Annotated in this window: 48 protein-coding genes (2 of these 48 cut by a window edge); 37 read left to right on the top strand and 11 right to left on the bottom strand. The window is 70.7% G+C overall.

Features of this window, described 5'->3' with window-relative positions; genetic code table 11:
• A protein-coding gene (locus tag OG257_RS12000; protein WP_329207162.1) for a TetR family transcriptional regulator crosses the window boundary here: on the bottom strand, positions 1-269 show its 5' portion. The gene continues 355 nt to the left of window position 1, outside the view; 269 of the gene's 624 nt are visible here — the first part of the coding sequence; its start codon is at positions 267-269; its stop codon lies off the left edge, out of view.
• Positions 270-375: 106 nt separating this feature from the next.
• Between OG257_RS12000 and OG257_RS11995 the strand changes: the two genes are divergently transcribed.
• From OG257_RS11995 to OG257_RS11985, 3 genes are all read left to right on the top strand, one after another.
• Positions 376-531, top strand: coding sequence for a hypothetical protein (locus OG257_RS11995; RefSeq protein ID WP_329207161.1), 156 nt, complete (start codon positions 376-378; stop codon positions 529-531).
• 47 nt (positions 532-578) lie between these two features.
• Positions 579-935: a DUF4190 domain-containing protein gene (locus OG257_RS11990; protein ID WP_329207159.1), complete on the top strand. Its 357-nt coding sequence runs from the start codon at positions 579-581 to the stop codon at positions 933-935.
• 168 nt (positions 936-1,103) lie between these two features.
• Positions 1,104-2,273, top strand: a complete 1,170-nt coding sequence (locus OG257_RS11985; protein WP_329207157.1) for a cysteine desulfurase family protein — start codon at positions 1,104-1,106, stop codon at positions 2,271-2,273.
• Here OG257_RS11985 and OG257_RS11980 read toward each other — a convergent pair.
• Positions 2,266-2,964: an N-acetylmuramoyl-L-alanine amidase gene (locus OG257_RS11980; RefSeq protein WP_329207155.1), complete on the bottom strand. Its 699-nt coding sequence runs from the start codon at positions 2,962-2,964 to the stop codon at positions 2,266-2,268. The two genes, OG257_RS11985 and OG257_RS11980, sit on opposite strands and share 8 nt — an antisense overlap.
• A 61-nt stretch (positions 2,965-3,025) precedes the next feature.
• On the opposite strand from OG257_RS11980, the gene mnmA reads away from it, so the two are divergent.
• Complete coding sequence (gene mnmA / locus OG257_RS11975) at positions 3,026-4,156, top strand: tRNA 2-thiouridine(34) synthase MnmA (protein ID WP_329207152.1); 1,131 nt, start codon at positions 3,026-3,028, stop codon at positions 4,154-4,156.
• Between the two features lie 58 nt (positions 4,157-4,214).
• Here the strand turns inward: mnmA and OG257_RS11970 are convergent, their stop codons facing one another.
• Both OG257_RS11970 and OG257_RS11965 read right to left on the bottom strand, forming a co-directional pair.
• Positions 4,215-5,015 (bottom strand): alpha/beta fold hydrolase, encoded by an 801-nt coding sequence (locus OG257_RS11970; RefSeq protein WP_329207150.1) that lies wholly within the window; start codon positions 5,013-5,015, stop codon positions 4,215-4,217.
• 62 nt (positions 5,016-5,077) lie between these two features.
• On the bottom strand, positions 5,078-5,413 hold the full coding sequence (locus OG257_RS11965) for a DUF427 domain-containing protein (protein WP_329207149.1): 336 nt from the start codon (positions 5,411-5,413) through the stop codon (positions 5,078-5,080).
• 77 nt (positions 5,414-5,490) lie between these two features.
• On the opposite strand from OG257_RS11965, the gene OG257_RS11960 reads away from it, so the two are divergent.
• The 14 genes from OG257_RS11960 (at position 5,491) to OG257_RS11895 (ending at position 23,458) form a co-directional block, all read left to right on the top strand.
• Positions 5,491-6,030, top strand: a complete 540-nt coding sequence (locus tag OG257_RS11960) for a TIGR00730 family Rossman fold protein (protein ID WP_329207147.1) — start codon at positions 5,491-5,493, stop codon at positions 6,028-6,030.
• 28 nt (positions 6,031-6,058) lie between these two features.
• Entirely contained in the window at positions 6,059-6,748 is a 690-nt protein-coding gene (locus OG257_RS11955; RefSeq protein WP_329207145.1) for an SDR family oxidoreductase, read from the top strand.
• Between the two features lie 35 nt (positions 6,749-6,783).
• Positions 6,784-7,809: a methionine synthase gene (locus tag OG257_RS11950; protein ID WP_329207143.1), complete on the top strand. Its 1,026-nt coding sequence runs from the start codon at positions 6,784-6,786 to the stop codon at positions 7,807-7,809.
• Positions 7,810-7,840: 31 nt separating this feature from the next.
• A complete protein-coding gene (ligA, locus tag OG257_RS11945) occupies positions 7,841-10,039 on the top strand; it encodes an NAD-dependent DNA ligase LigA (protein WP_329207142.1) in 2,199 nt (732 codons plus the stop codon).
• A 327-nt stretch (positions 10,040-10,366) separates the two neighbouring features.
• Complete coding sequence (locus OG257_RS11940) at positions 10,367-12,520, top strand: putative bifunctional diguanylate cyclase/phosphodiesterase (protein WP_329207140.1); 2,154 nt, start codon at positions 10,367-10,369, stop codon at positions 12,518-12,520.
• Positions 12,521-12,672: 152 nt separating this feature from the next.
• Entirely contained in the window at positions 12,673-12,969 is a 297-nt protein-coding gene (gatC, locus tag OG257_RS11935; RefSeq protein ID WP_014048481.1) for an Asp-tRNA(Asn)/Glu-tRNA(Gln) amidotransferase subunit GatC, read from the top strand.
• A gap of 5 nt (positions 12,970-12,974) precedes the next feature.
• Positions 12,975-14,477: an Asp-tRNA(Asn)/Glu-tRNA(Gln) amidotransferase subunit GatA gene (gene gatA / locus OG257_RS11930; protein WP_329207136.1), complete on the top strand. Its 1,503-nt coding sequence runs from the start codon at positions 12,975-12,977 to the stop codon at positions 14,475-14,477.
• 5 nt (positions 14,478-14,482) lie between these two features.
• Positions 14,483-14,716, top strand: coding sequence for a hypothetical protein (locus OG257_RS11925; protein WP_073727053.1), 234 nt, complete (start codon positions 14,483-14,485; stop codon positions 14,714-14,716).
• Between the two features lie 16 nt (positions 14,717-14,732).
• Positions 14,733-16,241: an Asp-tRNA(Asn)/Glu-tRNA(Gln) amidotransferase subunit GatB gene (gatB, locus tag OG257_RS11920; RefSeq protein ID WP_329207135.1), complete on the top strand. Its 1,509-nt coding sequence runs from the start codon at positions 14,733-14,735 to the stop codon at positions 16,239-16,241.
• A 217-nt stretch (positions 16,242-16,458) separates the two neighbouring features.
• The gene (locus OG257_RS11915) at positions 16,459-18,678 is read left to right on the top strand and encodes an MMPL family transporter (protein WP_329207133.1); all 2,220 of its coding nucleotides are present in this window, start codon (positions 16,459-16,461) and stop codon (positions 18,676-18,678) included.
• Positions 18,679-18,696: 18 nt separating this feature from the next.
• A complete protein-coding gene (locus tag OG257_RS11910) occupies positions 18,697-19,251 on the top strand; it encodes a GNAT family N-acetyltransferase (RefSeq protein WP_329207131.1) in 555 nt (184 codons plus the stop codon).
• A gap of 52 nt (positions 19,252-19,303) precedes the next feature.
• Positions 19,304-19,936 carry a hypothetical protein gene (locus OG257_RS11905; protein WP_329207130.1) on the top strand — a complete coding sequence of 211 codons (633 nt, stop codon included), beginning with the start codon at positions 19,304-19,306 and terminating at the stop codon, positions 19,934-19,936.
• Positions 19,937-20,108: 172 nt separating this feature from the next.
• On the top strand, positions 20,109-20,294 hold the full coding sequence (locus OG257_RS11900; protein ID WP_329207128.1) for a hypothetical protein: 186 nt from the start codon (positions 20,109-20,111) through the stop codon (positions 20,292-20,294).
• A 2-nt stretch (positions 20,295-20,296) separates the two neighbouring features.
• Positions 20,297-23,458: a helix-turn-helix transcriptional regulator gene (locus OG257_RS11895; protein ID WP_329207127.1), complete on the top strand. Its 3,162-nt coding sequence runs from the start codon at positions 20,297-20,299 to the stop codon at positions 23,456-23,458.
• 71 nt (positions 23,459-23,529) lie between these two features.
• On the opposite strand, the gene OG257_RS11890 is transcribed toward OG257_RS11895, so the two are convergent.
• The 3 genes from OG257_RS11890 to OG257_RS11880 form a co-directional block, all read right to left on the bottom strand.
• Complete coding sequence (locus tag OG257_RS11890; RefSeq protein ID WP_329207125.1) at positions 23,530-23,760, bottom strand: DUF6191 domain-containing protein; 231 nt, start codon at positions 23,758-23,760, stop codon at positions 23,530-23,532.
• A 15-nt stretch (positions 23,761-23,775) separates the two neighbouring features.
• Positions 23,776-24,990, bottom strand: coding sequence for a PQQ-dependent sugar dehydrogenase (locus tag OG257_RS11885; protein ID WP_329207123.1), 1,215 nt, complete (start codon positions 24,988-24,990; stop codon positions 23,776-23,778).
• A 93-nt stretch (positions 24,991-25,083) separates the two neighbouring features.
• Entirely contained in the window at positions 25,084-26,040 is a 957-nt protein-coding gene (locus OG257_RS11880; RefSeq protein WP_329215039.1) for an aldo/keto reductase, read from the bottom strand.
• A gap of 131 nt (positions 26,041-26,171) precedes the next feature.
• On the opposite strand from OG257_RS11880, the gene OG257_RS11875 reads away from it, so the two are divergent.
• From OG257_RS11875 to serA, 6 genes are all read left to right on the top strand, one after another.
• A complete protein-coding gene (locus OG257_RS11875; protein WP_329207121.1) occupies positions 26,172-27,122 on the top strand; it encodes a 2-hydroxyacid dehydrogenase in 951 nt (316 codons plus the stop codon).
• Positions 27,123-27,390: 268 nt separating this feature from the next.
• Positions 27,391-30,219, top strand: a complete 2,829-nt coding sequence (locus OG257_RS11870) for a putative bifunctional diguanylate cyclase/phosphodiesterase (protein WP_329207120.1) — start codon at positions 27,391-27,393, stop codon at positions 30,217-30,219.
• A 217-nt stretch (positions 30,220-30,436) separates the two neighbouring features.
• Positions 30,437-32,293, top strand: coding sequence for an acetolactate synthase large subunit (locus OG257_RS11865; RefSeq protein WP_329207118.1), 1,857 nt, complete (start codon positions 30,437-30,439; stop codon positions 32,291-32,293).
• Positions 32,294-32,314: 21 nt separating this feature from the next.
• Positions 32,315-32,842: an acetolactate synthase small subunit gene (ilvN, locus tag OG257_RS11860; RefSeq protein WP_104789338.1), complete on the top strand. Its 528-nt coding sequence runs from the start codon at positions 32,315-32,317 to the stop codon at positions 32,840-32,842.
• Between the two features lie 106 nt (positions 32,843-32,948).
• Complete coding sequence (gene ilvC / locus OG257_RS11855) at positions 32,949-33,947, top strand: ketol-acid reductoisomerase (RefSeq protein WP_329207115.1); 999 nt, start codon at positions 32,949-32,951, stop codon at positions 33,945-33,947.
• A gap of 300 nt (positions 33,948-34,247) precedes the next feature.
• Positions 34,248-35,840: a phosphoglycerate dehydrogenase gene (serA, locus tag OG257_RS11850; RefSeq protein ID WP_329207113.1), complete on the top strand. Its 1,593-nt coding sequence runs from the start codon at positions 34,248-34,250 to the stop codon at positions 35,838-35,840.
• Positions 35,841-35,934: 94 nt separating this feature from the next.
• On the opposite strand, the gene OG257_RS11845 is transcribed toward serA, so the two are convergent.
• Positions 35,935-37,074 carry a PucR family transcriptional regulator gene (locus OG257_RS11845; RefSeq protein WP_329207112.1) on the bottom strand — a complete coding sequence of 380 codons (1,140 nt, stop codon included), beginning with the start codon at positions 37,072-37,074 and terminating at the stop codon, positions 35,935-35,937.
• A 180-nt stretch (positions 37,075-37,254) separates the two neighbouring features.
• Between OG257_RS11845 and OG257_RS11840 the strand changes: the two genes are divergently transcribed.
• Both OG257_RS11840 and pruA read left to right on the top strand, forming a co-directional pair.
• A complete protein-coding gene (locus tag OG257_RS11840; RefSeq protein WP_329207109.1) occupies positions 37,255-38,181 on the top strand; it encodes a proline dehydrogenase family protein in 927 nt (308 codons plus the stop codon).
• 57 nt (positions 38,182-38,238) lie between these two features.
• Positions 38,239-39,870, top strand: coding sequence for an L-glutamate gamma-semialdehyde dehydrogenase (gene pruA, locus OG257_RS11835; RefSeq protein ID WP_329207108.1), 1,632 nt, complete (start codon positions 38,239-38,241; stop codon positions 39,868-39,870).
• 101 nt (positions 39,871-39,971) lie between these two features.
• Here pruA and OG257_RS11830 read toward each other — a convergent pair whose 3' ends face one another.
• Positions 39,972-42,269, bottom strand: coding sequence for a glycoside hydrolase family 3 N-terminal domain-containing protein (locus tag OG257_RS11830; RefSeq protein WP_329207106.1), 2,298 nt, complete (start codon positions 42,267-42,269; stop codon positions 39,972-39,974).
• Between the two features lie 137 nt (positions 42,270-42,406).
• Between OG257_RS11830 and OG257_RS11825 the strand changes: the two genes are divergently transcribed.
• The 4 genes from OG257_RS11825 (at position 42,407) to OG257_RS11810 (ending at position 45,953) form a co-directional block, all read left to right on the top strand.
• Complete coding sequence (locus OG257_RS11825) at positions 42,407-43,006, top strand: TetR/AcrR family transcriptional regulator (RefSeq protein WP_329207104.1); 600 nt, start codon at positions 42,407-42,409, stop codon at positions 43,004-43,006.
• Positions 43,007-43,292: 286 nt separating this feature from the next.
• Positions 43,293-43,421: a hypothetical protein gene (locus OG257_RS11820; protein WP_329207102.1), complete on the top strand. Its 129-nt coding sequence runs from the start codon at positions 43,293-43,295 to the stop codon at positions 43,419-43,421.
• A 117-nt stretch (positions 43,422-43,538) separates the two neighbouring features.
• Positions 43,539-44,582, top strand: coding sequence for a 3-isopropylmalate dehydrogenase (locus tag OG257_RS11815; protein WP_329207101.1), 1,044 nt, complete (start codon positions 43,539-43,541; stop codon positions 44,580-44,582).
• A 267-nt stretch (positions 44,583-44,849) separates the two neighbouring features.
• The gene (locus OG257_RS11810) at positions 44,850-45,953 is read left to right on the top strand and encodes a branched-chain amino acid aminotransferase (protein ID WP_329207099.1); all 1,104 of its coding nucleotides are present in this window, start codon (positions 44,850-44,852) and stop codon (positions 45,951-45,953) included.
• A 62-nt stretch (positions 45,954-46,015) separates the two neighbouring features.
• Here OG257_RS11810 and OG257_RS11805 read toward each other — a convergent pair whose 3' ends face one another.
• The gene (locus OG257_RS11805) at positions 46,016-47,467 is read right to left on the bottom strand and encodes a cytosine permease (RefSeq protein ID WP_329207097.1); all 1,452 of its coding nucleotides are present in this window, start codon (positions 47,465-47,467) and stop codon (positions 46,016-46,018) included.
• Between the two features lie 135 nt (positions 47,468-47,602).
• On the opposite strand from OG257_RS11805, the gene ureA reads away from it, so the two are divergent.
• The 5 genes from ureA to cimA all read left to right on the top strand — a co-directional run bounded on the left by ureA (position 47,603) and on the right by cimA (position 53,679).
• A complete protein-coding gene (gene ureA / locus OG257_RS11800; protein WP_329207095.1) occupies positions 47,603-48,301 on the top strand; it encodes an urease subunit gamma in 699 nt (232 codons plus the stop codon).
• The gene (locus OG257_RS11795) at positions 48,301-49,983 is read left to right on the top strand and encodes an urease subunit alpha (protein ID WP_329207094.1); all 1,683 of its coding nucleotides are present in this window, start codon (positions 48,301-48,303) and stop codon (positions 49,981-49,983) included. The genes ureA and OG257_RS11795 overlap by 1 nt, the downstream gene beginning before the upstream one ends.
• Positions 49,984-50,040: 57 nt before the next feature.
• Positions 50,041-51,066: an agmatine deiminase family protein gene (locus OG257_RS11790; RefSeq protein ID WP_329207093.1), complete on the top strand. Its 1,026-nt coding sequence runs from the start codon at positions 50,041-50,043 to the stop codon at positions 51,064-51,066.
• A 57-nt stretch (positions 51,067-51,123) separates the two neighbouring features.
• A complete protein-coding gene (locus OG257_RS11785; RefSeq protein ID WP_329207092.1) occupies positions 51,124-51,774 on the top strand; it encodes a TetR/AcrR family transcriptional regulator in 651 nt (216 codons plus the stop codon).
• A gap of 297 nt (positions 51,775-52,071) precedes the next feature.
• Positions 52,072-53,679, top strand: coding sequence for a citramalate synthase (cimA, locus tag OG257_RS11780; protein WP_329207090.1), 1,608 nt, complete (start codon positions 52,072-52,074; stop codon positions 53,677-53,679).
• Positions 53,680-53,688: 9 nt separating this feature from the next.
• On the opposite strand, the gene OG257_RS11775 is transcribed toward cimA, so the two are convergent.
• A complete protein-coding gene (locus tag OG257_RS11775; protein WP_329207088.1) occupies positions 53,689-55,557 on the bottom strand; it encodes a ricin-type beta-trefoil lectin domain protein in 1,869 nt (622 codons plus the stop codon).
• Between the two features lie 302 nt (positions 55,558-55,859).
• Between OG257_RS11775 and OG257_RS11770 the strand changes: the two genes are divergently transcribed.
• Positions 55,860-56,834: a LacI family DNA-binding transcriptional regulator gene (locus OG257_RS11770; protein ID WP_329207086.1), complete on the top strand. Its 975-nt coding sequence runs from the start codon at positions 55,860-55,862 to the stop codon at positions 56,832-56,834.
• A gap of 141 nt (positions 56,835-56,975) precedes the next feature.
• Positions 56,976-57,671, top strand: the 5' end (the start) of a protein-coding gene (locus OG257_RS11765; protein ID WP_329207084.1) for an ABC transporter substrate-binding protein. 984 nt of this gene lie beyond the right edge of the window; 696 of the gene's 1,680 nt are visible here — the first part of the coding sequence; the start codon lies at positions 56,976-56,978; the stop codon falls past the right edge of the window.

Below are 57,671 nucleotides of genomic sequence, written 5' to 3'. Positions count from 1 at the left end.
CGCTCCTCGCTGTCGCCCGTCTCGGCGAGGATCGCCCCGATCATGCCGTGCAGGCTGCCCAGGGTCTCCTCGACGAGGGCGACGCCCAGTGCCGCCGTGTCGTCGAAATGGCGGTAGAAGGCGGTCGGGGCGACGCCCACGGCCCGCGTCACCTCACGCAGGCCCAGGCTGCTCAGGCTCTGGTGCTCCAGCAGCCGCAGGGCGGCGTCCAGGAGTGCCTGACGTGTCTTCAGCTTCTGGGCCTGGCGGATGCCGACGGTGTGACTCATGCCATTCAGTAAACAACCGTTCTCCGAGTCTTGGAAGGGGTCGGGGGTCTAGACTGTGAAGTCAGTGAACACTCGTACTCTCAAATGTTCGCAGAAAGGGCCACACATGTTCGTCCTCGTCGCCGCCCTGCTCCTGCTGGGGGTCGTCCTCGGAGCGGTCGCACATCTGCCGCTGCCCCTGGCGCTGACGGCAGCCGCCCTGATCGGCCTCTGGCTGGCGCTCTTCGGAGTCCGTGAGCGCCTCGGCCGCCGGACCCGCTGACCCGGCCCCCGACCGCGTATCCCACCGGATCCGAAGGAGCACGCACCATGACCCTCACCACCGCACTCGCCCGCCGAACCCGTACCCGAACCCGGAACGCCACCGGGGCCGGGGCCGCTCCGCAGGCCGACCGGACGCCCGGCGTCCGCGCGCCCTCCCGTGAAGCCTCCCGCGAGGCGGACGGCCTGGCCGTCGCCTCGTTCGTGCTCGGGCTGCTCGGCCTCCTGGTGATGAACATCCTGCTCGGGCCCGTCGCCATCGTCATGGCGGTCATCGCCCTCGCCCGCTCCACCGCCCGCCGCGGCCGCGCCCTGCTCGGGCTCGCCCTCGGCATCGCCGACCTGGTCGTCCTCGCCGTCCTGGTCACCGAGAACGGCACCGTCTCCTGGAACTTCGGCGGCTGACCGGGGCGGGCCGAGAGCTCTCCCGGTACCGGATCGGGCTCCGGGCCGGGGTGGGGCCGCACGCCTTCCCGACCGCCTTCCCGAACGCCTTCCAGGACCCCCCTCGGGAGCCCTGACCCCATGCGCCCGGCATGAGCCCCGCCGCGGACTCGTAGAATCGTGTCCACCATGGCCTACCTCGACCACGCAGCGACCACTCCGATGCTCCCGGAGGCGATCGCGGCGATGACCGCGCACCTCGCCGTCACCGGCAACGCGTCCTCCCTGCACGCCGCCGGGCGCCGGGCCCGCCGCACCGTCGAGGAGTCCAGAGAGACGCTCGCGGACGCCCTCGGCGCGCGCCCCAGCGAGGTGGTCTTCACCTCGGGCGGGACCGAGGCCGACAATCTCGCCGTGAAGGGCCTCTACTGGTCCCGGCGCGATGCGGACCCCCGCCGCACCAGGGTCCTCGCCAGCCCCGTGGAACACCACGCCGTGATCGACGCCGTCGACTGGCTCGCCGAGCACGAGGGCGCCACCGTCGACTACCTGCCCGTCGACCGGTACGGACGTGTGCACCCCGAGGCCCTGCGCGAGGCGATCCTCCGCAACCCCGACGATGTCGCGCTGATCACCGTCATGTGGGCCAACAACGAGATCGGCACCGTCATGCCGATTCGCGAACTGGCCGATGTCGCGCGCGAGTTCGATGTGCCCATGCACTCCGACGCGGTACAGGCCTTCGGGCAGCTCGAGGTCGACTTCGCCCGGTCGGGGCTGGCCGCGATGACCGTCAGCGCACACAAGATCGGTGGCCCCTTCGGTGTCGGAGCGCTGCTCCTGGGCCGTGACCACACCCCCGTCCCCGTGCTGCACGGCGGCGGACAGGAGCGCCATGTGCGCTCCGGCACACTCGATGTGCCCGCCGTCGCCGCCTTCGCGGTCGCCGGACGGCTCGCCGCCGACGGGCGTGAGGACTTCGCCCGCGAGATCGGTGCGCTCCGCGACGACCTGACCGCGGCGGTCCTGCAGGCCGTCCCCGATGCGGTCCTCGGCGGTGACCCGGCCCCCGGCGGCCGGCTGCCCGCCAACGCCCACTTCACCTTCCCCGGCTGCGAGGGCGACTCCCTCCTGCTGCTGCTCGACGCCCAGGGCATCGAGTGCTCCACCGGCTCCGCGTGCACGGCGGGCATCGCCCAGCCGAGTCATGTGCTGCTGGCCACGGGCACCGACCCGGACCTGGCCCGCGGCACCCTGCGCTTCTCGCTCGGCCACACCTCCGCCAAGCAGGACGTCGAGGACGTCGCGCGGGCGATCGGCCCCGCGGTCGAACGGGCCCGTACGGCAGGGCTCAGCTAGCCTTCGTCGCCTCCGCGGCCTTGGCTGCCCTGGAAGCGGCCCGGACCAGCTTCATGTAGCGGTCCCAGTCCCAGTGCGGTCCTGGATCCGTGTGGTCCGTGCCCGGCACCTCGACGTGCCCGATGATGTGCTCGCGGTCCACGGGTATCCCGTACCGCGCGCATATCGCTGCCGTCAGCCGCGCCGAGGACTCGTACATCCGGGCCGTGAAGTCCTTCGGGCGGTCGACGAAGCCCTCGTGCTCGATGCCGACACTGCGTTCGTTGAACGAGCGGTTTCCTGCGTGGTACGCCACGTCCAGCTCGCGGATCATCTGCGTCACACGGCCGTCCTGGCCGACGATGTAGTGCGTCGCGGCACGGTGCGCCGGATCCTGGAAGACCTTGACCGCGCTGGCGAAGCTGCCCTGGGTGACATGGATGATCACCCGGTCCACGCCGTAGTCGTCGGGGCGGTCGGCCCGCCGCCAGTTCGCCTCGGAGGCCGCCACCCACCGGGCACCGGCGAAGTCCAGCTCACCGGGCTTGCGGGGCTTCTCCACGCCCGGTACCCGCCACCAGACGCGCCGGATCTCCTCCGCGGCCAGCGCGGCCGTGCCCACGGCGGTCGCGGCGCCGCCGATCAGCAGCGAGCGTCTGCTGATGCCGCGCGACCCGCTCCCGGATCCTCCGGCCCTGCCTCTGGTCCCCATGTGATCGTCAACGCATATCCGCGCGCATTCGGTTCCCGGGGACCCGTACTCTGGATGGGCTATGACTGAGACCTCCCAGCGCCCCCTCCGTGTGCTCGCCGCCATGTCGGGCGGAGTCGACTCCGCCGTCGCCGCGGCCCGTGCCGCCGAGGCAGGCCACGACGTGACCGGTGTGCACCTCGCCCTCTCCGCGAACCCGCAGTCCTTCCGTACCGGGGCACGCGGCTGTTGCACCATCGAGGACTCCCGGGACGCCCGCCGTGCGGCGGACGTCATCGGCATCCCGTTCTACGTCTGGGACCTCGCGGAACGCTTCCGCGAGGACGTCGTGGACGACTTCGTGGCGGAGTACGAGGCGGGGCGCACCCCCAACCCCTGCCTGCGCTGCAACGAGAAGATCAAGTTCGCCGCACTGCTCGACAAGGCCCTGGCCCTCGGCTTCGACGCGGTCTGCACGGGCCACTACGCCACCGTCGTGCTGAACGACGACGGCACCCGGGAGATGCACCGCGCCTCGGACATGGCCAAGGACCAGAGCTACGTCCTCGGAGTCCTGGACGAGAAGCAGCTCGCGCACGCCATGTTCCCCCTCGGCGACACCCTCACCACCAAGGACGAGATCCGCGCCGAGGCCGAGCGCCGCGGCCTGGCCGTCGCCAAGAAGCCCGACAGCCACGACATCTGCTTCATCGCCGACGGCAACACCCAGGGCTTCCTCGCGGACCGTCTCGGTGGCCCTGCGGAGGGTGACATCGTCGACGAGTCCGGTACGAAGGTGGGCACCCACGAGGGCGCCTTCGGCTTCACCATCGGCCAGCGCAAGGGTCTGCGCATCGGCCACCCCGCCCCCGACGGCAAGCCCCGCTACGTGCTGGACATCTCGCCGGTGAACAACACGGTGACGGTCGGCCCGGCCGAGGCCCTCGACGTCACGGCCCTCACGGCCATCAAGCCCCGCTGGTGCGGTACGGCCCCGGCCGGCCCCGGTACGTACACCGCGCAGCTGCGCGCCCACGGCGGCGAGACCGAGGTGACGGCGGAGCTGACCGACGGCACCCTGCACGTCTCGTTCACCGAGCCCGTACGGGGTGTGGCCCCCGGCCAGGCCGTCGTCCTGTACGACGGCACCAGGGTGGTCGGCTCCGCCACCATCGCCACGACCGTCCGCCGCGAGAGGGCGGCGGCGGGCTGACGCACAGCCTCGGACCGGGTCGCTCCCCTGCGGCGACCCGGCCGGTTCAGGGGGTCCGCTACGACGTCTCGCGCAGGAACACGTCCCGCGCGAAGAAGTCCGCCAGGACCGGTGCGATCGCCTGCGGTGCCAGATCGCGCGTCTGGCCGGTCAGCGTGCGGTGCCGTGCCCGGGGGACCGCCGCCGCGAGGGCGAGAGTCGTCTCACGGGTCCGGTCGGGACTGAAGCCGCCGCAGACCACCAGCGTGCGCGCCGTCACGGACGCGAAGCGCTCCGCCGGGACCGTGCCGTTGCCCAGCAGTGCGTCGTCGTACGCCAGGGTGTGCGCCAGCGCTTCCAGGCTCTTCCACAGGGGGGCGTGCCGCATGCGGGCGATCGTCTCCTCCGGGACGCCGGTCCGGGACATGTACAGGGCGACGGCGCCGTCGCGGTCCCCGATGGACAGCATCCGGTGCAGCCGGGCCGTGCAGCGGGACTTGAACAGGAGGCCGGCCGGCCCGGGGGTGTACGGCGGTTCGTAGACCGCGAGGAGATCCACGGGCAGCCCCGCCGCCTGCGCCTCCAGGGCCAGCGCGCCGCCCGACAGCATGCCGAACAGCGACACCCGCTCGCCCACCCGGGCCGCCACCGCTGCCAGGTCCTCGATCTCGCGCCGGACCGTGTACGGACCGCTGTCGCCGCTGGAGCCGCGGCCACGGCGGTCGTACGTGACGACCGTGAACCGCGGAGCGAGCAGTTCGGCGAGCGGTGCCTCGGTCGCCGCGCTGCTCAGCGCCCCGCCGACCAGGATCACCGGCGGCCCGTCACCCCGACGCCGGTAGGCGACGGACGTGCCGTCACGGGAGAGAGTCTTGTCCATGTGAGGGTTGACCGATGCCGCCCGCAAAACTCATCGGTCGTCACCAGAAGTATTTTTGACGGTCAGTCGGTGACGACGGCCGTGTCGTAGAAGCAGAAGTGGTCCTTGATCGCGGCGACTTGGTCCTTGGGCTCCGGATAGGCCCAGACGAGGTCCGCCGCCCCGGGCAGCGACCAGTAGGACGCATCCCCCTTGAACGGGCAGTGCGTACGGGTGTCCGAGGGCGTCAGCAGCTCCGTACGGACGTCCTCGGGCGGCAGGTAATACCTGACCGGGCAGCCCGTCTCGCGCAGGGCGAGCGGACGCCGGCTCTCGGCGAGCAGCTGCCCGTCGCGTACCACGCGCACGTGCACGGCTTCGGGCTCGACGGTGATGCGGTGTCCTGATGCGGAAGTCATGACTGGTTCAGCCGTCCGGCGGGCCGGTTTCTTCCCGCTCCGGGGGAGTGCCGGGGGGCGGCCCGTACGGTGGTGGCATGAACATCTGTGTCTTTCTCTCCGCCGCCGACCTCGACGACCGCTACACCGTGCCCGCCCGGGAATTCGCCGAACTGCTGGGCCGGGGCGGGCACACCCTGGTCTGGGGAGGGTCGGAGAGCGGACTCATGAAGGTCGTCGCCGACGGGGTGCAGGCGGCCGGCGGGCGGCTCGTGGGCGTGTCGGTGGAGTTCCTGGCGGCGAAGGCGAGGACCGACGCCGACGAGATGGTGATCGCCAAGGACCTGGCCGAGCGCAAGGCGCTGCTCCTGGAGAAGTCCGACGCGGTCGTCGTCATGGTCGGCGGCACGGGGACGCTCGACGAGGCCACGGAGATCCTGGAGCTGAAGAAGCACGGCAAGAACACCATGCCCGTCGTCCTGCTGAACACGGCCGGGTTCTACGACGGTCTGCGCCAGCAGTTCCAGCGCATGGAGGACGAGGGCTTCCTGCCGGTGCCCCTCACCGACCTGGTCTTCTTCGCCAAGGACGGTGTCGGGGCGCTCGCCTACCTGGAGGAGTCGGCCGGCCTGCGGTGAGGCCGGGGCGGGGTGACAGCATGAGGGCATGCCTACTCATCTCATCACCGGGGCCGGCTCCGGTATCGGAGCGGCCGTCGCCCGCCGCCTGTTGGAGCGCGGCGACGAGCTCGTGCTGCTGGCCCGGGACGCGGGGCGGGCCAAGGAACTGGCCGCCCTCCACCCCGGGGCCCGCACGCTCGTCGGCGACCTCGGCAACCCGGACCGGCTCTCCTGGGCCTTCGGACAGCAGCCGATGCCCGAACGGCTCGACTCGCTGCTGCACATCGCGGGCGTCGTCGAACTCGGCAGGATCGGTGACCTCACCCCCAAGGCCTGGCACTTCCAGCTCAACGCCAACCTGATCGCCCCCGCCGAACTGACCCGGCTGCTGCTGCCGCAGCTGCGCGTCTCCAAGGGCAGCGTCGTCTTCGTGAACTCCGGCGCCGGGCTCGAAGCCCACGCCGAGTGGGGCGCGTACGCCGCCAGCAAGCACGGCCTGAAGGCCCTCGCCGACTCGCTGCGCCACGAGGAGCACGGCAGCGGCGTCCGGGTGACATCTGTCTATCCCGGGCGCACCGCCAGCCCCATGCAGGCCAAGGTCCACCAGCAGGAGGGCAAGGAGTACGACCCCTCACGCTGGATCGACCCGGAGTCCGTGGCCACCACGATCCTGCTGGCGATCGACCTGCCGCGCGACGCCGAGATCAACAACCTGACGGTCCGCCCCGGCCGCTGAGAAACCGGGGGCGGTACGGCCCGTAGGCTCTGCCCGTGAGCGAGAAGAGCAAGTTCAGCGGGTGTGCCGCCACCGGTATCGGGTCCATGCCGGGCGGTGACGCACGGGAAGCGGCCAAGACCGTCGCCGGGTCCTTCGCCGACGGGCAGGGCATGCCGTACCTGGCGGAGCTGCCCGCGCGGGGACCCGGTGCGGACATGACCGGGCGGACCATCGGGCTGCTCGTCGAGATGTACGGCCATGTCGAGCCCAGTGGCTGGCGGATCAGCGACCGTCCCGGCAGGGACACCCGCCGCGCCCGCTCCTGGCTCGGCGAGGACCTCGACGCCCTGGAGGAGCACACCCAGGGCTACGAGGGGCTCCTCAAGGTCCAGGCGGTCGGCCCCTGGACCCTGGCCGCCGGCCTTGAGCTGCGGGGCGGCGAGGCCATGCTCGGCGACCCGGGAGCCTGCCGTGACCTGGCCGGTTCGCTGGCGGAGGGGCTGCGCACGCACCTCGCGGACGTCCGGCGCCGGGTTCCCGGCGCCGAGGTCGTGCTCCAGCTCGACGAACCGTCCCTGACCGCCGTACTCCTGGGGCGGGTCAGGTCCGCGAGCGGTTACCGGACCTACCGGGCCGTGGACCGCCAGGTCGTCGAGGGAACCCTGCGCGAGCTGCTCGCGGTGAACGGCGACGGGCCGACGGTGGTCCACTCGTGTGCCCCCGAGGTGCCCTTCGCCCTGTTGCGCCGCGCCGGTGCGGGCGCCGTCTCGTTCGACTTCTCTCTCCTCACCGAGCGTGAGGAGGACGCGATCGGGGAAGCCGTCGACGCCGGCACCCAGCTCTTCCTCGGCGTGGTTCCCGGAGTCGACGCGGCCTCGACCGCATTGTCGGACCCTGGCGGTAGCGTCATGGGTGTCAGGACGTTGTGGAGCAGGCTGGGGTTCAATCCGGGGACTCTCACCGAGTCCGTCGTGATCACCCCGTCCTGCGGGCTGGCGGGGGCATCGCCCGCGTACGCGCGCGCCGCGCTCGCCCACTGCGCCCGGGCCGCGAGGTCACTCGCAGACAACCCTGAGTAACGGGGCAACGGGTCAACGGGAGGATCGGACGATGGCCGGCGAACAGCAGGCACAGCAGCTGACCGGTGTGCCGGCGGAGGCGCAGGAACAGCACGCGCTCCTGGCCGAGCAGATCGAGGAACACCGCTTCCGGTACTACGTGAAGGACCAGCCGGTCGTCAGCGATGCCGAGTTCGACCGGCTGATGCGTGCGCTGGAGGCCATCGAGGACCAGCACCCCCAGCTGCGTACGCCGGACTCGCCGACCCAGAAGGTCGCCGGGCCGTACACCACGGAGTTCACGTCCGTGGAGCACCGCGAGCGCATGCTCTCCCTGGACAACGCCTTCGACGACGGGGAGCTCGCGGCCTGGGCCGAGCGTGTCGCACGGGACGTCGGCACGGGCGGCGGCTACCACTTCCTGTGCGAGCTCAAGGTGGACGGTCTCGCCGTGAACCTCACCTACGAGCACGGGAAGCTGACCCGCGCGGCGACCCGCGGCGACGGCCGGACCGGCGAGGACATCACGCCCAACGTCCGCACGATCGCCGAGATCCCGCACCGCCTGAAGGGGGACAGGATCCCCGCGCTCGTCGAGATCCGCGGCGAGGTCTTCTTCCCGATGGAGGCCTTCGAAGGGCTCAACGCCCGCCTGGTGGAGGCCGACGACAAGCCCTTCGCCAACCCGCGCAACGCGGCGGCCGGCTCCCTGCGCCAGAAGGACCCGAAGGTCACCGCCACCCGCCCGCTGCACATGGTGGTGCACGGCATCGGAGCCCGCGAGGGCTTCGACATCGACTGCCTCTCGCACGCCTACGAGCTGCTGAGCGAATGGGGCCTGCCGACGGCCCGGCACAACAAGGTGGTCGACTCCCTCGACGGCGTACGGGAGTTCATCGCGTACTTCGGGGAGAACCGCCACTCCGTGGAGCACGAGATCGACGGGGTCGTCGTCAAGCTCGACGAGATCCCGCTCCAGGGCCGGCTGGGCTCCACCTCGCGCGCACCGCGCTGGGCGATCGCCTGGAAGTACGCCCCGGAAGAGGTCAACACCAAGCTGGTCAACATCCGGGTCGGCGTCGGACGCACCGGCAGGGTCACGCCGTACGCCCAGGTGGAACCCGTCGAGGTGGCGGGCTCCGAGGTCGAGTTCGCCACCCTGCACAACCAGAACGTGGTGAAGGCCAAGGGCGTCCTCATCGGCGACACGGTGGTGCTCCGCAAGGCGGGCGACGTCATCCCGGAGATCCTCGGCCCGGTCGTCGACCTGCGCGACGGCAGCGAGCGGGAGTTCGTCATGCCGGCCGACTGCCCCGAGTGCGGTACGCCGCTGCGCCCCATGAAGGAGGGCGACATCGACCTCCGTTGCCCCAACGCGCGGTCCTGCCCGGCGCAGTTGCGGGAGCGGGTGGCTTACCTCGCCGGACGCAAGTGCCTGGACATCGACCACTTCGGCTATGTGGCGGCCGCTGCTCTGACCAAGCCCCTGGAGCCCGCCGAGCCGCCCCTGCTGGACGAGGGCGACCTCTTCGGCCTGACGGTGGAGCAGCTGCTGCCGATCCGGGCCTACGTCCTGGACCAGGACAGCGGGCTGCCCAAGCGCGATCCGAAGAGCGGCGAGGAGAAGATCGCGACGGTCTTCGCCAACCAGCAGGGCGAACCGAAGAAGAACGCCGTGGCCATGCTCGACGGCATCGCGGCGGCACGGCAGGCCCCGCTGGCCCGGGTCCTCACCGGGCTCTCGATCCGTCATGTGGGGCCGGTGGCCGCCGTGGAGCTGGCCAGGCAGTTCCGGTCCATCGACCGGATCGACGAGGCGTCCGAGGAGGAGCTGGCCGCCGCCGACGGGGTCGGACCGATCATCGCCGCCTCGGTCAAGCAGTGGTTCGCCGAGGACTGGCACCGCGAGATCCTGCGCAAGTGGCGGGAGGCCGGTGTCCGGATGGAGGACGAGGGAGCGGGCGAGGACGAGGGGCCGCGACCGCTCGAAGGGCTCACCGTCGTCGTCACGGGCACGCTGGCCACACACACCAGGGACGGTGCGAAGGACGCGCTGCAGAGCCGGGGGGCGAAGGTGACCGGTTCCGTCTCGAGGAAGACCTCCTTCGTCGTGGTGGGCGAGAACCCGGGGTCGAAGTACGACAAGGCGATGCAGCTGAAGGTCCCCGTCCTCGACGAGGACGGGTTCGCGGTTCTGCTCGAGCAGGGGCCGGACGCCGCGCGTGAGGCGGCTGTGCCGGTAGAGGCGTGATCGAGACCCGATGTCCGAAGTGATCGAGGCTCGATCGAGACGCTCCGGGGGAGTGGCGGTGGACGAGAAGGGAATAAAGCGGACAAGAGGGGGGCGAGTGATCCGGCCGAGCCGGTTGGTATCACCCGTTCGGCTCATATCGGACGGTGGGTCTGCGAGGTCCGCATTCGGGCAAGAGCTGTGGAGCGCTGCCCGCAAGGGCTGTTGGCGGCCTACTGTTGAACGTGCACCTGCCGTGCCCGGTCGCGTGGTGGGAATTGGTTCGTGGTGGCACAAAAACGGGGGCCACTGTGGGACATCGGCACCGCCGGCTGTGAGAGGGACGGAATGAAACCGACCGAGAGCGCCGCGACGGTGTCGCGGCTGCAGGGTTTCGTCGGCCTCACGTCAAAAGTGGGAGCTGTCGTCGTGGGGGTTGCCACGATTCAGCTGGCAACCGGGTTCTACCGGACGGTCCGCGACGGCGAGGCACTCTTCCCGGACGGCGCGGTGGGCTGGTCGCTCGCGCTGCTCACCGGCATCATCGTCGGCCATCTGGTCGCCCTCGGGCGCGACCGCTGGTGGGGCGGCACCGGTTCCGGCGCCGCCCTCACACTCGCCGTGCTGCTGCTCTACGGCTGGGTGCCCGCCGGTCTGGTCAGCCTGGTCGTCGTGGTGCTCGTCGGCACCGCCCGTCGCCACCGCTGGTGGCAGGGGCTGTTGCACGGCGCCGTGGACATCCTCGGCATAGGGGCCGCGGCGCTCGTCCTGTCCGCCTTCGGGGAGGTGCCGACGGTCGCCAGCCCCTGGCGGCCACTCGACTGGGGCATCGACGCCGTCCCGGAAGTGCTGCTCGCGGCCTCCACGTATCTGCTCGTCACCCGCGTCCTGCTGTGGTACGCACGGGCGTCCCAGGGCGGCGGGCTGCCGACGATCGCCCGCACCGCGCTCCTGCGCCAGGGACTCGTCGCGGTCGCCCTGCTCGGCATCGCCCCGCTGATCTGCGTCGTCGCGTCGGCCATGCCCGTGCTGCTGCCGCTCTTCGCGGTCCCGCTGATCGCCCTCGACTCCACCCTCTGGATCGCCCGCGCCCGCGCCGAGGAGCAGCTGAGGGACCCGCTGACCGGTCTGCCCAACCGCCAGTGGCTGCTGGAGAGGACATGGACGGCGCTGGAGGAGGCCGGGAGCACCGGCTCCAGGTCGGCCCTCGTCCTCATCGACCTCGACCGCTTCCGCGCCGTGAACGACACCCTCGGGCACCTGGCGGGGGACCGGCTGCTGCTCCAGATAGCGGACCGGCTGCGGCTCGCCCTGCCGCGCGGTGCGGAGGCCGCACGGCTGGGCGGCGACGAGTTCGCCGTACTGCTGCCGACCGCGGACTCCATCACCAGCGCCCAGCGCGTCGCCCGCCACCTGGTCGCCGAGCTCTCCTCGCCCCTCGACCTGGACGGGCTCACCCTGGTTCTCGAGGCGAGCGCCGGGGTCGCCGTCCACCCCGACCACGCACTGGACGCCGAAGGGCTGCTCAGGCGGGCGGACGTGGCCATGTACCAGGCCAAGCGGGACCGTACGGGCGTGGAGGTGTACGAGTCCAAGCGGGACAGCAACACCCCGGACCGGCTCGGGCTGCTGGGCGATCTGCGGCGCGCGCTCGACGCCCAGGAGGTGGAGCTCCACTACCAGCCGAAGGTCAGGTTCGACGGCCAGGTCGCCGGGCTCGAAGCCCTCGTGCGCTGGGTGCATCCCGAGCGCGGGAGGGTCCCCCCGGACGAGTTCATCGCGATCGCGGAGTCGTCCGGCCTGATGCCGCACCTCACCGAGTACGTGCTGGAGACCGCGCTGGCCCAGGTGGCCCGGTGGCGTGCACAGGGGCTGTTCGTCCCCGTCGCGGTCAACGTCTCGCCGCGCGATGTCCACACCCCGGGCTTCGCGGGAAGCGTCGCGGCCCGGCTCGCCCGGCACGGCGTCCCGGCCGGAGCGCTCCAGCTGGAGATAACGGAGCACGTCCTGCTGGAGGATCCGCAGCGGGCCGCCGACACCCTGGCCGGGCTGACCGGGCACGGAGTGAAGATGTCCCTGGACGACTTCGGTACCGGCTACTCCTCGCTGGTCCACCTGCGCAAGCTGCCGGTCAGCGAACTCAAGATCGACCGGTCGTTCGTCGCCCGCCTCGCCATCGACAACGAGGACGCGGAGATCGTCCGCTGCACCATCGACCTGGCCCACTCGCTCGGTCTGGTGGTCGTCGCCGAGGGCGTCGAGGACGACGAGACCTGGGAGCGGCTGCGGGACCTGCACTGCGACGCGGTGCAGGGGTGGCTCGTCGCGGCCGCCATGCCGCCGCAGGAGACGACTGCCTGGCTGCGGGCGCGCGGCGAGCACGGCTGGCGGCGGCCGGCGGAGCTGGAGGCCGCGGCCGCTGCCGCCGCCGCGGCGGTGACGCCGGAGCTGGAGCCCAGGCCCGCGGGACGCGCGCTGAACCCCGGTCCGGCGACGGCCTGAAGGACGGGGCAGGGACGCCGGGACCGCCCGGCGGGCGTTTTGTCCTCAATCGCCGGACGGGCTCGCTGCGCCCCGGGCGCGATTGCGGGGCAGTGGCGGGCGACCCCATAGGATTGGGCCAAAACCACACACCGAACCCTGAGGATCGCTGCATGCCTGGCATCACGCGCGAGGAGGTCGCCCACCTCGCACGGCTGGCGCGTCTGGAGCTGAAGGGCGAAGAGCTCGAGCACTTCGCCGGTCAGCTCGACGACATCATCGGCGCGGTCGCCCGCGTCTCCGAGGTCGCCGACCAAGACGTACCGCCGACCTCCCACCCGCTGCCGCTGACGAACGTCATGCGCGCGGACGAGGTCCGTCCGTCGCTCACCCCCGCGCAGGCGCTCTCCGGCGCCCCTGCCCAGGAGCAGCAGCGTTTCAAGGTGCCGCAGATCCTGGGGGAGGACTAACAGCCATGACGGACATCAGCACCATCATCAAGCTCACCGCGGCGGAGATCGCCGCGAAGATCGCCTCCGGCGAGCTGACGGCCGTCGAGGTCACCGAGGCCCACCTGGCCCGGATCGACGCCATCGACGAGAAGGTCCACGCCTTCCTGCACATCGACCGCGAGGGCGCGCTCGCGCAGGCCCGCGCCGTCGACGCCAAGCGCGAGGCGGGCGAGAAGCTCGGCCCGCTGGCCGGCGTCCCGCTCGCGCTCAAGGACATCTTCACCACGCAGGACATGCCGACCACCGTCGGCTCGAAGATCCTCGAGGGCTGGGTCCCGCCGTACGACGCGACCGTCACCAAGCGGCTGAAGGCCGCCGACGTCGTCATCCTCGGCAAGACCAACATGGACGAGTTCGCCATGGGGTCCTCCACCGAGAACAGCGCCTACGGCCCGACCGGCAACCCGTGGGACCTCACCCGCATCCCGGGCGGCTCCGGCGGCGGCTCCTCGGCCGCGCTCGCCTCCTTCGAGGCCCCGCTCGCCATCGGCACGGACACCGGCGGCTCCATCCGCCAGCCCGCGGCCGTCACCGGCACCGTCGGCGTCAAGCCCACCTACGGCGGCGTCTCCCGCTACGGCATGGTCGCCTTCTCCTCGTCCCTCGACCAGGGCGGGCCCTGCGCCCGTACGGTCCTGGACGCGGCGCTCCTGCACGAGGCCATCGCCGGCCACGACCCGCTCGACTCGACGTCCATCGACGCCCCGGTCCCGCCGGTCGTCGAGGCCGCGCGCAACGGCTCCGTACAGGGCATGCGCGTCGGAGTCGTCAAGCAGTTCGCCGGCGAGGGCTACCAGGCAGGCGTCGTCCAGCGCTTCAACGAGTCGGTCGAGCTGCTGAAGTCGCTCGGCGCCACGATCGTCGAGCTGGACTGCCCGTCCTTCGACCTGGCCCTGTCGGCGTACTACCTGATCGCGCCGTCCGAGTGCTCCTCGAACCTGGCCCGCTTCGACGCCATGCGTTACGGCCTGCGGGTCGGCGACGACGGCACGCGCTCCGCGGAGGACGTCACCGCCCTCACCCGTGAGGCCGGCTTCGGCGACGAGGTCAAGCGCCGCGTCATCCTCGGTACGTACGCGCTCAGCTCCGGCTACTACGACGCGTACTACGGCTCGGCACAGAAGGTCCGCACCCTCATCACGCAGGACTTCGAGAAGGCGTTCGAGCAGGTGGACGTCATCGTCTCGCCGACGACGCCCACCACCGCCTTCCCGATCGGCGAGCGCGCCGACGACCCGATGGCGATGTACCTCGCGGACCTGTGCACCATCCCGACCAACCTCGCCGGCAACTCCGCCATGTCGCTGCCCTGCGGCCTGGCCCCGGAGGACGGCCTGCCGGTCGGACTGCAGATCATCGCCCCCGCCATGAAGGACGACCGGCTGTACAAGGTCGGAGCCGCCGTCGAGGCCGCCTTCGTGGAACAGTGGGGACACCCGCTGCTTGAGGAGGCTCCGTCGCTGTGAGTGCCATGGCAAAGAAGGCCAAGAACTTCAAGAAGTCGAAGACCGGGCTGTACGTATCGCTCGGCAGCACCGCGTTCGGTGCGATCAGCGTCGCCAAGCAGGCGAAGCTCGCGCGCAACGACAACGACGTGCTGCGGCTGATCGACGCCGCGGTTTCCGCCGCGGCCATCGTCACCGGCCTCGCGATCCTCTATCGCGAACTGAAGCGCCTCGGCGACGACGACGTCCTGCTGGGCTGAGAGGGAAAGTTTCACCGTGACTGTCATTGACCTGGAGTCGTACGAGGACGCCCTCGCGACGTACGACCCCGTCATGGGCCTCGAAGTCCATGTCGAGCTCGGCACCAAGACCAAGATGTTCTGCGGCTGCTCCACGGAGCTCAAGCAGGACGCCAACTCGCAGACCTGCCCGGTCTGCCTCGGGCTGCCCGGCGCGCTGCCGGTCGTCAACGAGATCGGCGTCGAGTCCGCGATCAAGATCGGTCTCGCGCTGAACTGCGAGATCGCCGAGTGGTGCCGCTTCGCCCGGAAGAACTACTTCTATCCGGACATGCCGAAGAACTTCCAGACCTCCCAGTACGACGAGCCGATCGCCTTCAACGGCTATCTGGACGTCCAGCTGGAGGACGGCGAGATCTTCCGCGTGCAGATCGAGCGCGCCCACATGGAGGAGGACACCGGCAAGTCGACGCACGTCGGCGGTGCCACCGGCCGTATCCACGGCGCGTCCCACTCCCTGCTCGACTACAACCGCGCGGGCATCCCGCTCATCGAGATCGTCACCAAGCCGATCGAGGGTGCGGGCGCGCGCGCTCCCGAGGTCGCCAAGGCGTACGTCGCCGAGCTCCGCGAGCTCATCAAGGCGCTCGGTGTGTCGGAGGCCCGGATGGAAATGGGGCAGATGCGCTGCGACGTGAACCTGTCGCTGCGGCCCCACGGCCGGGAGGAGTTCGGTACGCGCTCCGAGACGAAGAACGTGAACTCGCTGCGTTCCGTCGAGCGTGCCGCCCGCTTCGAGATCCAGCGCCACGCCGCGGTGCTGAACTCCGGCGGGAAGATCGTGCAGGAGACCCGGCACTTCCACGAGGAGGACGGCTCCACCACGGCCGGCCGCATCAAGGACAACGCCGAGGACTACCGGTACTTCCCGGAGCCGGACCTCGTGCCCGTCGCCCCGGCCCGTGAATGGGTCGAGGAGCTCCGCAAGGGCCTCCCCGAGCTGCCGCGGCTGCGCCGCGCGCGGCTCAAGGAGGAGTGGGGCGTCTCCGAGCACGACATGCAGTCCATCCTCAACGCGGGCGCGGTCGACCTGATCGTGGCCACGACGGAGGCGGGCGCCCCGGCGGACCAGGCCCGCAAGTGGTGGATGGGCGAGCTCGCCCGTAACGCCAACGAGACCGGCCGCGGCCTCGACGAGCTGGGCGTCACCCCCGTGCAGGTCGCCAGGGTCGCCGAGCTCGTCACCTCGGGCGACCTCAACGACAAGCTGGCGCGCCAGGTCCTCGAGGGTGTCCTCGCGGGCGAGGGCGACCCGGACACCGTCGTCGAGAAGCGCGGCCTGAAGGTCGTCTCCGACGAGGGCGCGCTGGGCACGGCCGTCGACGAGGCCATCGCTGCCAACGCCGCGATCGCCGACAAGATCCGTGGCGGCAAGGTCGCCGCGGCGGGCGCCCTGGTCGGCGCGGTCATGAAGGCCACCCGCGGTCAGGCCGACGCGGCGCGGGTACGTGAGCTGATCCTGGAGAAGCTCGGCGTCGAGGGCTGAGGCCTTTTCCGTAGGACCGTGTGAGCGAAGGGCGGTGCACCCGGACAACCGGGGGCACCGCCCTTTCGTGTGGTGCGGGAGGTCTGTGACCATCGCCATGAACAGGACAATTGATCACTAATGCCTGAGAGAGTGACGGTTCTCAGGTCATGCGACTTTTTCGGGATGTTCCCCTTATTCCCGTCGACGGTCCACGAACCCGCAGGGAGCACGTCCGTTGGCCGCCATCGCACGCTGGTGCCTCAGGCACCGCCTCGCCGCTGTCCTCCTCTGGCTGCTCGCCCTCGGCGGCACGGCAGGGGCAGCGGTTTTCGCGGGCTCCGCGTACTCCAACAACTACGAGGTGCCGGGAACCGAGTCCGGCCGCGCGGGTGAACTCCTCCAGGCGGGGTTCACGAACCTCGGCGGCGACACCGACACCGTCGTCTGGCACACCACGGGCCCCACCGTCCGTGCCGCCGACGTCGAGCAGACCATGACCAGGACGCTGCAGGCCATCGACGCGCTGCCCGGGGTGGGCGACGTCACCGGACCCTACGGGGCCGACGGCAACGGACAGATCAGCTCGGACAGCCGCACCGCCTACGCCACGATCACCTTCGACCACCGGGCCGACGAGATCCCGCGGGAACAGGCCCAGGCCGTCGTCGACACCGCGAAGGCGGCCGAGAGCGACGGGCTCCAGGTCGAGCTCGGCGGCAGCGCCGTCGCCCTGACCGAAGCGCCGGGCATCCACCTCAGCGAGGCCGTCGGAGTGGTCGTCGCCGCCGTCGTGCTCTTCCTCGCCTTCGGCTCGCTCGCCGCCAGCCTGCTGCCCATCGCCACCGCCCTCGTCTCCGTCGGCACGGCGTACGCGGGGATCGTGCTGCTCGGCCATGTCATGACCGTCGCCGACTTCGCACCGATGCTGGGCATGCTGATCGGGCTCGGCGTGGGCATCGACTACGCGCTGTTCATCGTCACCCGGCACCGCAGAGGCCTGCGGCGCGGTCTGTCCGTGCCCGAAGCGGCGCAGAACGCCGTCGCGACCACGGGGCGGGCCGTCGTCTTCGCCGGAGCGACCGTCTGCGTCGCCCTGCTGGGCATGCTGGTCCTGCGGCTCGGCTTCCTCAACGGTGTCGCGATCGCCGCCTCCATCACCGTGGTGCTGACCGTCGCCGCATCCGTGACCCTGCTGCCCGCACTGCTCTCCTTCATCGGCATGCGGGCGCTGAGCCGGCGCGAACGCAGGCAGCTCGCCGAGCACGGACCGCAGCCCGAACGCACCACCGGCTTCGCCGCACGTTGGTCCGTGTTCGTCGAGCGGCACCCCAAGCTGCTCGGACTGGTCGCCGCCGCGATCATGGCGGTGCTCGCCCTGCCCGCCTTCGGGCTGCACCTGGGCACCTCCGACCAGGGCAACAACCCGGCCACGGCGACCACCCGGCAGGCGTACGACCTGCTGGCCGACGGCTTCGGCCCCGGCGTCAACGGGCCGCTGACGATCGCGGCCCACCTCGACGGAGCCGACGACCGGCTCGCGCTGGACGGCCTGCCCGGTGTCCTGCGGGCCACCGACGGCGTCGCCTCCGTGAGCCCGGTGACGTACAACAACAGCGGCGACACGGCGTTCGTCACCGTCGTCCCGGCGTCCGCGCCCCAGTCGCAGCGGACCAGCGAACTCGTCGACCGGCTGCGTGACGACGTGCTGCCGCCCATCCAGGACAACACGTCCCTCCAGGCCCACGTGGGCGGTGTGACAGCCAGCTACGACGACTTCGCCGAGATCATCATCGGCAAGCTGCCGCTCTTCGTCGGGGTCGTCATCGGACTCGGCTGCCTGCTCCTGCTCCTGGCCTTCCGGTCCCTGGCCGTCCCGCTGAAGGCCGCCGTGATGAACGTGGCCGCCGTCGCCTCCTCCTTCGGGGTCGTCGTCGCGGTCTTCCAGTGGGGCTGGGGCAGTGAACTGCTGGGGCTCGGCAGCGCCGGCCCGATCGAACCCTTCCTCCCGGTGATCATGGTGTCCGTGCTCTTCGGGCTCTCGATGGACTACCAGGTCTTCCTGGTCGGCCGCATGTACGAGGAGTGGCTGGAGACCGGGGACAACCGCAGATCGGTCCGCGTGGGCCTCGCCGAGACGGGCCGGGTGATCAACTCCGCCGCGGTGATCATGATCTCGGTCTTCCTCGCCTTCGTGCTCAGCGGAGACCGCGTCATCGCGATGTTCGGCATCGCGCTGGCCGCCGCCGTCGCACTCGACGCCTTCGTCCTGCGCACCCTGCTGGTACCCGCCCTGATGCACATGCTCGGCGGCGCGAACTGGTGGCTGCCCGCCCGGCTCGACCGACTGCTCCCGCGCATAAGCATCGAGCCCCCGGACCTGACGGCGCCGCATGCGAAAATTCCGGGGGAGCGCGCCGACGCCCAGGACGGGGCCGTCGCGCAGCGCGTCCACTGAGACCGAGGAGAAGTTCCTATGTTCGCGGTGTCCCTGGGTGATGACGGGGCGCAGCTGCGCCCGCTGGAGCCCTGGCAGGCGGAGGAGTTCCTGGCCCACATGGACCGGGCGCGGGGCCTCGTCGACCCCTGGATCCCGTTCGCCGCAGCCGCGACGGACCTCTCCTCCGCGCGCGCCCTGCTCCAGAGGTACGCGGACAAGCAGGCTGCCGACACCGGCCGGCTCTACGGAATCTGGCTGGACGGCACGCTCGTCGGGGGCGTCCTGTTCCGGATATTCGAGGCGGAGACCGGGAGCTGCGAGATCGGCTGCTGGCTGGAGCCCGCGGGGGAGGGCCGGGGGCTGGTGAACCGGGCGTCGCGCAAGCTGATCGACTGGGCCGTCGACGTGCGCGGCATGCACCGGGTCGAGTGGGTCGCCTCCGCCGCCAACACCCGCAGCGTCGCGGCAGCCGAGCGGCTCGGCATGACGCGCGACGGCGTGCTGCGCGAGGCCTATCTGTACCGGGGTGTGCGGCATGACCAGGAGATCTGGTCGGTACTGGCCTCGGAATGGCGTGCCGGGCGGAAGTGAGCGGCGCCGCGCGTTAAGAAGGTTCTCATCCTGGCCCCCTAGCGTGCGGCGCATGAAGACCACCCCCTCCAAGACCACCTCCGCCGTCGACGACGACCGCGAGGAGACGTCGGCAGCGGACGAGAGCGCCGCGGCGGACCTGACGAAGAAGGAGCCCGCCGACGGCGCCTCCGACGACCACGCGCCCGACGATGCCGTAGGACACGCGGCCGCGGATGACGACGACGACCTGGAGCCCGACCCCTACACCGAGGCGGAAGCCGCGGCGTCCGCCGGGGTCGGTGGCGGAGCCGGGGCCGTCGTGGCCGCCGGACTGGGCGTCGTCTCCCTCACGGGTGCCTGGACCGGCCGGGTCGCCGCCGAGCGCGAGACCCTGATCGGCCAGATCAAGACCTCCGGCGGCGGCAGCGCGGCCCAGCAGATCTCCGAGATCTACGCCGACGCCTGGCACACCACGGCCCTCGTCAACGGGCTCTTCGCCCTCGTCGCCCTGCTGGTCGGCGCCTTCGTCCTCCTGCGCCCCGCCTTCGGCGCACCCTCCGACCGTCCGCAGCCGGGCTGGATCCGCGCTGTCGCGCTGGCAGGCATCGCACTCGGCGTCCTGGGCGTACTCATCTCCGTAGGCATGTACTTCGATCTCTTCGTCTCCCTGCCGAGCGCGGGCGCGCCGGCGACCGGAGGCTGACAGCCCCGAGGAGCCGGCCGTCGCGCCTAAGGCACCGGGCACCCCGGACTAAGGCACCGGACCGCGCTCGGATGCGGCACTCGCCCGATGCGGCGGCACCCCCTGGCAGACCACAGTTGGGGCACGGCAGGAAGCCGTGCCCCAACCGGCCGTCGCAACCAGGGAGAAGACCATGTACGCCTACGAGCTCCACCGGATCAACGCCGCCGATCTGATCCGCGAGGCGGACGAACAGCGGACCGTCCGCCAGGCCGTGCTCGCACGCCGGGCCGCCCGCCGCTCGGTCCGCAGTGCCGGACCGGATGACACGGAAGGGCGGGTGAGCAACGGCAGCGACAGGTTCGTGCACGCCGCATAGCGATGGCCGCCCGTCCTTCCGCGACCATCGCGGAGTCGCACCCGTATGCGATGCTCAGCGATGTGGAGACCAACACCGTCAGCCCCGTGTTCGTCGGCCGAGCCGGTGAACTCGCCTCGCTCACCGATGCGCTCGCCCGCGCCTCGGCAGGCGAACCGCAGGCACTGCTCATCGGTGGCGAGGCAGGGGTCGGCAAAACCCGGCTGGTTGAGGAGTTCCTCACGGTGGCCTCCCGCCGCGAGGCCGTCGTGGCCGTCGGCAGCTGTGTGGAGATCGGGGCCGACGGCCTGCCGTACGCCCCCTTCTCCACGGCACTGCGCGCCCTGCGCCGCGCGTTGCCCGAGGAACTGACCGAGGCACTCGCGGGGCAGGAGGGCGAACTGGCCCGGCTGCTGCCCGAACTGGGTGAAGCGGACCGGACGTCGAACGACGAGCACGGCACCGCCCGTCTCTTCGAACTCGCCGCCCGGATGCTGGAGCGCATCTCCGCCGCCCGTACGGTCGTCCTCGTCCTGGAGGACCTGCACTGGGCCGACACCTCCACCCGGCACCTCCTCGCCTATCTCTTCCGCACCCTGCGCGACGGCCGACTCGTCGTCATCGGTACGTACCGCGCCGACGACGTCCACCGCCGTCACCCCCTGCGCCCCCTCCTGGCGGAGCTGGACCGGCTCCGCACGGTCCGCCGCATCGAACTCGACCGGTTCAGCCTCGCCGAGGTCGGCCGGCAGCTCACCGGCATCCTCGCCGCGACGCCCGACGCCGCGCTCGTCGACGAGATCTTCGACCGCTCCGACGGCAACGCCTTCTTCGTCGAGGAACTCGCCCGCAGCGTGGAGTGCTGCGGTGACAGCTCCCGGCTCTCCGACTCGCTGCGCGACCTCCTGCTCGTACGTGTCGAGGCACTGCCCGAGAACGCCCAGCGGATCGCCAGGATCCTCGCCGAGGGAGGCTCCACGGTCGAGCACACGCTCCTGGCCGCCGTCGCCGGGCTGGCCGAGGACGACCTCGACGAAGCGCTGCGGGCAGCCGTCGGCGCCAACCTGCTGATGCCGGCCCCCGACTCCGACGGATACCGCTTCCGGCACTCCCTGGTCCGCGAGGCCGTCAGCGACGACCTGCTGCACGGCGAACGCAACCGCCTCAACCGCCGCTACGCCGAAGCCCTGGAGGCCGACCCGTCCCTCGTACGCGCCGAGGAACGCGCCGCCCGGCTCGCCAGCTACTGGTACGCCGCCCAAGACCCGGCCAGAGCCCTGCCCGCCGTGCTGGGCGCCTCGGTCGAGGCCCGCCGCCGCTACGCCTACTCCGAGCAACTGCGCCTGCTGGAACGGGCCATGGAGCTGTGGGACCACGCGCCGGAAGAGGTACGCGCCACCCTGCGCCCGATCGACTACGCCGAGGTCTACCCGGGCTGCGGCTGCGACCCCCAGACGGCACCGATGCGCTACCTCGACCTCATGGCCGAGGCCACCGTCGCCGCGCGCTTCGGCGGCGACCGCGAACGGGCCCTGGCCATCGCCAAGAAGGCCCTGCGCGTCCTGGACGGCGACCCGGACCCCCTGCGCGCGGCATGGTTCTGGGTGCAGCGTTCCCTGCTGACACATCATCTGTCCCGGGGCGACGGCTGGAAGGAACTGGCCACGGCACAGGAGCTGGTGCGCGGTCTGCACCCCTCGTCGGTGCACGCGGACGTACTGGCCAACGTGGCGAGCTGGGGCGCCCTGCACCGGCCTGGCCCGGACACGCTGGTCGCGGCCGACCGTGCCGTGGAGTACGCACGCCTCGTCGGCGACGAGTACATCCAGCTGCACGCCCGGCTCACCCGTGGCTGGCTCACCATCGACGCGGGCGGCGTCGAGGAGGGGGTCGCCGAGATGTACGCCGTCCGCGATCGGGCCGAAGAGCTGCACCTGGTGGGCGTGATGAGCCGTGCCAGCATCAACCTGCCGTCCTCGCTCGAGTCCGCGGGCCGCTCCCTGGAAGCCGTGGCAGCCGCCGACCACGGCATCCGGATCTGCCACAGCCACGGCATCCCCGACTCCGAAGCCTGGGTCCGGGCCAACCAGGCGCAGTCGTACTTCTCCCTGGGGCGCTGGGACGAGAGCCGGGTGGCCCTCGACGCGGCGGACCTGGTCGCGCGGTCCCGCAAGTCCCAGGGGCTCATAGCCTCACGCCGCACGGAGCTGGCACTCGCCCGCGGCGACTACGGCGAGGCGGAGGAGCAACTGGCGCTCAACCGGCGCCTGCTGGGCCGTCACGACCCGCAGCCCCAGCATCGGATCAGCCCCGTCCGGTACGCCATGGAACTGGCCGCCCAGCAGGGCCGGCTCCCCGAGGCGCGGGCAGCGTTCGAGGCGCAGTCCGAGGAGGGCTTCCCGACGGGCACCCAGCGCTACGCCCTGCCGCTGCTGGACGTCGCTGCGTCGATGGAGGCCGATGCGCGCGGGCTGCCCGCCACCGAGCCGGGCCGTCCGGCGATCCTCGAACGCATCCGCGGCCACCTCAAGCGGCTGCCGATGCTCGTCCCCGTGTGGGCGGCCTACGGGGTGCTGGTCGAGGCGGAACTGGCCCGTGCGGAGGGCGCCGACACCCCGGACCACTGGTCCCGCGCCGCCGCGGCCTTCGCGCCTCTGCAGCGGCCCTTCGAACTGGCCCGGATCCGGCACCGCTGGGCGGAGGCGATACTCACCGCGTCAGGGGCCGGTGAAAGAGCCTCGGCCGCGGCCCTCCTGCGCGAGGCCCACACGGTGGCGGAGCGGCTCGGAGCCCGGCCGCTCGTGGAGAGCGTCGAGCTGCTCGCCGGCCGTGCCCGCATCACGCTCGCGGCGCCCGCGCGGGGAGTACGGGACGTGGGGGCAACCGGGGGCGACGTGGACGAGGCGGACGTCGTGGGTGCCGGGGGCGCCGACGGCGGGGTCCACCCTGCCGCACCCGCCCCGGCCGTGGACGCGATCGAGTCCTTCGGCCTGACGACCCGGGAGCAGGAAGTGCACCGGCTGGTCGCCGCGGGATACACCAACCGCAGGATCGCCGAGGAGCTCTACATCTCGCCGAAGACCGCGAGCGTGCACGTCTCCAACATCCTCGCCAAGCTGAACGTCTCCAGCCGGGGCGAGGCTGCCGCGCTCGCGCACCGGTTCCGGTTGTACCCGGCGAGGTGATGTGCGGGCTCGGCCGGTTCGGCGCGGCTGCGGAGGCCGCACGCGCCCGCTCGGGCGGCGGCGGGGTGTCCTCAGTCGCCGGACGGGCCGCCTCCGGACGGGCCGCCTCCGGACGGGTCCGTCGTCGGGCGGCGCACCGTCACCCGGCCGGAGGTGAGGTCTATCGGGCCCCGGGCAGGGTCGCCGATGCCCAGGTCCACGCGGCTCAGCTCCAGCCGTCTCTGCTCCTCGGCCGTGTGCTTACGGCCCGGCGCGAACAGCTCCTCGAAGAAGTTGAACACCGTCCGTGCTCCCTCCGACATGCCGCCCGGTGGTCGCTAGCGCACCTTCAGCAGCAGGATCCGGTCGTCCCCCGGCTTCGGGGTGCCACGTCCGTCCGTATTGCTCGTGACCAGCCACAGCTTGTCGCCGCCCGCAGCGAGCACGGTCCGCAGCCGGCCGTACTTCCCCTCGAGGAACGCCTGGGGCGCTGCCAATGGTTCCTTGCCCGCCGTGCCGGACAGCGGAATCCGCCAGAGCCGCTCACCGCGCAGGCCCGCCATCCAGATCGAGCCCTCGGCATACGCGATACCGCTCGGGGACGCCTCGGAGGTCTTCCACTGGGCCACCGGGTCGACGAAACCCTTCTCGTCCTTCTTGCCCTCGACGTCCGGCCAGCCGTAGTTCTTCCCCGGCTCGATGCGGTTCAGTTCGTCCCAGGTGTCCTGGCCGAACTCGGCCGCCCAGAGCTGCTTGCGGCTGTCCCAGGCCAGCCCCTGGACATTGCGGTGCCCGTACGAATACACCACCGAGTCCGCCTCGGGGTTGCCGTGGACCGGCTCACCGTCCGGCGTCATCCTCAGGATCTTGCCCGCCAGGGACGTCCTGTCCTGGGCGAGACCCGTGTCGCCCGTCTCGCCCGTGCCCGCGTACAGCATGCGGTCCGGGCCGAACGCGATCCGTCCGCCGTTGTGGACGGAGCCCTTCGGGATGCCCCGCAGGATCGTGTCCGGGGCGCCGAGCTGCTGGCCGGCAGGCTTCCGCTCGTCGTACTGCATGCGTGCGATGCGGTTGTCCGACTCGGTGGTGAAGTACGCGTACACCAGATGGTCCGCGCCGTACGTCGGGGCGACCGCCAGGCCCAGCAGCCCGCCCTCACCGCCGGGGGCGACGCCGGGAACGGAGCCCAGCAGGGTCTTCTTCCCGCTCTCCCCGTCGATCCGGCTGATCGTCGCCCCGTCGCGCGAAGCCACCAGCAGATCACCACCGGGCAGCGCCGCCAGCCCCCACGGCGACGCGAGGTCCTCCGTGAGCGTCGAGACCACCTCCACGGAGCCCTTGGCCGGCGGCAGATCGGCCGCGGGGCTCGAAGAGGAGGGCGGAGCGGAGGAGCTCGCCGGGGGCGAGGCGTCACCCTCACGGCCCGCCGTGTCACCGGACCCACCGCCGGAGGAACAGGCGGCGGACAGCAGCAGCGAAGCTGCCGCCAGCAGGGCCACTACCCCCTTGCGCACCACAGGAGTTTGCACAGATCCGAACACAGCACCGCGCACAGCACCGATCCTTTCGACGGCAGCATGACTACTGTTCTTACACCGCTGCCGGCCCGCGGGTTCCCGATCTTCGCCAATTCTCCCGCCGCGTGATCAGTCCCACGAGCCGCGGGCCCTCGGCAGTCCGGCGATCTCCGCCACGTCCCGGTCCGTGAGGACCAGGTCCGCCGCCCCCGCGTTCTCCACGGCCCACCGCTCCTGCTTCGCGCCGGGCACGGGAACCACATACCGGCCCTGCCGCAGCACCCAGGCCAGTGCCACCTGGGCGGGGGTGGCCCCGTGCCGCTCCGCGATCCGCCGCAGACCCGCCACCACCGGCTGGTTCGCCGCCATCATCTCCGCCGTGAACCGCGGGTGCCTGGCCCGCGGATCGTCCGGTTCGAAGCCCTGGCCCGGCTTCAGAGTCCCCGTCAGATAGCCGTTGCCCAGCGGCATCGCCGCCAGCAGGCCGACACCCCGCGCCGTGCACCAGGGCAGCAGCTGGTCCAGCGCCTCCGGAGACCACACGGAGAGCTCCGCCTCGACCGCGCTGACGGGGAAGACCTGCTGCACCCGCTCCAGCTGCCGGATCGTTCCGTCGTGCATCCGGGACCCCGGCCGCCGCGCCGCCCGTGCTCCCACCGCGCACAGTCCGAGCGACCGGACCTTGCCCGCGGTCACCAGGTCCGCCATCGCGCCCCAGGTCTCCTCCACCGGCACCTCGGGGTCGGCCCTGTGCAGTTGGTACAGATCGATCACATCGGTCTGCAGCCGCCGCAGCGAGGCATCGCAGGCCCGCCGCACATAGCCGGGGCGCCCGTTGGCGACGATGTGCTGATCGCCCACCAGCAGCCCGCACTTGGTGGAGAGGAAGGCGTCGGACCGGCGCCCCTTGAGCGCGCGACCGACCAGCAGCTCGTTGGTGAACGGGCCGTACATGTCGGCGGTGTCGAGCAGGTGGACGCCGGCGTCCAGTGCGGCGTGCACCGTCCGCAGCGAACGGTCGCCGCGCTGCTGCGACGTGCTGTAGGCCCAGCTCATCGGCATGCACCCCAGCCCGACCGCGCCCACGGCGAGTGCCGCCGCACCGATAGTCCTGCGCTCCAACTCCCCGAACCCTCCCTCGGTCCCGCCGTCGCGGGACCACTCCGGACCCCAAAGTAGCCTCTGCCGCCCCGTGGCCTTCGCATAGCCTCCTGACCATGACTTCGACACCTGCTACCGATGTGTGGCTGCCGATCGCGGCCGACGAGATCGACGGGCTCCCCGAGGGTCTCAACTACCGATTCTGGGACGGCGGCCGGGACTACCCGGCGGACCCCGCCGACTGCGCCTTCTACGTCGTTCCGTACATGAAGGGGCCGGAGGTCGCCGTCCGCCCGCTCAAGGAGATGACCGGCGTCCGGGTCGTGCAGACGCTGTCCGCGGGCATCGACCATGTGCAGCCGGGGCTCGGCCTCCTGCCCGACGGCGTACGGCTGTGCAATGCCAAGGGTGTGCACGAGGCGTCGACCGCAGAGCTCGCCCTCGCCCTGATCCTGGCCTCGCTGCGCGGATTCCCGGGCTTCGTGCACGGCCAGGACAAGGAGGAGTGGCTCTCGGGCTTCTACCCCGCCCTCGCCGACAAGTCCGTACTCGTCGTGGGGTACGGATCGATCGGCGCGGCCATCGAGGACAGGCTCGAACCCTTCGAGTGCGCGCGGGTGGTGCGCGTCGCACGCTCCGCACGGGCATCCGCGCGCGGCCCCGTACACGCGCTCGAGGAGCTGCCCGCACTGCTGCCCGAAGCCGACATCGTGATTCTGTCCACTCCGCTGAACCCCTCCACACAAGGGCTGGTGGGCGCCGAATTCCTCGCCGCGATGCCGGACGGTGCCCTGCTCGTGAACGTTGCCAGGGGAGCCGTTGTCGACACGGCGGCCCTGCTGTCCGAACTCGAGTCGGGCAGGCTGCGTGCCGCGCTCGATGTCACCGATCCCGAACCGCTGCCCGCGGGTCATCCGCTCTGGCATGCTCCCAACGTTCTGATCACCCCCCATGTGGGCGGCAGCACCTCGGCGTTCCTGCCGCGCGCCAAGCGTCTGCTGGCCGGCCAGGTCACCCGCTTCGCCGCAGGGGAGCAGGTGCACAACCTCGTACTCACGACCGGCTGAGCACGCTCCGGAACGGCGCTTCCGCACGCGGTTTCCGACAACACCCCAGGTGGTCACGGAGAGTAGAGAAGCTATGTCCCTGCGTGACGACTCTGGTGTATCGTCCAGAAGGGGGCAGCGCCATGGCAGGGGCGGTGCCGGGGAGGAAGCGCAACGCGAGGGGGCGACGGACGGTGTGCGGCCGATGGAGAGACGACCCGACGCGGCAGAGCGGACGGCGCCGGTCACCGGTGCCGAGGACCCCGGGCCAGGCCCGGGGAGCTCTCCGGTGAGCGCCCTCGGGGCGCTGCTCTCCCGGCGGCCGGTCTCCGGCCGGAGCGCGGGACTGCGCTCCCAGCTGCTCCTCGCCGCCATCTGCGCCGGTTACGCCGTGGGGGCGGCGGTCGGCTGGGGCTCGCCCGGACTGGCCGTGTTCATGGGCGACTTCGGCCTCAGCCTCGCCGCCCTGATCGCCGCCGTGTCCTGCTTCCTCCACGCACGCAGGAGCGGCAGCCGGTTCCGGCCCGCCTGGCTGCTGTTCTCGCTCTCCTCAGCGATGGCGGCCGGCGGCAACGCGGTCTGGGGCTGGTACGAAGTGGTGCTGGGGCGCTCCGTGCCCTCCCCGTCCCTGGCCGACGTCTTCTTCCTCTGCTTCGCCCCGCCCGCCATCGTCGGGCTGCTGGTCCTCGCCAAGCGGCCCGTCACCCGGGCTGGCTGGGTCTGCCTGGTGCTGGACGCCTGGCTGATCGGCGGGTCCCTGCTCACGCTCTCCTGGAGCCTCGCGCTCGCCCACACCGCCCATGTCGCGAACGTGGAGGGGGAGAGCGTCGCCAGGGCCGCGCTCTCCCTGGCCTACCCGCTGCTCGACATCGTGCTGGTCTCCATGGTGCTCGCCCTGCACTTCCGGCGGGTCCACGTCAATCGCTCCGCGGTGAACACGGCCATCGCCGCACTCGCCCTGACGGTGCTGTGCGACGCGGTGTTCACCTCGCCGCTGCTCCGCTCGACCTACCGGTCCGGCCAGCTCCTCGACGCGGGCTGGTTCGCGGGATCCCTGCTGCTCGCCTATGCGCCGTGGGGCGCCCGTCGCAGTCAGGACAACGCTGTCGAGCACGCCAGGGAGCCGCGCACCACCAGCCGTCCCATCGCCGGCTCCCTGGCCGCGCTCACGCCGTACCTGGCCGCCGCCGTCTGCACCCTCGGCATCCTGTACAACGTGGTCGAGGGCCGCACCGTCGACCGGGTCGTGGTCTTCACCGGCTGCGCGGTGGTGCTCGCCCTGGTCGTCCGCCAGGCGATCATGCTCCTCGACAACATCGCGCTCACCCACGAGCTGGCGCAGAAGGAGAACCACTTCCGCTCCCTGGTGCAGGGCTCCAGCGACGTCATCATGATCGCCGCGCCCACCGGCATACTCCGCTACGTCAGCCCCGCGGCGGCCGGGGTCTACGGGCGCGACGCCGACGACCTCGTCGGCGCCGAGCTGTCCTCGATCATCCACCCCGAGGATCTCGGAGGGGTCGTCCACGAGGTCCGGCGGTTCCTCGCGGCACCGCCCCGGGAGGAACCCACCACCCGGATCGAATGCCGCTTCAGGTCGGGCACCGGTGACTGGCTCCACGTCGAGTCCACCGTCAACCGTCACCAGGGCGGTCTGCTGCTCAACAGCCGTGACGTGACCGAACGGGTCCGGCTGCAGGCCCAGTTGCAGCACAACGCCGAGCACGACCCGCTCACCGACCTGCCCAACCGGGCCCTGTTCACCACGCGGGTCAGCCAGGCGCTCGGCGGCCGGCGCTCCGGCGACCCGGGCACCGCCGTGCTCTTCATCGACCTGGACGGCTTCAAGGCGGTCAACGACTCCATCGGCCACCAGGCGGGCGACGAGCTGCTCATCCAGGCCGCCCGCCGCCTCCAGGAGTCCGTACGCGCCTCCGACACGGCCGCCCGCCTCGGGGGCGACGAATTCGCCGCGCTCATCGTCGGCGACGGCACCCGCGACCAGGCCGCCCGGGAGTGCCAGGTCCACGAGATCGCGGACCGGCTGCGCCTCACGCTCTCCCAGCCGTACCGGATCGGCACCGGGGAGGTCCGGGTGGCGGCCTCCATCGGGGTCGCCTTCGCCGAGCCCTCCATCACCCCCAAGGACCTCATGCGCAATGCCGACCTCGCCATGTACCGCGCCAAGGCGAGCGGCAAGGACAGGGTCGAGCTCTACGCCCCCCAGATGCAGGCCGAGGTCGTCCGCCGCTCCGAGGTCGCGGCGCGGCTGCGCACGGCCCTGAGGGACGGCGAGTTCGCGCTGCTGCACCAGCCCGTGGTCCACCTGGCCAGCGGCACCGTCGCGGCCGTGGCCGCCCAGGCGCGCTGGCGCTCCGCGCAGGGCATCCTCTTCACCCCCGCGGAGTTCCTCCGCGTCGCCGAGGACAGCGACCGCGCCGCCGAACTCGGCGGCTGGCTGCTGGAGGAGGCCGTCGAGCAGGCCGCCGAGCGGGCCAGGGCCGGTCACCCGGTCCCGGTGTCCGTGCGCGTGTCGGCCGGACGACTGCTCGACCGTTCACGGCCCTTCGGCACCGTGGAAGCGCTCCTCACCCGGCACGGACTGCCCTCCGGTGCCCTCATGATCGAAGTGGCCGACAGCGACCCGCGGATCGCCTTCGACGACCTTGAGCAGCGCCTCGTCGCGCTGCGCAGGCTCGGCGTACGGATCGCGCTCGACGGCTTCGGCAGCGGCTATGCGGCGATCAACGCGCTGCGCCGGCTTCCGATCGACGTACTGAAGCTGGACCGCGGCCTGGTCGAGGGCGTCGTGGAGTCCGCACGGCTGCACAAGATCACCAGTGGACTGTTGCGCATCGCCTGCGATCTCGGTATGCAGTCCGTGGCCGACGGGGTCGACCTGCCCGAGCAGGTGCGCGCGCTGCGGGCCATGGGATGTACGCACGGACAGGGGATGGCCTTCTCCGGGCCACTTGACGAATACCGGCTGCGGCGCGCCCTGATCCGTGGCAAGTTTCCTGTTCCAGGCGGTGTCCCCACCGCGCAGCCCGTTCTGGCGGGTGGCTCGATCCCGCTCCAGAGCCGCTCACATGATGAGACGGCCGTCCCACCTACTTGACACCGTACGCGTGCCGGAGAGAGGGTCAATGCCATGCGCACCCGAATTCTCGTACTTGGAAAGCGCGTCGGCTGAAGCAGGGTCACTCATGGACACCTTGCAGACCGCACCGGCGCGCTCCCCTCGCTTGCCTCACGGCACGAGGGGTTTTTTGTTGCACCGGTACCACTCAAAACCCCACAAACACGCCGCATAAACCCTCAGCTTCGAGAAGAGAATGCCGATGACCGAGCAGGCCACCGGGGCCCACCACCCGCAGCCGCGGGCCCGTAACGGCGGACCGTCCTCCGCCTCTGTTGAGCACCTCACGGGCGCGCAGTCCCTCATCCGCTCTCTCGAGGAAGTCGGGGCCGACACCGTATTCGGCCTCCCTGGCGGCTGCATCCTGCCGGCGTACGACCCGCTGATGGACTCCACCCGGGTCCGCCACATCCTGGTCCGCCACGAGCAGGGTGCCGGCCACGCGGCCACCGGCTACGCACAGGCCACCGGCAAGGTCGGCGTCTGCATGGTCACCTCGGGCCCGGGTGCCACCAACCTGGTCACCCCGATCGCCGACGCGGCCATGGACTCCGTGCCCCTGGTCGCGATCACCGGCCAGGTGGCCTCCGCCGCCATCGGTACGGACGCCTTCCAGGAAGCCGACATCTGCGGCATCACCATGCCGATCACCAAGCACAACTTCCTGGTCACCCGCGCCGAGGACATCGCGCACACGATCGCCGAGGCCTTCCACATCGCCTCCACCGGCCGCCCGGGACCGGTCCTCGTCGACATCGCCAAGGACGCGCTGCAGGCGAAGACGACCTTCAGCTGGCCGCCGACGCTGGACCTGCCCGGCTACCGCCCGGTCACCAAGCCGCACGCCAAGCAGATCCGTGAGGCCGCCAAGCTCATCACCCAGGCCAAGCGCCCGGTGCTGTACGTCGGCGGCGGCGTCATGAAGGCCGGTGCGACCGCCGAGCTGAAGGTCCTGGCAGAGCTCACCGGAGCGCCCGTCACCACCACACTGATGGCGCTCGGCTCCTTCCCCGACAGCCACCCGCTGCACGTGGGAATGCCCGGCATGCACGGTTCGGTCACCGCCGTCACCGCGCTGCAGAAGGCCGACCTGATCGTCGCGCTCGGGGCCAGGTTCGACGACCGCGTCACCGGCAAGCTGGACAGCTTCGCCCCGTTCGCCAAGATCGTCCACGCCGACATCGACCCGGCCGAGATCGGCAAGAACCGCGCCGCCGACGTGCCGATCGTCGGTGACGCCCGCGAGGTCATCGCCGACCTCGTCCAGGCGGTCCAGGCGGAGCACACCGAGGGCAACACCGGCGACTACGCCGCCTGGTGGAAGGACCTCAACCGGTGGCGCGAGACCTACCCGGTCGGCTACGACCTGCCGGAGGACGGCAGCCTCTCGCCGCAGCAGGTCATCGAGCGCATCGGTCAGCTCGCCCCCGAAGGCACGATCTTCGCGGCGGGCGTCGGCCAGCACCAGATGTGGGCCTCGCACTTCATCAACTACGAGCAGCCCTCCACCTGGCTGAACTCCGGCGGCGCCGGGACGATGGGGTACGCGGTTCCGGCCGCGATGGGCGCCAAGGCCGGGATGCCGGACCGCGCCGTCTGGGCGATCGACGGTGACGGCTGCTTCCAGATGACCAATCAGGAACTCACCACCTGCGCGCTCAACAACATCCCGATCAAGGTCGCGATCATCAACAACGGCGCGCTCGGGATGGTCCGCCAGTGGCAGACCCTGTTCTACAACCAGCGGTACTCCAACACGGTGCTGCACTCCGGCGCGGACACGGACGGCGCCCCGGCGAAGGGCACCCGCGTGCCGGACTTCGTCAAGCTGTCCGAGGCCATGGGCTGCTACGCGATCCGCTGCGAGGACCCGGCCGACCTGGACAAGGTCATCGCCGAGGCCAACGCGATCAACGACCGCCCGGTCGTCATCGACTTCATCGTCCACGAGGACGCCATGGTGTGGCCGATGGTCGCCGCCGGCACCTCCAACGACGAGGTCCTGGCAGCCCGCGGTGTCCGCCCCGACTTCGGCGACAACGAAGACGACTGAGAGACAGAGAGAGACGACTCCATGTCCACCAAGCACACGCTCTCCGTCCTGGTCGAGAACAAGCCAGGTGTCCTCGCCCGGATCACGGCCCTGTTCTCCCGGCGCGGCTTCAACATCGACTCGCTCGCGGTCGGTACCACCGAACATCCCGACATCTCCCGCATCACCATCGTGGTGAATGTCGAGGGCCTGCCCCTGGAGCAGGTGACCAAGCAGCTCAACAAGCTGGTCAACGTCCTGAAGATCGTCGAACTCGAGCCCTCCGCTGCGATCCAGCGGGAGCTCGTCCTGGTGAAGGTCCGCGCCGACAACGAGACCCGCTCCCAGATCGTCGAGATCGTCCAGCTGTTCCGCGCCAAGACCGTCGACGTCTCGCCCGAGGCCGTCACGATCGAGGCGACCGGGGGCGCCGACAAGCTGGAAGCCATGCTCAAGATGCTGGAGCAGTTCGGCATCAAGGAGCTCGTCCAGTCCGGCACCATCGCCATAGGGCGCGGCGCGCGCTCGATCACCGACCGTTCTCTGCGCGCACTCGACCGCACGGCGTAATCATTCAGGGGCAGCCTCGCCGCTCGCATGGCGAGACCCGACAACGTATCTGACGCACCCCGCCGTACGGTGGGACGCAACACCTGCACACCAAGGAGAAGACCCAGTGGCCGAGCTGTTCTACGACGACGATGCCGACCTGTCCATCATCCAGGGCCGCAAGGTCGCGGTCATCGGATACGGCAGCCAGGGCCACGCCCACGCGCTGTCGCTGCGTGACTCGGGTGTCGACGTCCGAGTCGGTCTGCACGAGGGTTCGAAGTCCAAGGCCAAGGCCGAGGAGCAGGGCCTGCGCGTGGTGACCCCCGCCGAGGCGTCCGCCGAGGCCGACGTCATCATGATCCTCGTCCCGGACCCGATCCAGGCCCAGGTCTACGAGGAGTCCATCAAGGACAACCTCAAGGACGGCGACGCGCTGTTCTTCGGCCACGGCCTGAACATCCGCTTCGACTTCATCAAGCCGCCGGCCGGCGTCGACGTCTGCATGGTCGCCCCGAAGGGCCCGGGCCACCTGGTCCGCCGCCAGTACGAGGAGGGCCGCGGCGTTCCGTGCATCGTGGCCGTCGAGCAGGACGCCACCGGCAAGGGCCTGGCGCTCGCCCTCAGTTACGCGAAGGGCATCGGCGGCACCCGCGCCGGCGTCATCAAGACGACCTTCACCGAGGAGACCGAGACCGACCTCTTCGGCGAGCAGGCCGTCCTCTGCGGTGGCACCGCCGCTCTGGTCAAGGCCGGTTTCGAGACCCTGACCGAGGCCGGCTACCAGCCGGAGATCGCGTACTTCGAGTGCCTGCACGAGCTGAAGCTCATCGTGGACCTCATGTACGAGGGCGGCCTCGAGAAGATGCGCTGGTCCATCTCGGAGACCGCCGAGTGGGGCGACTACGTCACCGGCCCGCGCATCATCACGGACGCCACCAAGGCCGAGATGAAGAAGGTCCTCACCGAGATCCAGGACGGCACCTTCGCCAAGGCCTGGATGGCGGAGTACCACAACGGTCTGCCCAAGTACAACGAGTACAAGAAGGCCGACAGCGACCACCTGCTGGAGACCACCGGCAAGGAGCTGCGCAAGCTCATGAGCTGGGTCGACAACGAGGCCTGAGCCTCTTGGCCGAGGGGCGGGTCCGCACGGGCCCGCCCCTCGGCGCACGGTCTGTCCCACGCCCGTGTCACTGCGGGGGAGGGGCGGTGGCAGGAGACGGCACCGTACGTCTGTACAGGCCGTCCACCTCGTGCGGGTGATCCTTCCACCGGGGCGCAGATCGCGTCCGGCCGCATGACTACACTTCTCAACACATACACGCGTCAGGGCCCACAGTGTCGTGCGTCTTCCACGCGGCTAGCCCCTCCACCGCCTGCGGCCGTCGGGACGGCCGTCCGCACTGGACTTGTGAGGACACACGTGAGCTCGAAACCTGTCGTACTCATTGCTGAAGAGCTGTCGCCCGCCACGGTCGACGCTCTGGGTCCGGATTTCGAGATCCGGCACTGCAACGGCGCGGACCGCGCCGAACTCCTCCCCGCGATCGCCGATGTCGACGCGATCCTGGTGCGCTCCGCCACCAAGGTCGACGCCGAGGCCATCGCCGCCGCGAAGAAGCTCAGGGTCGTCGCCCGCGCGGGCGTCGGTCTGGACAACGTCGACGTCTCCTCGGCCACCAAGGCCGGCGTGATGGTCGTCAACGCGCCGACGTCCAACATCGTCACGGCCGCCGAGCTCGCCTGCGGCCTGCTCGTCGCCACCGCGCGCAACATCCCGCAGGCCAACACCGCCCTGAAGAACGGCGAGTGGAAGCGTTCGAAGTACACGGGCGTCGAGCTCAGCGAGAAGGTTCTCGGCGTCGTGGGCCTCGGCCGCATCGGCGTGCTCGTCGCGCAGCGCATGTCCGCGTTCGGCATGAAGATCGTCGCGTACGACCCCTATGTGCAGCCCGCGCGTGCCGCGCAGATGGGCGTCAAGCTCCTCACCCTGGACGAGCTGCTCGAGGTCGCCGACTTCATCACGGTGCACCTCCCCAAGACCCCTGAGACGCTCGGCCTGATCGGCGACGACGCGCTGCACAAGGTGAAGCCCTCGGTGCGGATCGTCAACGCCGCACGCGGCGGCATCGTCGACGAGGAGGCGCTCGCCTCCGCCCTCAAGGAGGGCCGGGTCGCCGGCGCCGGTCTGGACGTGTACACGAAGGAGCCCTGCACGGACTCCCCGCTGTTCCAGTTCGACCAGGTCGTCTGCACCCCGCACCTCGGTGCTTCCACCGACGAGGCGCAGGAGAAGGCGGGCATCGCGGTCGCCAAGTCCGTCCGCCTGGCGCTCGCCGGTGAGCTCGTGCCGGACGCGGTCAACGTCCAGGGCGGCGTGATCGCCGAGGACGTACGTCCCGGACTGCCCCTCGCCGAGAAGCTCGGCCGTATCTTCACCGCGCTCGCGGGCGAGGTCGCGGCCCGCCTCGATGTCGAGGTCTACGGCGAGATCACCCAGCACGACGTGAAGGTGCTCGAACTCTCCGCGCTCAAGGGTGTGTTCGAGGACGTCGTCGACGAGACGGTGTCCTACGTCAACGCCCCGCTCTTCGCTCAGGAGCGCGGTGTCGAGGTACGCCTCACCACCAGCTCCGAGTCGCCGGACCACCGCAACGTGGTGACCGTCCGCGGCACCCTGTCCAGCGGCGAGGAGGTCGCGGTCTCCGGCACGCTGGCCGGCCCCAAGCACCTCCAGAAGATCGTCGCCATCGGTGAGCACGACGTGGACCTGGCGCTCGCCGACCACATGGTCGTCCTGCGGTACGAGGACCGTCCCGGCGTCGTCGGCGCGGTCGGCAAGATCCTCGGCGAGGCCGGGCTGAACATCGCGGGCATGCAGGTCTCGCGGGCGGCCGTGGGCGGCGAGGCGCTGGTCGTGCTCACCGTCGACGACGACGTCCCGCAGTCGGTCCTGACCGAGATCGCGGACGAGATCGGTGCCACCTCGGCCCGTTCGGTGAACCTCACCGACTGATCCAAGGCCGCACAGCAGCAACCGCACCCGGCGGGCAGACCACCATCTGCCTGCCGGGTGCACTGCTGTCAGGGCCCCGGTCACGGGAACCGTCCTACAGCCGCGCCGCCTTCAGCGACATGTGCAGCAGCAGCCGGTCCTCGCCGTCGTTCAGGTCGAGCCCGGTGAGCTCCTGGACCCGGGCGAGGCGGTAGTAGAGCGTCTGGCGGTGGATGCCCAGCTCGGCCGCTGTCCGGCTCGCCTGGCCCGCGCAGTCGAGGAACACCTCGGCGGTGCGGGCCAGTTCCGTGTGCGGCGGGGTCAGCAGGGTGCGGACCGTGTGGTCCGGGGCGGCGTCCGGGGCCGGGGGCAGCGAGGCCAGCAGCCGGTACGGGCCGATGGCCCGCCAGTCGGCGACCGGGCCGAAGCGGGATTCCGCCGAGGCCGCGCGGGCCGCGGACAGTGCCTCGTGCCAGGAGTCGGCCAGCTCGGCCAGACCCCGGCGGGCGACCGCGATGCCGCCCGTGGCGGTGGTCCCCGCAGTGGAGCGCAGGCGGTCCGCGGCCGTCGTCGCCGGGTCCAGGGTGTCGGGGGAGCGCAGGCGTACCAGCGCGGCCAGCGACAGCGTGCCTGCCACGGCGACCGTGGCGAGGGCCGCCGAGGAGGGCACGGTGCGGGCCGAGGGTGCCTCGTCCGGCCACGGGGTCACGCACACCACGGTGTGCAGCCCGTCCGCGTCCGGGCCCAGTGCCTCGTGCAGCGCCGCCACCGCCATGTCGCGCTGCCATCCCCGCCCCGCCGCGAGCACCGCGCCGAACTCCCGGGACAGGTCGGCGCCCGCCCGAGCCTCGTCGGAGAGCAGCCCCCCGATCCGGGCCGCCACGTCCATCGCCGCCGTCAGCTGGTCTGAGGTCGGGCGGGGGTCGGCGTCGAGCAGCCATACGTATCCGAGGACGACACCCCGATGGCGTACCGGCAGGCAGATCCGGTCCCGGAACACTCCGGCCTCCGGGGCGGCCGGAATGCGGACCGGGCCGGTGGCGCGCGCGATGCCGAAGCCCTCGAACCAGGCCCGGACCGCGGGGGTGGAGCGCCGGGTGAGGATCGAGCGCGTACGGACGGGGTCCATCGCCGTGTCGTCGTCGCTGTCGTGGGCCCCGAAGGCGACCAGGACGAAGTCCCGGTTCTCCAGGGTCGCGGGGGCGCCGAGCAGCGCGGAGATCTCGTCGACCAGCTCCTGGTAATCGCCCTTCACCCGGCCAGTCTCGCACCTCTTCAGACATATGTCTGAAGTAGTGGCCACAGATGCGTGACAGGTGTCGATGGCACACGATCGGAAGGATCCTTAGATTTCACGGTGGTTCTCCGTGCCGTCCCGGTCTGTTCATATGCGTACCGGTACGGCCCTCGTTCGTATATTCCGTGGAGGTGCCCCGTGCTGGGTCCCGTGATTCTCGCCGCGTCCCGCAGCGACAAGATGCGTCGTTTCATCTCGGCCGCCCCGGGCACCAAGCAGGTCGTCGCCCGGTTCATCGCCGGTGAGGCCGTCGACCAGGTCGTCAAGGTCGTCCAGGACTCGGCCGAGCACGGCCTCGAGGTCACCCTGGACGTCGTGGGTGAGGACATCACCACCCCCGAGCAGGCCGCCGCCGCACGCGACGCCTACCTGGAGCTGATCGGCCGTCTCGAGGACCTCGGGCTCGGCACCAAGGCCGAGATGTCGGTCAAGCTGTCGATGTTCGGCCAGTCCCTCGACGGCGGCCACGAGCTGGCGCTCGCCAACATCCGGCCGGTCGTCGAGGCCGCCGCCGCGATCGGCACCACGGTCACGCTGGACGCCGAGGACCACACCACCCTCGACTCGATGTTCGCCATCCACGAGGAGCTGCGGAAGGACTTCCCGCAGACCGGCTGCGTGATCCAGGCCTACCTGTTCCGCACCGAGGACGACGCCCGGCGCCTCGCCGACGCCGGCAGCCGGGTCCGTCTGGTGAAGGGCGCCTACAAGGAGCCCGCCTCCGTCGCGTACCAGCACAAGCCGGAGATCGACAAGGCGTTCGTCCGGATCCTGAAGACCCTGATGGTGGGCGACGGCTACCCGATGATCGGTTCCCACGACCCGCGTCTCATCGCGATCGGCCAGGAGCTCGCCCGCCAGGCCGGGCGCAAACTGGACGAGTACGAGTTCCAGATGCTGTACGGCATCCGCAGCGACGAGCAGATCCGGCTCGCGGCCGAGGGCCACCGGATGCGCGTCTACACGGCGTACGGCACCGACTGGTACGGCTACTTCATGCGCCGCCTCGCGGAGAAGCCGGCCAACCTGCTGTTCTTCGCCCGCTCCATCCTCACCAAGGGCTGAACCAAGGGCTGACCTGCCCGGCCGACCACCCACCTCAACCAAGGAGACAAGGCACTCATGGACGCTGTCACCCAGGTCCCCGCGCCGGTCAACGAGCCGGTCCACTCCTACGCCCCCGGTTCCCCCGAGCGGGCCCGCCTCGAGGCGAAGCTCAAGGAGCTCGCCGAGAACCCCATCGACCTGCCGATGACCATCGGCGGCGAGAAGCGGATGGGTGGCGGCGAGCGCTTCGACGTCGTACAGCCGCACAACCACAAGGCCGTCATCGGCACCTTCGCCGGCGCCACCGAGCAGGACGCCCAGGACGCGATCGACGCCGCCCTCGCCGCCGCCCCGGCCTGGCGCGCGATGTCCTTCGACGACCGCGCCGCGATCATCCTGCGCGCCGCCGAGCTGCTGTCCGGCCCCTGGCGCGAGACGCTGGCCGCGTCCACGATGCTCGGCCAGTCCAAGACGGCCCAGCAGGCCGAGATCGACTGCCCCTGCGAGCTCGTCGACTTCTGGCGCTTCAACGTGCACTACGCCCGCCAGATCCTCGCCGAGCAGCCCCCGGCGAACTCTCCCGGCGTGTGGAACCGCATGGACCACCGCCCGCTCGAGGGCTTCGTCTACGCGATCACGCCCTTCAACTTCACCGCCATCGCGGGCAACCTGCCGACCGCGCCCGCCCTCATGGGCAACGTCGTGGTGTGGAAGCCGTCCCCGACGCAGACCCACGCCGCCGTGCTGCTGATGCAGCTCCTGGAGGAGGCCGGTCTGCCCAAGGGCGTCATCAACCTGGTCACGGGCGACGGCAAGGCCGTCTCCGAGGTGGCGCTGAACCACCGCGACCTGGCCGGCATCCACTTCACCGGCTCGACCCCGACCTTCCAGCACCTGTGGAAGACGGTCGGCAACAACATCGCCAACTACCGCACCTACCCGCGGCTCGTCGGCGAGACCGGTGGCAAGGACTTCGTCGTCGCGCACCCGAGCGCCGACCGCGCCGTCCTGAAGACCGCGCTGACCCGTGGCTCCTTCGAGTACCAGGGCCAGAAGTGCTCCGCTTCCTCCCGTGCGTACGTCCCGGCCTCCATCTGGAACTCCGGTTTCAAGGAGGAGTTCGCGGCCGAGGTCGACTCCATCACCCAGGGTGACGTCACCGACCTGTCGCACTTCATCGGTGCCGTCATCGACGAGCGCTCCTTCGCGAAGAACAAGGCCGCGATCGACCGTGCGAAGGCCGACCCGACGTGCGCGATCGTCGCGGGCGGTACGTACGACGACTCCGTCGGCTACTTCGTCCGCCCGACCGTCATCGTCTGCGACGACCCGGCCAACGAGGTCTTCACGACCGAGTACTTCGGCCCGATCCTCGCCGTGCACGTCTACGAGGACGAGAAGTACGACGCCATGCTGGAGCAGATGGAGTCCGTCTCCGACTACGCGCTGACCGGCGCGGTCATCTCCAACGACCGTGCGGCCGCCGCGTACACGATGGACAAGCTCCGCTACGCCGCGGGCAACTTCTACATCAACGACAAGTCGACCGGCGCCGTCGTCGGCCAGCAGCCCTTCGGTGGCGGCCGTGCCTCGGGCACCAACGACAAGGCGGGCGCCCCGCAGAACCTGCAGCGCTGGACGCTGACCCGCGCCATCAAGGAGACGCTGGTCCCGCCGACCGACTACACCTACCCCCACCAGGGCTGACGCCCCCGGGGCGCCCACAGCGGCGCCCCGCCCCGTACACCGCCTCCCGACCGGCCCCCCTGCCGGCCGGGAGGCGGTTTCCATTTCCGGGCGCCGCGGTCTCAGTCCTTCACGGTGAAGCCCGCCCGAAGGAGCGCGTCCTCGCGCGAGGACGGGCCGACGAGCAGCTCGAAGTCGCCCGGCTCGACGATGCGGGCGCCCTCGGCGTCCACGAGCGTGCATTCGGCGACGGGCAGCTCGACGAGGACCTCGCGCGATTCGCCCGGGGCGAGCTCCACCTGCCGGTACGCCTTCAGCTCCTTCTCGGCCCAGGTCACCGAGGTCACCGTGTCGCTCACGTACACCTGCACGGTCTCCCGCACGGGCCGGTCACCGGTGTTGCTGACCGTGACCCGCGCCTGCACCGTGTCGGACGCGCCGACGCTCGTCGTGAGCACCTCCAGATCCGCGTACGTGACGGTCGTGTAGCTCAGGCCCTCGCCGAACACGAACTCCGGACTCTGGGTGAGGTCGGCGTACCGCGTGCCGTGCTGGCCGCGGATCTGGTTGTAGTACGTCGGCTGCTGCCCCGCGTGCCGGGCGAAGGAGACCGGCAGCCGCCCCGACGGCTCGACGAGGCCGAGCAGCAGCTCGGCCACGGCCCGGCCGCCCTGCATGCCCGGGTTGAAGGCGTGCACGATCGCCGCCGCACCGAGCGCGGACGGCGGCAGCACCAGCGGCTTGGAGCTGATGACGACGACGACCAGTGGCTTGCCGGTCGCGGCGAGGGCGTCGAGCAGCGCGACCTGGTCGCCGACCAGTTCCAGGGTCGCGGTCGAGCGCCCCTCGCCCACCAGCTCGATGCGGTCGCCCACGACCGCGACGACGTAATCGGCCGCCTCGGCGGCGGCCACCGCCTCGGCGACGAGGGCGGCGGAGGGTTGTGCCGGTACGACGACATGGGGCCGGGGCTGTCCGTCCGGGAAGAACTCCCCGTCCGGGTCGGGACCCACCGTGAGGATCTCGGCGCCACGGGCGTACGAGACGGTCCAGCCCTCGGGGGCGTGCTCGCGGAGTCCGTCGAGCACCGTACGGATCATTCCGCGCGGGTGGCCGTCCGGCAGCCAGTCCGCCTGGCCCGAGGAACCCGCCCAGTCGCCGAGCTGGGTCTGCGCGTCGTCGGCGTTGGGCCCGATCACGGCGACCGTGCGCGGAGCCGAGCCGGGGTCGGCGAGGGCGCGGCCGTCGGGGCCCGGCTCGAAGCCGCCGGCCAGCGGCAGGGTGCCGTCGTTGGTGAGCAGGACGAGCGAGCGGCGGGCGGCCTCCAGGTTCAGCACGGCGTGCTCGGCGCTGCCGATGACCGCGGCCTGCCGGCCGGCGTCGGGGTGGCGCGGGTTCTCGAAGAGGCCGAGCTCGAACTTCAGCGTCAGGATGCGCCGGACCGCCGCGTCGATCTCCGCCTCGTCGAGGGTGCCCCGGGAGACCGCCTCCTGCGCGCCCTCGAAGAACTTCGGCGTCGCCATCACCATGTCGTTGCCCGCGCGGACCGCGGCGGCGGCGGCCTGGGCGTAGTCGGCGTGGATCCGCTGCTCCCACACCATGCGGCCGACGTTGTCCCAGTCGGTCACCAGGGTGCCGGTGTAGCCCCACTCGCCGCGCAGCACCTCGTTCAGCAGCCAGTTGTTCACCGTGACAGGCACACCGTCCATGGACTGGTAGCCGAGCATGAACGTGCGGCAGCCCTCGCGGGCGACCCGCTCGAACGGGGGGAGGAACCAGGAGCGCAGCTTGCGCCGCGAGATGTCGGCCTCGCTCGCGTCACGGCCGCCCTGCGTCTCGGAGTAGCCCGCGAAGTGCTTGGCACAGGCGAGGATCGCCGTCGGGTCGCCGAGGCCCTCGCCCTGGTAGCCGCGCACCATCGCCGAGGCGAGCTCGCCGATGAGGAAGGGGTCCTCGCCGAACGTCTCGCTGACCCGGCCCCAGCGCAGATCGCGCGTGATGCAGAGCACGGGGGAGAACGTCCAGTGGACCCCGCTCGCGGCGACCTCCACGGCGGTCGCCCTGGCGATGCGCTGTACGAGCTCCGGGTCCCACGTCGCGGCCATGCCGAGCTGGGTCGGAAAGATCGTGGCCCCCTCCCAGAAGGAGTGCCCGTGGATGCAGTCCTCGGCGACCAGCAGCGGGATGCGCAGCCGGGTGCGCCCGGTGAGCTCCGCCGCCTCGAGGACGCGGTCGGGCGAGGCGTGGAGGATCGAACCCGCGTGCAGGTCCTCGATGAGGTGCCGCACCCCGTCCTTGGCGTTCAGCTGGAGCATCTGGCCGGTCTTCTCCGCCAGCGTCATGCGGCCGAGGAGGTCACCGACCCGCTCCGCGACGGACAGCGCGGGGTCGAGGTAGGGCAGGCTGGGGGTGGGGGACACGAGGGGGTCCTTTCGCGACGCGGTTCGGGTTCACCATAGAGTCAATACCGACCACCTGGTAAGTAACTACGGGTGTGTGAATCCGATCGCTGATTCCGGCCGGTAAGAACCGGCCGCAAGGACCGGGGAGGTGGCACGTGACCGCTGAAGTGCGGCGTGGTTACGCGAAAGGCCGTGCGAAGCGACGCGAGATCCTCGACCAGGCCATGTCCCTGTTCGGCGAGGCCGGGTACCGGGGGGCATCGCTGCGGGTCATCGCGACCCGGTGCGGGATCTCGCACACCGGCCTGATGCACCACTTCCCGACCAAGGAGTACCTGTTGCTCGCGGTTCTGGAACACCGCGACGAGGTGGACGGCGAGTGGCTCTCCGCCGCCGCGGCCACCGGCGTCGACCGGCTCCGCAGGTTCGTCGATCTGGCCGAATTGAACGCCACGCGCCGCGGGATCGTCGAGCTGTTCACGGTGGTCTCCGCGGAGGCGACCTCTGCCGAGCACCCGGCCCACGGCTACTTCGTACGGCGTTACAGGGACTCGGTGTCGGGGGCGGAGGACGCCTACGCCCAGGTGTGCAAGGAGGGTGCGCTGCGCGAGGGCATCGATCCCGCGGTGGCCGGGCAGCAGCTGATCGCCCTGATGGACGGGCTCCAGGTGCAGTGGCTCCTGGCCGACGGCGGGACGGACATGGCGGGTGTCCTGCGTGCCCATGTCCGGGCGCAGCTCACCGTGCCTTTCTGAGGCTGCCCGCAGGGGCGCCCGTAGCACGTGTCGCTCGTGCGCCCGTCTCAGATAGTAGGAAGTCCGAGTATCTGTAGAGACAGATGGGCCGGGCTGTCCTAACTTTGTAGAAGCCGAACGACTCGCATGATCCAGCGACTGGCGGTCGCGAGCACGTGCCCCGAAGCAGGCAACCCCTGCGGCACCTCTCCCCGCCCCTTCCGGCGCCTCGAAATCCTGATCTCGACATCGCATTTCCCGAAGTCCCGATCTCGAAATCCACGCGATCTCAAGGAGTCGATCCACCATGGCCGAGACCACTGTCCGCCGCGTCCGTCGCACCGCCCGCCCGGCCGAATCGGACCGGAAGAACGCCGCCGCCGCCCTGCAGCGCGCCCTCGACCGCCGGGACAACGGCGGCTCCACCGGCCACTGAACGGCCCTTGGCGCACCCTCCGTCCCGCACTCGGCGCACGCCCGTGCCGTCCACGCGAAGTGTCCGTATCGTGGACAACGGATGTCATTGGGTGGGACGGAGGGCTAGGGTGCCGTTATGTCTCGCAGCCTCAATCTCGCAGTGATCCCCGGCGACGGTATCGGCCAGGAGGTCGTCACCCAGGGCCTCAAGGTCCTCAACGCTGTTCTCCCGCAGGATGTGAAGCTGGAGACCAAGGAGTACGACCTCGGCGCCCAGCGCTGGCACCGCACCGGTGAAACCCTCCCGGACGCGGAGCTGGAGGCCCTCAAGGGCCACGACGCCATCCTGCTCGGCGCCATCGGCGACCCGTCCGTGCCGTCGGGCGTACTGGAGCGCGGGCTGCTGCTGAAGCTGCGCTTCGAGTTCGACCACTACATCAACCTGCGGCCGTCGAAGCTCTTCCCGAACACCGCGACGCCGCTGGCCGGCCGCCCCGAGATCGACTTCGTCGTCGTCCGCGAGGGCACCGAGGGCCCGTACACGGGCAACGGCGGTTCCCTGCGCACCGGTACGGAGCACGAGGTCGCCACCGAGGTCAGCGTCAACACGGCCTACGGTGTCGAGCGCGTCGTCCGTGACGCCTTCGCGCGTGCCGCCGCCCGCCCGCGCAAGAAGCTGACGCTGGTCCACAAGAACAACGTCCTCGTGTACGCGGGCCACCTGTGGAAGAACACCTTCGACAAGGTCGCGGCCGAGTACCCCGAGATCACCACCGACTACCTGCACGTCGACGCCGCGACGATCTTCTTCGTCACCCAGCCGGAGCGCTTCGACGTCATCGTCACCGACAACCTCTTCGGTGACATCCTCACCGACCTCGCCGCAGCCGTGACCGGCGGTATCGGCCTGGCCGCGTCCGGCAACATCAACCCGACGGGCGCCTTCCCGTCGATGTTCGAGCCGGTCCACGGCACTGCCCCCGACATCGCGGGCCAGGGCAAGGCCGACCCGACCGCCACGATCCTGTCCGTCGCCCTCCTGCTGCGCCACCTCGGCCACGAGGCCGAGGCCGTGCGCATCGAGGAGGCCGTCTCCGCCGACCTCGCGGAGCGCGACGGGAAGACGGCGCGCACCACCGACGAGATCGGTGACGCGCTCGCGGTACGCGTAGCGAGCTGACCCGACGCCTCCACTTCGAAGCCGCCGGGACGCATCCGCACCCGGCGGCTTCACCTTGCGGTCACCGGGTGCCACCATCGACCCCCGGACCGCAATCACGTCACCGCAAGCGCCTCATTTCGTGCACGGCCACCCGCGAGAGATAATCGAACGCGGGGCCGCTGCTTGCGGGAGAGCTCGGACGTCCTACAACCTGTCTGACATGTCGGACGGGAGCGGGCGTGAGCGCGGTCCATCACACACAAGACCGGTGAAGGACACGCACTCATGACGACGCCCACGATCGAGCTCAAGCCCTCCTCGAACCCGCTGTCCGACGCGGAGCGCGAGGCGATCCTGGCCAGCCCCGGATTCGGCCGCCACTTCACCGATCACATGGTGACGATCAGCTGGACCGAGGGCCGCGGCTGGCACGACGCCCAGCTCGTCCCGTACGGACCGCTGTCGATCGACCCCGCCAACATGACCCTGCACTACGCGCAGGAGATCTTCGAGGGTCTCAAGGCCTACCGCCAGAGCGACGGAACGGTCGCCACGTTCCGCCCGGAGGCCAACGCCGCGCGCTTCCAGCGGTCCGCCGCGCGGCTCGCGATGCCCGAGCTGCCGGCCGAGACGTTCATCGCGGCGTGCGACGCCCTGGTCCAGCAGGACAAGGACTGGGTCCCGGCGCACGGCGGCGAGGAGTCCCTCTACCTGCGTCCGTTCATGATCGCCTCCGAGGTCGGTCTCGGGGTGAGGCCCGCCAACTCGTACCTCTTCCTCGTCATCGCCTCTCCCGCCGGCGCCTACTTCCCCGGTGGCGTGAAGCCGGTCTCCATCTGGCTCTCCCAGGACCGGGTGCGTGCCGTCCCGGGCGGCATGGGCGACGCCAAGACCGGCGGCAACTACGCCGCCTCCCTCCTCGCCCAGGCCGAGGCCGCCGCTAAGGGCTGCGACCAGGTCGCCTACCTCGACGCCGTCGAGCACAAGTGGGTCGAGGAACTGGGCGGCATGAACCTCTACTTCGTGTACGACCAGGAGGACGGCGGCAAGCGGATCGTCACTCCCTCCCTCACCGGCTCGCTGCTCGCCGGCGTCACCCGCGACTCGCTGCTCACCGTCGCCCGGGACCTCGGTTACGCCTCCGAGGAGGCCCGCGTCTCCATCGACCAGTGGCGGGACGACACCGCGAACGGCACCCTGAGCGAGGTGTTCGCCTGCGGCACCGCCGCCGTCATCACGCCCGTCGGCACCGTGAAGTCCGCGGACGGCGAGTGGACCCAGGGCGACGGCACGCCCGGCGAGGTCACCCTCAAGCTGCGCGAGCGCCTGCTGGACATCCAGCGCGGCATCGCCGAGGACACCCACGGCTGGATGCACCCCCTCGGCTAGGACCCTTCCGAGTCGTCGGCCGGGCTCGTTCCCGAGCCCGGCCGACGAGCCGGGAACGACGCTCAGGCCTGGCCGGCGCCCGAGCGGGCAACGGCCGCCACGAGGTCCGAGGCGGGAGTCGGGCTGTCCGCGGGCTGCTTGCCGCGCCGGGTCAGGGCGGCGTAGGTCACGCCGCCCACCAGGCCCGACAGCACGAAACTGCAGTCCACCCCGCCGGTCAGCGCGAGCAGCGGACCCTCGTAGAGCGGTGTGGAGACGCCGCACAGTCCCACCGCGGCCCCGAGTGCCCAGCCGAAGGTGGCGCGCGGCTGCCAGCCGGCCCGGAACCAGTAGACGCCGCCCCTGGTCCCGCGGTTGTGGACCTGCAGAGCCTCCGCGTCGTACCTGCCCCGGCAGCGGAGGTGGGAGATGATCATGATCACCGCCCATGGTGTGCCGATCGCGGTGAGCAGCAGGACGAACGACGTCATCGCCGACTGCGCGTTCCACACGAAGTGGCCCAGGAACACGAACGCGGTGGCGACGACGGCGACGACCAGCGTCGCCCGTGCCCGGGTGGCGCGGGGCAGGATCGCGTCCAGGTCGAGGCCCATCGAGTACAGCATCAGCCCGGCGTTGCCCACGGAGCCCGCGGTGGCGGCGAGGAGCAGCGGTACCAGGTACCAGGCGGGCGAGGCGGCGACCAGCGGACCCGCGTAGTCGAGCGAGGCACGGGCCGCGAGCGCGGTGTACGTACCGAAGAGCTGCGGGATCAGCAGGCCGACGACCAGGCCGAGACAGGTGGCGCGCAGGACGCGGCGCGGCTGGTGCCGGGTCGGCGAGATGTACCGGGTGTAGTCGCCGAGCAGGGTGATGAAGGCGATCGGGCCGCTCAGCCCGGCGGCCACGGCGGACAGCGTCCACGTGGGCCAGAAGGACCCGAGCAGATACGGGGTGTCCGGCGGGGCCGCGACGGTGAGGTCCGGGGCGTAGGCGATCAGGCCGATCAGCAGCAGTACGGTCATGCCGACCGCGAGGATCTTGCTCAGGCGCAGCAGCAGCCGGTACCCGTACACCGCGCCGACGACGGTGCAGCCCGCCAGCAGCGCGTAGACCAGGGTGTGCGAGAGGCCGCCGGTCGGCAGTCCGGCGATGCGGGCCAGGGCGCCGACCATCACGTCCCCGCCGATCCACAGGGTCAGAGCCGTGTAGCCCAGCGCGAGCAGCAGTCCGACGACGGAACCGATCAGCCGGCCGCGTACGCCGAAGGCCGCGCCGCTGGAGGTCGACAGATTCGTCGCCGTACGCAAGGACACCAGGGCGAGCGGTGCGGTGACGGCCACGCCGACGGCCGTACCGACGGTCACCGATGTCACCGCGGGCCACAGACCCAGACCGAAGGAGACCGGGAGCCAGCCGAAGACGATCACGCCGAGACAGAGATTTGATCCGAGCAGGATCGAGACGAGGTCGCGTGGGGTGCTGGTGCGTTCCGCCTCCGGGATGGTGTCCACTCCGCGCTGTTCGATCGGCATGAGGCCGCCCCTGACGTTCGACTATTTGAGTGCTGCTCAATGTGACGCAACCCAGCATGACCCGTCAATGGTCTCGGTCTTCCTGATGCGGAGAAGTCATGGTTAGAGTGATGGTCAAACGAGAGGTGTGGTGACGTGCGACTGACCCCGACCGAGCGGGACCGGCTGCTGCTCTTCGGAGCCGCTGAACTGGCGCGGGCACGCCGGGCACGTGGGCTGAGGCTCAATGTCCCCGAGGCGACCGCGCTCGTCGCGGACACCGTCTGCGAGGCGGCCCGCGACGGGCGACGGCTCGCGGAGGCGATCTCGGCCGCGCGGAGCGTGCTCGGACCCGACGACGTGCTGCCCGGAGTGGCGGACGTGGTCACCGAGGTGCATGTGGAAGCGGTCTTCGACGACGGATCGCGGATGGCCGTCGTGCCCGATCCCATCGGCGCAGGCACCGGGATCCGGCTGGGTGACGGCGCCCCCGGCGCGGTCCTGCCGGCGCCGCCGCACGCCGAACAGGCGCCGCAACTCCGGCTGACCGTACGCAACACCGCGACCGTCCCGGTCAGCGTCACCTCGCACTTCCACTTCTTCGAGGCCAATCCGCGGCTCGCCTTCGACCGGGCGGCGGCGTACGGCATGCGGCTGTGCGTTCCTGCCGGTTCCTCGGTCCGGTTCGACCCTGGCGGCGAGGCCGAGGTCGGCCTGCTCCCGATCGGCGGAGCCCGGATCGCGATCGGCTTCGCCGGCCTGGTCGACGGCCCGCTGGACGCGCCGGGTGCGAAGGAGGAGGCCCTGCGACGTGCGGTGGCCTGCGGCTATCTGGGAGCGGGGGGCGACGCCTGATGGATCCGTACGCATACGCATCGGTCCACGGGCCGCGCGCCGGGGACCGGGTCGTACTCGGCGACTCCGGCCTGGTGGTGCGCGTCGAGTCGGACGCACAGCAGCACGGCGACGAGTTCCTGGCCGGATTCGGCAAGACCGCGCGGGACGGGCTGCACCTCAAGGCCGCAGCCGTCCGGGACACCTGCGACGTCGTCATCAGCAACGTGCTGGTCATCGACGCGGCTCAGGGCATCCGGAAGGTCTCCATCGGCATCCGCGAGGGACGGATCTGTTCGATCGGACGGGCCGGCAACCCGGACACGCTCGACGGCGTGGACGTCGTCGTGGGTACGGGCACCAGCATCGTCTCCGGCGAAGGCATGATCGCCACGGCCGGCGCCGTCGACACCCATGTCCATCTGCTCTCGCCGCGCATCATGGAGGCGTCGCTCGCCTCCGGTGTCACCACGGTCATCGGCCAGGAGTTCGGCCCGGTCTGGGGTGTCGGCGTCAACTCGCCGTGGGCGCTGCGCCACGCCTTCAACGCCTTCGACGCCTGGCCGGTCAACATCGGCTTCCTGGCCCGCGGTTCGTCCTCCGACGGCGCGCCGCTGGTGGAGGCGCTAGCCGAGGGCGGCGCGTCCGGCTTCAAGGTGCACGAGGACATGGGCGCGCACACCCGCGCCCTGGACACCGCCCTGCGGGTCGCGGAGGAACACGACGTCCAGGTCGCCCTGCACAGCGACGGGCTGAACGAATGCCTGTCCGTGGAGGACACCCTGCGCGTCCTGGACGGCCGGACGATCCACGCCTTCCACATCGAGGGCTGCGGCGGCGGACACGTACCGAACGTGCTGAAGATGGCGGGCGTTCCGAACGTCATCGGCTCCTCCACCAATCCGACCCTGCCGTTCGGCCGTGACGCGGTGGCCGAGCACTACGGGATGATCGTCTCCGTGCACGACCTCAAGACCGACCTGCCCGGTGACGCCGCCATGGCGCGCGACCGGATCAGGGCCGGGACGATGGGCGCCGAGGATGTGCTGCACGACCTCGGTGCGATCGGCATCACCTCGTCGGATGCGCAGGGGATGGGACGTGCGGGCGAGACCGTGCGCCGCACCTTCGCCATGGCCGGCAAGATGAAGGCCGAGCTGGGCCCGATGGAGGGCGACGGCCCGCATGACGACAACGCCCGGGTGCTGCGCTACGTGGCGAAGCTGACGATCAACCCGGCCATCGCGCACGGCCTCGCGGACGAGGTCGGCTCGATCGAGGTGGGCAAACTCGCCGACATCGTGCTGTGGAAGCCGCAGTTCTTCGGCGCGAAGCCGCAGATGGTACTGAAGTCGGGCTTCCCCGCCTGGGGAGTGACGGGCGACCCCAACGCGGCGACCGACACCTGCGAACCACTGGTCCTGGGGCCGCTGTTCGGCGGGCACGGCGCGACCCCGGCCGACATCTCGGTGGCCTTCGTGGCGAAGGCCGCGACCGATCTCGGCTCCGACCTGATGCCGACGCGACGGCGCAGGGTCGCGGTACGCGGCACCCGCTCCATCGGCCCGGCAAACCTCCGGTTCAACTCCCGGATCGGGGACGTGGGGGTGGACGGGGACAGCGGCCTGGTGACGCTGGACGGGGCCCCGGTGCGGTCCGAACCCGCCGACTCGATCTCGCTCAACCGCCTCTACTTCCTGTAAATGCACAGCGCTTCGAGACACAGCGCTTCGAGAACACAGCCTCAGGAGTCCGACGACATGACCTTCCGTATGCCGGCCGAGTGGGCCCCGCACGAACGCACCTGGATGGCCTGGCCGGGCCCCAACGCCACGTTCACCGGTGACGACCTGGCCGAGTCCCGCGAGGCGTGGGCCGCCGTGGCCCGGGCCGTGCGCCGCTTCGAGCCGGTGACCATGGTCGTCCCGACCGGCCAGTCGCAGGATGCCCGCGCCTGCCTCGGCCCGGACATCGAGCTGGTCGAACGCGATCTGGACGACGCCTGGATGCGCGACATCGGGCCGACCTTCGTCACCGACGGCAGCCGACTGGCCGCGGTGGACTGGATCTTCAACGGCTGGGGTGCGCAGGACTGGGCCACCTGGGAGCACGACGCGAAGATCGCCCGCCATGTCGCGGACCTCGCCGGCGTCCCGGTGCACAGCTCGCCCCTGGTCAACGAGGGCGGCGGCATCCACGTCGACGGTGAGGGCACCGTCCTGCTCACCGAGACCGTGCAGCTCGGCCCCGAGCGGAATCCGGGCTGGACCAGGGAGCTGGTCGAGGCCGAGATACACGCCAAGCTCGGCACCACGAAGGCGATCTGGCTGAAGCGCGGCCTGACCGGAGACTATCCGCCCCACGGCTTCGGCACCCTCGGCCATGTCGACATCGTCGCCGCGTTCGCCGGCCCGGGCGTCGTGGCCGTCCACACCCAGCCGGACCCGTCCCACCCCGACCACGAGCTCTGCAAGGAGAACGTGGAGCTGCTCCGCTCCAGTACCGACGCGCAGGGCCGTGCCCTGCGGATCGTCGAGGTACCGGCCCCGACCGCGGTGCGGGACGAGGACGGCCACTGGGTCGACTACTCCTACATCAACCACTACGTGTGCAACGGCGGCGTCGTGCTGTGCGGCTTCAACGACCCCCGCGACGAGATCGCGGCGGGCATCTTCCGGCGGCTGTACCCCGGGCGCACCGTGACCCTCGTCGACGCCCGTGCGATCTTCGCGGGCGGCGGCGGTATCCACTGCATCACGCAGCAGCAGCCCGCGGTAGGTGGCTGACCGGCCGATCCGGTAGAACGTACGGGTGAACGAGATGCTCAGCGCGCCGGCCGCGGCATGACCCCGCCCCCCGGCCGGCGGCGCAACACCGCCCCGCCCCGTGAGTCCCTGCTCGGCGCCGCCATGGCGACCATCGCCGAGCGCGGGCTCGGCGGGCTGACCATGACCGGGCTCGGGCAGGAGGTCGGGATGAGCAGCGGACACCTGCTGTACTACTTCCGGACCAAGGACGAGCTCCTGCTGCAGACCCTGGAGTGGAGCGAGGGCCGGCTCGGTGCCGAGCGCGGTGCCCTGCTCTCCCGGCAGGCGCCCGCCGCCGAGCGGCTCGACGCGTACGTGCGCCTGTACGTGCCCGAGGGGCCGCGCGACCCCCACTGGACGCTCTGGCTGGAGGTCTGGAACCGCTCGCAGAACGCCGATGCCGACGCGCGCGGGCGGCAGGCCACGATCGAGGGGGCCTGGCACCGGGACCTGGTGGCACTGCTGGCCGAGGGCATCTCGCGCGGCGAGTTCCGTGCTGTCGACCCGGACCGCTTCGCCGCCCGGCTGCGCGCTCTGCTGGACGGCTTCAGCGTCCATGTCGCCGTCGGTATCCCCGGTACCGGCCGAGAACAGGTACTGACCCACGTGCGGGAGTTCCTGCGGGACTCGCTGCTCCGGCGAACGCTTCCACCGGAACGTGACGGGACGGAGCAGCCGGAGCGATGAGCGTCACGCCCGCATCCTGAGACGGCGCAGGGTGCGGCGGCGGTCCTGTGCCAGACTGCTGCCGTGTCCTCGTTCGCCATGATTATCGGCAGCAGGCGCGCCGGTCCGCAGTGACCGTCCCGTACCACCACGTACGGCACGGACATCGTGCCCCAGACCCGCGCGCAGACCTCTCGCACCCGCGAGGGGTTTTTTCGTTTTCCGGCCCCCACCACGGCCGGGGCGAGGCACGCGAGATGATGGGGGCAAGTGGAGCCGATTCGTCCGGATCCGCTCACCCGACAGGAGTCAGACAGCATGACCACCAAGGCCACGGCCTCCGACGACAGCTTCCATGTCTTCGACACCACCCTGCGCGACGGTGCGCAGCGTGAAGGCATCAACCTGACGGTCGCGGACAAGCTGACCATCGCCCGGCATCTGGACGACTTCGGTGTGGGCTTCATCGAGGGCGGCTGGCCGGGTGCCAACCCCCGCGACACCGAGTTCTTCGCCCGCGCGCAGCAGGAGATCGAGTTCCGGCACGCCCAGCTCGTCGCCTTCGGCGCCACCCGCAGAGCGGGCGGCAAGGCCGCCGAGGACCCCCAGGTCCAGGCCCTCCTCGCGTCGGGCGCCCCGGTGATCACGCTGGTCGCCAAGTCCCATGACCGGCATGTGGAACTGGCCCTGCGCACCACCCTCGAGGAGAACCTGGAGATGGTCAGCGACACCGTCTCCCACCTCCGCGAACAGGGCCGCCGGGTCTTCGTCGACTGCGAGCACTTCTTCGACGGCTACCGCGCCAACCCCGAGTACGCCAAGTCGGTCGTACGCACCGCCTACGAGGCCGGCGCCGACGTGGTCATCCTCTGCGACACCAACGGCGGCATGCTTCCCGCGCAGGTCCAGGCGGTCGTCGCCACCGTCCTCGCCGACACCGGTGCCCGCCTCGGCATCCACGCCCAGGACGACACCGGCTGCGCGGTCGCCAACACCCTTGCCGCCGTGGACGCGGGCGCCACCCACGTCCAGTGCACCGCGAACGGCTACGGCGAGCGGGTCGGCAACGCCAACCTCTTCCCCGTCGTGGCCGCGCTGGAACTCAAGTACGGCAAGACCGTCCTGCCCGCGGGCGCGCTCGCCGACATGACCCGCATCTCGCACGCCATCGCTGAGGTCGTCAACCTCACCCCCTCCACCCACCAGCCCTATGTGGGTGTTTCGGCCTTCGCGCACAAGGCCGGACTGCACGCCTCCGCGATCAAGGTCGACCCGGACCTGTACCAGCACATCGACCCGGAACTCGTCGGCAACACCATGCGGATGCTCGTCTCCGACATGGCGGGCCGTGCGTCCATCGAGCTCAAGGGCAAGGAGCTCGGGATCGACCTGGGCGACGACCGCGCGCTCGTCGGGCGGGTCGTCGAGCGGGTCAAGGAGCGCGAACTCAAGGGCTACACCTACGAGGCTGCCGACGCGTCCTTCGAGCTGCTGCTGCGTACGGAGGTCGAAGGCAGGCCCCGCCGCTACTTCCGCATCGAGTCCTGGCGGGCGATCGTCGAGGACCGTCCCGACGGCACCCACGCCAACGAGGCGACGGTGAAGCTCTGGGCGAAGGGTGAGCGGATCGTCGCCACGGCCGAGGGCAACGGCCCGGTCAACGCCCTGGACCGGGCGCTGCGCGTCGGTCTGGAGCGGATCTACCCGCAGCTGGCCAAGCTGGAACTGGTCGACTACAAGGTCCGCATCCTGGAGGGCCGCACCGGCACCGAATCCACCACCCGGGTACTGATCACCACGGGCGACGGATCCGGTGACTGGGCGACGGTCGGCGTGGCCGAGAACGTCATCGCCGCGTCCTGGCAGGCCCTGGAGGACGCGTACACCTACGGTCTGCTGCGGGCCGGCGTCGAGCCCACCGACTAGGACCGGTCCCTACTGGAGCCGCCACTTCTGGTTGGCGGCTCCGGTGCAGGTCCAGATCTGGGTGACGGCGCCGTTCGCCGAGGACTGGCCGGTCACGTCGAGGCACTTGTCCGCGGCCGTGTTGACCACGTCCCCGGTCGAGGAGTTGTACGTCCAGCGCTGCGCCCCGGACCCGTTGCAGGTGTACAGCTGGACCTTTGCTCCGTCGGCCGTCGATCCCGAGGTCACGTCCAGGCAGGCGCCCAGGACCTTGATCGAGCCGTCGCCCGAGACCGTCCAGCGCTGGTTGGCGGCGCCCGTGCAGTCCCAGATCTGGACGGGCGTGCCGTTCGCCCCGGTGTTGCCGGTGGCGTCCAGGCACTTGCCCCCGGTGCCGACGAGGGCTCCCGAGCTTCCGGAGGAGCCGGACTGGGTGCCCGCCCAGGTGAACGTCGCCGAGGTGCGTCCTGGCAGCGAGTAGGTGAACCTCTGCCCGCCCCAGTTGACCGTGACCTGCTGAGCCGACGTCGAACCGTTGTAGGCGATCAGGGCCTTGGAGCCGTCAGGGTTGCGCCAGGCCACGTTGGGCACGGTGGAGCTCGCGGTGGAGGAGATGCGGGCGGCGCCCGGCCGGACGTACTTGGTCAGGTGGCCCATCGTGTAGTACTCGACGGTGTAGTCGACCTGGCCGTGCCTGCTGTCCCCGTTGTGCACGGTGACCAGCCCGTCGCAGGTGCCGCAACCGCCGTTGTGCGGGCCGCGGTTCTGGTCCACGGCGAGCGACCACTTGGTCACCGACTTCGCCCAGTTGCGGGTGTAGTCGATGATGTTGAGCATGTCCTCGCGCTGCTGGTCGGCGATCCAGGTGCCGCCCGAGTGCTCGGTCTGGAAGGCGTCCAGCCCCGGGTACTGGTTGTGCACGGTGGTCTGCTTGGCGATGTCTCCGCCGTAGCCGTGCCAGGCGATCCCGCCGAAGTTGGGGTGGCTGCGCACCGCGGCGTCGTCGACCGTCGCGGCGGCGTACGCGTCGTAGGTGTCCCAGTTCCAGTCGTGGGCCAGCACCTTGGTGGCGAGGCCGGCGGACTGGAGCTTGGGCAGCAGCTCGCTCTTGGTGAAGTACGCGAGCCCCGAGCCGTTCCAGCTCATGGAGGGGTAGCCGGAGCAGCACGTCGGCTCGTTCTGCGCGGTGACGTAGTCGACCGGGACGCCCTGGTCACGGTAGGCCTGGAGGTACTTCACGAAGTAGTTGGCGTACGCGCCGTAGTTCTCGGCCTTCAGCCAGCCCCCGTTCAGCTGCCCGTTGTCCTTCATCCAGGCCGGCGCGGTCCACGGGGAGGCGACCGTCGTGAGGGCGGGGTTGAGCTGCTTGGCCTGCTTGGTGAGCGGCAGCACGTCCTGCAGATCATGTGCGATCGAGAAGTTGTTGAGGTTCGGGTCCGTCTGCCCGGCCGGCATGTCGTCGTACGTGTAGCCGAACCGCGCGAGGTCGGAACCGCCCATCGGGTTGCGTACGAACGAGAGCCCGATGCCGTCCGTGGGGGAGAACAGCTTCTTCATCGTCTCGTCGCGGGTCGCCTGGCTCAGCGCGCCGCTGCCCTTCATCAGCCACGCCGCCGTGTCCGTGAACGAGGCGCCGCCGCCGGTGAAGGTCTGGTACCGGGTGTTCTCGTCGACCGTGATGTTCGTGCCCGAGCCGCCGTTGCCCGCGCCGAAGGCGACGGGTGTCTGCGCCTGGAGACCGCGGGTCACATGGCGGCCGCCGGAGTCGTCCGTCGTGGTCAGCACGATGTTCACGGTCTCGCCGGCCGCCTGTGCGGTACCGGAGGAGAGCCCGGCCAGGCCTGCGGTCGCGAGCGCCGTGGCGACGATGACTCTCGCCGCTCTGTTTGTTCGGATCATGGGCTGCTGCCTTTCTCGGCAGGGGCGTGGGGGAAGTGCCGTCGATCGAGGCGTGAGTGAACTGCTCTTACGTGTCCGCGTCAAGAGGTAGGCGCATTCAAGAAGTGAACGAATGGGCTCTCGGACCTGCTTCGACGATGGGTACGGACCAATCTCGGTGTGAAGTATTGACGGCCCTGTTCCAGCGGGGTTAACTCCAGCCGCAACGCCGGTACCGGTTCCGGTACCGGTTGCGGAACCGGTACCGAAGTCGTGGTCCACCGCTTGCCCTGCCCTGTCCTGCCTTGTCCCTGGAGGCCCCGTTGCGTGTCACCATCGCCGATGTCGCCCGTGAGGCCGGCGTCAGCAAGACGACCGTGTCCCGGGTCATCAACACCAAGGGCGAGGTCGACGGTTCAACGGCGGCCCGCGTTCGTGAAGTGATCGCCAACCTCGGTTATGTGCCCAGCTCCGGCGCCGTCGGACTGGCCCGCGGCAGCAGCCGCACGGTCGGGATGCTGGTGCCCTCGCTGACCTGGCCGTGGATGGGCGAAGTGCTCCAGGGCGTCGTCGACACCGTTGAGGCCGCCGACTACGGACTGCTGCTCTTCACCTGCAACCGGGGTGCCGAGTCCGTGGAGCGCTTCACCAGCCAGGTGTCGGCGCGCGCCTTCGACGGACTCGTCGTCGTCGAACCGGAGAACACCCTGGCCCACCTCACCGAACTGCACCGGTCCGGCCTGCCGATCGTGCTCATCGACGATCGCGGCCACCACCCCGAATTCCCCTCCGTCGTGACCACCAACCACGAGGGAGGCGCGTCCGCCGCCCGCCATCTGCAGGCAGCCGGACGCACCAGGCCCCTGGTCCTCACCGGACCCGAGCACTTCGGCTGCGTACGCGACCGGCTTGCGGGGTTCCGGTCGGTCCTGCCCACCGACCTGGTCGTGAGCGGAGACTTCACCGAACGCTGCGGCCGGCTGGCGGTGGAACAACTCCTCGCCTCCGGCACGGAGTTCGACTCGGTCTTCGCCCACAACGACATCAGTGCGGCAGGCGTCCTGCGGGCCCTGCGGGCCGCGGGACGCCGCGTGCCGGACGACATCGCCGTGGTCGGCTTCGACGACATCCCGATGGCCGAACACACCGAACCGCCTCTCACCACCGTGCACCAGCCCACCCGGCAGATGGGCGAAACGGCGGCGCGGCTGCTGCTCTCCCACCTCGGCGGCACCGCCGTACCGGACGGACCGGTCGTGCTGCCCACCGAACTGGTCGTGCGCCAATCGGCGCCGTGACGGACAGGGCCCCGACGGGCCCCGTCCGTTCCTGAAGTCCTCCACGACGCATCACCCGTAAGTCGCACCGCCCGTAACCGGCGCGCCGAGCGCTGCCCGTATCCCGGATCTCCCAGACCCGCAGTCCTTCCTGGAGTCGCCATGTCCGCACGCCGTCACACCACGCTCAGAGCGGTCGCCGTCGCCACCGCCGTGGTCGCACTCGCCACCGGTTGCTCGTCCGCCAACTCGGGCGCCAACAAAGGGGGCGGCGCCGGTGCCTCCGGCGTACTGACCATCGGCAAGCCGGACGGGCCGCAGACGAACAACAGCAACCCGTTCCTGTCGACGTCGGCGGGCGCCGTGCTCGGCTACCGCTACATGATCTACGAGCCGCTGACGATGACGAACCAGATCCGCCCCACCGACAAGGCCGACCCCTGGCTGGCGACGGACTGGACGTGGGAGTCCAACTTCACCAAGGTCACCTTCACCCTCGACGACAAGGCCAAGTGGGCCGACGGCAAGCCGCTGACCTCCGCGGACGTCGCGTACACCTTCGAGCTGCTGAAGAAGCACCCGGCGCTGAACGGCAACGGCATCCCCTTCGACGGGGTGGCCGTCGAGGGCAAGAAGGTCGTCCTGACCTTCAAGGAATCCCAGTTCGTCAACCAGAACAAGATCATCCAGACGTTCATCGTGCCCAAGCACATCTGGGAGAAGGTCGAGAACCCGGAGACCTGGCCCAACCGCACCCCGGTCGGCTCGGGCCCGTACAAGCTCAAGACGTTCACCCCGCAGACCACCACCCTGACCGCCACGCCCACCTACTGGAAGGGCAAGACGAAGGTCAAGGAG

The sequence above is a fragment of the Streptomyces sp. NBC_00683 genome (assembly GCF_036226745.1).
Lineage (GTDB): Bacteria > Actinomycetota > Actinomycetes > Streptomycetales > Streptomycetaceae > Streptomyces.
This window is presented reverse-complemented; position numbering and strand designations above follow the sequence as displayed.

Coding starts and splice junctions, on each gene's coding strand:
- OG257_RS11995 (WP_329207161.1), top strand. CDS start 376: ATGTTCGTCCTCGTCGCCGCCCTGCTCCTGCTGGGGGTCGTCCTCGGA.
- OG257_RS11990 (WP_329207159.1), top strand. CDS start 579: ATGACCCTCACCACCGCACTCGCCCGCCGAACCCGTACCCGAACCCGG.
- OG257_RS11985 (WP_329207157.1), top strand. CDS start 1,104: ATGGCCTACCTCGACCACGCAGCGACCACTCCGATGCTCCCGGAGGCG.
- OG257_RS11980 (WP_329207155.1), bottom strand. CDS start 2,964: ATGGGGACCAGAGGCAGGGCCGGAGGATCCGGGAGCGGGTCGCGCGGC.
- mnmA (WP_329207152.1), top strand. CDS start 3,026: ATGACTGAGACCTCCCAGCGCCCCCTCCGTGTGCTCGCCGCCATGTCG.
- OG257_RS11970 (WP_329207150.1), bottom strand. CDS start 5,015: ATGGACAAGACTCTCTCCCGTGACGGCACGTCCGTCGCCTACCGGCGT.
- OG257_RS11965 (WP_329207149.1), bottom strand. CDS start 5,413: ATGACTTCCGCATCAGGACACCGCATCACCGTCGAGCCCGAAGCCGTG.
- OG257_RS11960 (WP_329207147.1), top strand. CDS start 5,491: ATGAACATCTGTGTCTTTCTCTCCGCCGCCGACCTCGACGACCGCTAC.
- OG257_RS11955 (WP_329207145.1), top strand. CDS start 6,059: ATGCCTACTCATCTCATCACCGGGGCCGGCTCCGGTATCGGAGCGGCC.
- ligA (WP_329207142.1), top strand. CDS start 7,841: ATGGCCGGCGAACAGCAGGCACAGCAGCTGACCGGTGTGCCGGCGGAG.
- OG257_RS11940 (WP_329207140.1), top strand. CDS start 10,367: ATGAAACCGACCGAGAGCGCCGCGACGGTGTCGCGGCTGCAGGGTTTC.
- gatC (WP_014048481.1), top strand. CDS start 12,673: ATGCCTGGCATCACGCGCGAGGAGGTCGCCCACCTCGCACGGCTGGCG.
- gatA (WP_329207136.1), top strand. CDS start 12,975: ATGACGGACATCAGCACCATCATCAAGCTCACCGCGGCGGAGATCGCC.
- OG257_RS11925 (WP_073727053.1), top strand. CDS start 14,483: ATGGCAAAGAAGGCCAAGAACTTCAAGAAGTCGAAGACCGGGCTGTAC.
- OG257_RS11910 (WP_329207131.1), top strand. CDS start 18,697: ATGTTCGCGGTGTCCCTGGGTGATGACGGGGCGCAGCTGCGCCCGCTG.
- OG257_RS11905 (WP_329207130.1), top strand. CDS start 19,304: ATGAAGACCACCCCCTCCAAGACCACCTCCGCCGTCGACGACGACCGC.
- OG257_RS11900 (WP_329207128.1), top strand. CDS start 20,109: ATGTACGCCTACGAGCTCCACCGGATCAACGCCGCCGATCTGATCCGC.
- OG257_RS11895 (WP_329207127.1), top strand. CDS start 20,297: ATGGCCGCCCGTCCTTCCGCGACCATCGCGGAGTCGCACCCGTATGCG.
- OG257_RS11890 (WP_329207125.1), bottom strand. CDS start 23,760: ATGTCGGAGGGAGCACGGACGGTGTTCAACTTCTTCGAGGAGCTGTTC.
- OG257_RS11875 (WP_329207121.1), top strand. CDS start 26,172: ATGACTTCGACACCTGCTACCGATGTGTGGCTGCCGATCGCGGCCGAC.
- OG257_RS11865 (WP_329207118.1), top strand. CDS start 30,437: ATGCCGATGACCGAGCAGGCCACCGGGGCCCACCACCCGCAGCCGCGG.
- ilvN (WP_104789338.1), top strand. CDS start 32,315: ATGTCCACCAAGCACACGCTCTCCGTCCTGGTCGAGAACAAGCCAGGT.
- pruA (WP_329207108.1), top strand. CDS start 38,239: ATGGACGCTGTCACCCAGGTCCCCGCGCCGGTCAACGAGCCGGTCCAC.
- OG257_RS11820 (WP_329207102.1), top strand. CDS start 43,293: ATGGCCGAGACCACTGTCCGCCGCGTCCGTCGCACCGCCCGCCCGGCC.
- OG257_RS11815 (WP_329207101.1), top strand. CDS start 43,539: ATGTCTCGCAGCCTCAATCTCGCAGTGATCCCCGGCGACGGTATCGGC.
- OG257_RS11810 (WP_329207099.1), top strand. CDS start 44,850: ATGACGACGCCCACGATCGAGCTCAAGCCCTCCTCGAACCCGCTGTCC.
- OG257_RS11805 (WP_329207097.1), bottom strand. CDS start 47,467: ATGCCGATCGAACAGCGCGGAGTGGACACCATCCCGGAGGCGGAACGC.
- OG257_RS11795 (WP_329207094.1), top strand. CDS start 48,301: ATGGATCCGTACGCATACGCATCGGTCCACGGGCCGCGCGCCGGGGAC.
- OG257_RS11790 (WP_329207093.1), top strand. CDS start 50,041: ATGACCTTCCGTATGCCGGCCGAGTGGGCCCCGCACGAACGCACCTGG.
- OG257_RS11785 (WP_329207092.1), top strand. CDS start 51,124: ATGACCCCGCCCCCCGGCCGGCGGCGCAACACCGCCCCGCCCCGTGAG.
- cimA (WP_329207090.1), top strand. CDS start 52,072: ATGACCACCAAGGCCACGGCCTCCGACGACAGCTTCCATGTCTTCGAC.
- OG257_RS11775 (WP_329207088.1), bottom strand. CDS start 55,557: ATGATCCGAACAAACAGAGCGGCGAGAGTCATCGTCGCCACGGCGCTC.